At 33.1% G+C, this 51,853-nt stretch carries 49 protein-coding genes and 3 tRNA genes (1 of these 52 running past the window's edge); 13 read left to right on the top strand and 39 right to left on the bottom strand.

The features are described from left to right. Positions 1-51: 51 nt before the first annotated feature. Together OF897_RS19435 and OF897_RS19430 are read right to left on the bottom strand one after the other, a co-directional pair. The gene (locus tag OF897_RS19435; protein WP_267267323.1) at positions 52-849 is read right to left on the bottom strand and encodes an alpha/beta hydrolase; all 798 of its coding nucleotides are present in this window, start codon (positions 847-849) and stop codon (positions 52-54) included. Between the two features lie 128 nt (positions 850-977). Beyond that, positions 978-1,274, bottom strand: coding sequence for an MGMT family protein (locus tag OF897_RS19430; protein ID WP_267267322.1), 297 nt, complete (start codon positions 1,272-1,274; stop codon positions 978-980). 227 nt (positions 1,275-1,501) lie between these two features. Here OF897_RS19430 and OF897_RS19425 point away from each other — a divergent pair, with 227 nt between their 5' ends. Both OF897_RS19425 and OF897_RS19420 read left to right on the top strand, forming a co-directional pair. Then, positions 1,502-2,293: a glucose 1-dehydrogenase gene (locus OF897_RS19425; RefSeq protein ID WP_267267321.1), complete on the top strand. Its 792-nt coding sequence runs from the start codon at positions 1,502-1,504 to the stop codon at positions 2,291-2,293. 181 nt (positions 2,294-2,474) lie between these two features. Then, positions 2,475-2,621, top strand: coding sequence for a hypothetical protein (locus OF897_RS19420; protein WP_185113222.1), 147 nt, complete (start codon positions 2,475-2,477; stop codon positions 2,619-2,621). Between the two features lie 143 nt (positions 2,622-2,764). On the opposite strand, the gene OF897_RS19415 is transcribed toward OF897_RS19420, so the two are convergent. The 5 genes from OF897_RS19415 to OF897_RS19395 all read right to left on the bottom strand — a co-directional run bounded on the left by OF897_RS19415 (position 2,765) and on the right by OF897_RS19395 (position 7,064). Next, complete coding sequence (locus OF897_RS19415) at positions 2,765-3,853, bottom strand: acyltransferase family protein (protein ID WP_267267320.1); 1,089 nt, start codon at positions 3,851-3,853, stop codon at positions 2,765-2,767. Between the two features lie 67 nt (positions 3,854-3,920). Beyond that, on the bottom strand, positions 3,921-4,892 hold the full coding sequence (locus tag OF897_RS19410) for a deoxyhypusine synthase family protein (RefSeq protein WP_267267319.1): 972 nt from the start codon (positions 4,890-4,892) through the stop codon (positions 3,921-3,923). A 26-nt stretch (positions 4,893-4,918) separates the two neighbouring features. Then, entirely contained in the window at positions 4,919-5,563 is a 645-nt protein-coding gene (locus OF897_RS19405; protein WP_267267318.1) for a hypothetical protein, read from the bottom strand. A 59-nt stretch (positions 5,564-5,622) separates the two neighbouring features. Next, a complete protein-coding gene (gene arfB, locus OF897_RS19400; RefSeq protein WP_267267326.1) occupies positions 5,623-6,015 on the bottom strand; it encodes an alternative ribosome rescue aminoacyl-tRNA hydrolase ArfB in 393 nt (130 codons plus the stop codon). A 26-nt stretch (positions 6,016-6,041) separates the two neighbouring features. Further along, positions 6,042-7,064, bottom strand: coding sequence for an AMP-binding protein (locus tag OF897_RS19395; RefSeq protein WP_267267317.1), 1,023 nt, complete (start codon positions 7,062-7,064; stop codon positions 6,042-6,044). 96 nt (positions 7,065-7,160) lie between these two features. Here OF897_RS19395 and OF897_RS19390 point away from each other — a divergent pair. Continuing rightward, positions 7,161-7,231: transfer RNA gene (locus OF897_RS19390), tRNA-Gln, on the top strand. 105 nt (positions 7,232-7,336) lie between these two features. On the opposite strand, the gene OF897_RS19385 is transcribed toward OF897_RS19390, so the two are convergent. After that, positions 7,337-8,290 carry a beta-1,6-N-acetylglucosaminyltransferase gene (locus tag OF897_RS19385; protein ID WP_267267316.1) on the bottom strand — a complete coding sequence of 318 codons (954 nt, stop codon included), beginning with the start codon at positions 8,288-8,290 and terminating at the stop codon, positions 7,337-7,339. Between the two features lie 215 nt (positions 8,291-8,505). Between OF897_RS19385 and OF897_RS19380 the strand changes: the two genes are divergently transcribed. Then, positions 8,506-8,576, top strand: a tRNA-Gln gene (locus tag OF897_RS19380). Positions 8,577-8,795: 219 nt separating this feature from the next. Here OF897_RS19380 and OF897_RS19375 read toward each other — a convergent pair. Further along, positions 8,796-12,023, bottom strand: coding sequence for a hypothetical protein (locus tag OF897_RS19375; RefSeq protein WP_407648357.1), 3,228 nt, complete (start codon positions 12,021-12,023; stop codon positions 8,796-8,798). A gap of 185 nt (positions 12,024-12,208) precedes the next feature. On the opposite strand from OF897_RS19375, the gene OF897_RS19370 reads away from it, so the two are divergent. Both OF897_RS19370 and OF897_RS19365 read left to right on the top strand, forming a co-directional pair. Next, positions 12,209-13,213 (top strand): T9SS type A sorting domain-containing protein, encoded by a 1,005-nt coding sequence (locus tag OF897_RS19370; RefSeq protein WP_267267314.1) that lies wholly within the window; start codon positions 12,209-12,211, stop codon positions 13,211-13,213. A gap of 170 nt (positions 13,214-13,383) precedes the next feature. Beyond that, positions 13,384-14,241 carry a lamin tail domain-containing protein gene (locus OF897_RS19365; protein WP_267267313.1) on the top strand — a complete coding sequence of 286 codons (858 nt, stop codon included), beginning with the start codon at positions 13,384-13,386 and terminating at the stop codon, positions 14,239-14,241. Between the two features lie 54 nt (positions 14,242-14,295). Here OF897_RS19365 and OF897_RS19360 read toward each other — a convergent pair whose 3' ends face one another. The 16 genes from OF897_RS19360 to OF897_RS19285 all read right to left on the bottom strand — a co-directional run bounded on the left by OF897_RS19360 (position 14,296) and on the right by OF897_RS19285 (position 29,184). Further along, positions 14,296-17,115 (bottom strand): gluzincin family metallopeptidase, encoded by a 2,820-nt coding sequence (locus OF897_RS19360; protein WP_267267312.1) that lies wholly within the window; start codon positions 17,113-17,115, stop codon positions 14,296-14,298. 150 nt (positions 17,116-17,265) lie between these two features. Further along, positions 17,266-18,624, bottom strand: coding sequence for an orotidine-5'-phosphate decarboxylase (gene pyrF / locus OF897_RS19355; RefSeq protein ID WP_267267311.1), 1,359 nt, complete (start codon positions 18,622-18,624; stop codon positions 17,266-17,268). A 299-nt stretch (positions 18,625-18,923) separates the two neighbouring features. Then, positions 18,924-19,265, bottom strand: coding sequence for a DUF1232 domain-containing protein (locus tag OF897_RS19350; protein WP_267267310.1), 342 nt, complete (start codon positions 19,263-19,265; stop codon positions 18,924-18,926). 83 nt (positions 19,266-19,348) lie between these two features. Next, positions 19,349-19,888, bottom strand: coding sequence for a TlpA family protein disulfide reductase (locus OF897_RS19345; protein ID WP_267267309.1), 540 nt, complete (start codon positions 19,886-19,888; stop codon positions 19,349-19,351). 10 nt (positions 19,889-19,898) lie between these two features. Continuing rightward, positions 19,899-20,462, bottom strand: a complete 564-nt coding sequence (locus OF897_RS19340; protein ID WP_267267308.1) for a thioredoxin family protein — start codon at positions 20,460-20,462, stop codon at positions 19,899-19,901. Positions 20,463-20,472: 10 nt separating this feature from the next. After that, positions 20,473-21,543 (bottom strand): chorismate synthase, encoded by a 1,071-nt coding sequence (gene aroC / locus OF897_RS19335; RefSeq protein WP_267267307.1) that lies wholly within the window; start codon positions 21,541-21,543, stop codon positions 20,473-20,475. Positions 21,544-21,594: 51 nt separating this feature from the next. Beyond that, positions 21,595-23,229, bottom strand: a complete 1,635-nt coding sequence (locus tag OF897_RS19330) for an LIC_10190 family membrane protein (protein WP_267267306.1) — start codon at positions 23,227-23,229, stop codon at positions 21,595-21,597. A 53-nt stretch (positions 23,230-23,282) separates the two neighbouring features. After that, positions 23,283-23,816 carry a glycine zipper domain-containing protein gene (locus OF897_RS19325; protein ID WP_267267305.1) on the bottom strand — a complete coding sequence of 178 codons (534 nt, stop codon included), beginning with the start codon at positions 23,814-23,816 and terminating at the stop codon, positions 23,283-23,285. 192 nt (positions 23,817-24,008) lie between these two features. After that, a tRNA-Cys gene (locus OF897_RS19320) sits at positions 24,009-24,079 on the bottom strand. A 48-nt stretch (positions 24,080-24,127) separates the two neighbouring features. Next, positions 24,128-24,535: an RDD family protein gene (locus OF897_RS19315; protein ID WP_267267325.1), complete on the bottom strand. Its 408-nt coding sequence runs from the start codon at positions 24,533-24,535 to the stop codon at positions 24,128-24,130. After that, positions 24,511-24,636 carry a hypothetical protein gene (locus tag OF897_RS19310; RefSeq protein ID WP_267267304.1) on the bottom strand — a complete coding sequence of 42 codons (126 nt, stop codon included), beginning with the start codon at positions 24,634-24,636 and terminating at the stop codon, positions 24,511-24,513. The genes OF897_RS19315 and OF897_RS19310 overlap by 25 nt, the downstream gene beginning before the upstream one ends. Before the next feature lie 22 nt (positions 24,637-24,658). Continuing rightward, positions 24,659-26,017 (bottom strand): DUF4403 family protein, encoded by a 1,359-nt coding sequence (locus tag OF897_RS19305; protein WP_267267303.1) that lies wholly within the window; start codon positions 26,015-26,017, stop codon positions 24,659-24,661. 25 nt (positions 26,018-26,042) lie between these two features. Next, the gene (gene folB / locus OF897_RS19300; protein ID WP_267267302.1) at positions 26,043-26,426 is read right to left on the bottom strand and encodes a dihydroneopterin aldolase; all 384 of its coding nucleotides are present in this window, start codon (positions 26,424-26,426) and stop codon (positions 26,043-26,045) included. Between the two features lie 137 nt (positions 26,427-26,563). Further along, on the bottom strand, positions 26,564-27,583 hold the full coding sequence (gene nadA, locus OF897_RS19295) for a quinolinate synthase NadA (RefSeq protein ID WP_267267301.1): 1,020 nt from the start codon (positions 27,581-27,583) through the stop codon (positions 26,564-26,566). Positions 27,584-27,676: 93 nt separating this feature from the next. Next, complete coding sequence (gene gmk / locus OF897_RS19290) at positions 27,677-28,249, bottom strand: guanylate kinase (protein ID WP_267267300.1); 573 nt, start codon at positions 28,247-28,249, stop codon at positions 27,677-27,679. 77 nt (positions 28,250-28,326) lie between these two features. Further along, entirely contained in the window at positions 28,327-29,184 is an 858-nt protein-coding gene (locus OF897_RS19285) for a YicC family protein (RefSeq protein WP_267267299.1), read from the bottom strand. A gap of 140 nt (positions 29,185-29,324) precedes the next feature. On the opposite strand from OF897_RS19285, the gene miaA reads away from it, so the two are divergent. Next, positions 29,325-30,251, top strand: a complete 927-nt coding sequence (gene miaA, locus OF897_RS19280; protein ID WP_267267298.1) for a tRNA (adenosine(37)-N6)-dimethylallyltransferase MiaA — start codon at positions 29,325-29,327, stop codon at positions 30,249-30,251. A gap of 311 nt (positions 30,252-30,562) precedes the next feature. On the opposite strand, the gene OF897_RS19275 is transcribed toward miaA, so the two are convergent. The 4 genes from OF897_RS19275 to OF897_RS19260 form a co-directional block, all read right to left on the bottom strand. Further along, positions 30,563-31,975 carry an efflux transporter outer membrane subunit gene (locus OF897_RS19275; RefSeq protein ID WP_267267297.1) on the bottom strand — a complete coding sequence of 471 codons (1,413 nt, stop codon included), beginning with the start codon at positions 31,973-31,975 and terminating at the stop codon, positions 30,563-30,565. 305 nt (positions 31,976-32,280) lie between these two features. Then, positions 32,281-35,463, bottom strand: coding sequence for an efflux RND transporter permease subunit (locus OF897_RS19270; protein WP_267267296.1), 3,183 nt, complete (start codon positions 35,461-35,463; stop codon positions 32,281-32,283). A 42-nt stretch (positions 35,464-35,505) separates the two neighbouring features. Next, positions 35,506-36,666 (bottom strand): efflux RND transporter periplasmic adaptor subunit, encoded by a 1,161-nt coding sequence (locus OF897_RS19265; protein ID WP_267267295.1) that lies wholly within the window; start codon positions 36,664-36,666, stop codon positions 35,506-35,508. Between the two features lie 476 nt (positions 36,667-37,142). Then, positions 37,143-37,739, bottom strand: coding sequence for a TetR/AcrR family transcriptional regulator (locus OF897_RS19260; RefSeq protein WP_267267294.1), 597 nt, complete (start codon positions 37,737-37,739; stop codon positions 37,143-37,145). A 310-nt stretch (positions 37,740-38,049) separates the two neighbouring features. Between OF897_RS19260 and OF897_RS19255 the strand changes: the two genes are divergently transcribed. Then, entirely contained in the window at positions 38,050-38,604 is a 555-nt protein-coding gene (locus OF897_RS19255; RefSeq protein WP_267267293.1) for a thioredoxin family protein, read from the top strand. Positions 38,605-38,797: 193 nt separating this feature from the next. On the opposite strand, the gene OF897_RS19250 is transcribed toward OF897_RS19255, so the two are convergent. Continuing rightward, a complete protein-coding gene (locus OF897_RS19250; protein ID WP_267267292.1) occupies positions 38,798-39,433 on the bottom strand; it encodes an MBL fold metallo-hydrolase in 636 nt (211 codons plus the stop codon). A 71-nt stretch (positions 39,434-39,504) separates the two neighbouring features. Here OF897_RS19250 and OF897_RS19245 point away from each other — a divergent pair, with 71 nt between their 5' ends. Beyond that, positions 39,505-40,716: a type IX secretion system plug protein gene (locus OF897_RS19245; RefSeq protein ID WP_267267291.1), complete on the top strand. Its 1,212-nt coding sequence runs from the start codon at positions 39,505-39,507 to the stop codon at positions 40,714-40,716. A 130-nt stretch (positions 40,717-40,846) separates the two neighbouring features. Here OF897_RS19245 and OF897_RS19240 read toward each other — a convergent pair whose 3' ends face one another. The 4 genes from OF897_RS19240 to OF897_RS19225 all read right to left on the bottom strand — a co-directional run bounded on the left by OF897_RS19240 (position 40,847) and on the right by OF897_RS19225 (position 43,568). Then, a complete protein-coding gene (locus OF897_RS19240) occupies positions 40,847-41,113 on the bottom strand; it encodes a hypothetical protein (RefSeq protein ID WP_267267290.1) in 267 nt (88 codons plus the stop codon). Then, positions 41,113-41,340: a hypothetical protein gene (locus tag OF897_RS19235; RefSeq protein ID WP_267267289.1), complete on the bottom strand. Its 228-nt coding sequence runs from the start codon at positions 41,338-41,340 to the stop codon at positions 41,113-41,115. Before OF897_RS19235 ends, OF897_RS19240 begins: the two co-directional genes overlap by 1 nt. A gap of 229 nt (positions 41,341-41,569) precedes the next feature. Then, positions 41,570-42,628 (bottom strand): ferrochelatase, encoded by a 1,059-nt coding sequence (gene hemH / locus OF897_RS19230; RefSeq protein WP_267267288.1) that lies wholly within the window; start codon positions 42,626-42,628, stop codon positions 41,570-41,572. Between the two features lie 61 nt (positions 42,629-42,689). Continuing rightward, positions 42,690-43,568, bottom strand: a complete 879-nt coding sequence (locus OF897_RS19225; RefSeq protein ID WP_267267287.1) for a NifU family protein — start codon at positions 43,566-43,568, stop codon at positions 42,690-42,692. Between the two features lie 155 nt (positions 43,569-43,723). Here OF897_RS19225 and OF897_RS19220 point away from each other — a divergent pair, with 155 nt between their 5' ends. Next, positions 43,724-44,239 (top strand): gamma carbonic anhydrase family protein, encoded by a 516-nt coding sequence (locus tag OF897_RS19220; protein WP_267267286.1) that lies wholly within the window; start codon positions 43,724-43,726, stop codon positions 44,237-44,239. 136 nt (positions 44,240-44,375) lie between these two features. Here the strand turns inward: OF897_RS19220 and OF897_RS19215 are convergent, their stop codons facing one another. Next, on the bottom strand, positions 44,376-44,819 hold the full coding sequence (locus OF897_RS19215; protein ID WP_267267285.1) for a hypothetical protein: 444 nt from the start codon (positions 44,817-44,819) through the stop codon (positions 44,376-44,378). A gap of 66 nt (positions 44,820-44,885) precedes the next feature. Between OF897_RS19215 and OF897_RS19210 the strand changes: the two genes are divergently transcribed. Then, positions 44,886-47,015, top strand: a complete 2,130-nt coding sequence (locus OF897_RS19210) for a helix-turn-helix domain-containing protein (protein WP_267267284.1) — start codon at positions 44,886-44,888, stop codon at positions 47,013-47,015. A gap of 37 nt (positions 47,016-47,052) precedes the next feature. On the opposite strand, the gene OF897_RS19205 is transcribed toward OF897_RS19210, so the two are convergent. Together OF897_RS19205 and OF897_RS19200 are read right to left on the bottom strand one after the other, a co-directional pair. Continuing rightward, a complete protein-coding gene (locus tag OF897_RS19205; protein WP_267267283.1) occupies positions 47,053-47,499 on the bottom strand; it encodes a hypothetical protein in 447 nt (148 codons plus the stop codon). A 3-nt stretch (positions 47,500-47,502) separates the two neighbouring features. Then, positions 47,503-48,063: a hypothetical protein gene (locus OF897_RS19200; RefSeq protein ID WP_267267282.1), complete on the bottom strand. Its 561-nt coding sequence runs from the start codon at positions 48,061-48,063 to the stop codon at positions 47,503-47,505. Between the two features lie 231 nt (positions 48,064-48,294). Here OF897_RS19200 and OF897_RS19195 point away from each other — a divergent pair, with 231 nt between their 5' ends. Together OF897_RS19195 and ribB are read left to right on the top strand one after the other, a co-directional pair. After that, on the top strand, positions 48,295-49,293 hold the full coding sequence (locus OF897_RS19195; RefSeq protein WP_267267281.1) for an LLM class flavin-dependent oxidoreductase: 999 nt from the start codon (positions 48,295-48,297) through the stop codon (positions 49,291-49,293). Positions 49,294-49,527: 234 nt separating this feature from the next. Further along, complete coding sequence (gene ribB / locus OF897_RS19190) at positions 49,528-50,649, top strand: 3,4-dihydroxy-2-butanone-4-phosphate synthase (RefSeq protein ID WP_267267280.1); 1,122 nt, start codon at positions 49,528-49,530, stop codon at positions 50,647-50,649. A gap of 117 nt (positions 50,650-50,766) precedes the next feature. On the opposite strand, the gene fmt is transcribed toward ribB, so the two are convergent. Both fmt and OF897_RS19180 read right to left on the bottom strand, forming a co-directional pair. After that, positions 50,767-51,714 (bottom strand): methionyl-tRNA formyltransferase, encoded by a 948-nt coding sequence (gene fmt, locus OF897_RS19185; RefSeq protein WP_267267279.1) that lies wholly within the window; start codon positions 51,712-51,714, stop codon positions 50,767-50,769. 82 nt (positions 51,715-51,796) lie between these two features. Beyond that, a protein-coding gene (locus OF897_RS19180; RefSeq protein ID WP_267267278.1) for a RecQ family ATP-dependent DNA helicase crosses the window boundary here: on the bottom strand, positions 51,797-51,853 show its final stretch. 1,845 nt of this gene lie beyond the right edge of the window; 57 of the gene's 1,902 nt are visible here — the last part of the coding sequence; its start codon lies off the right edge, out of view; its stop codon occupies positions 51,797-51,799.

Genomic DNA, 51,853 nt, shown 5'->3' with positions numbered 1-51,853 from the left:
TTTGGCGGCGGCAAAGCCGCCGCCAAAACGCTGATGAAATTTTCTGAAATTTTATTTAATCAAAGCTTCAACTGCTTTTACAACTTCTGCAGGTTTTTCAGTTACGGCACTTAAATGATCTGCTGTAAATTCAAAAAACTGTTTTGGTTCAGGAGCATTTTTGAAAATTTCTTCACCTTGAGAAAACGGAACGGTTTTATCATTTTTGCTATATATAAAAAGCTTCGGAAGTCCTTCTATAGATTTAATATCTTCTTTCGCTGAGTAAACCGAAGCTAACATTTTTGCAAGAGCGTCTTTAAATTGTGGTGCAAAAACAGCAGCAATATCTGCAAACGAAGACATTCCGCCGTCAATCACCAATCCTGATATTTTATCTTTATTGTTTTTTGCCAAATGAACTGAAATCTGAGAACCTAAAGAAGCTCCATAAATTATTAACTTCGTATTTTTCACGTCTTTTCTTTGACTCATCAAATCAAAAAACTTTTGTCCGTCTACTGCAACATTAATGTGAGTGGGCGTTCCTGTAGATTTTCCGTATCCTCTGAAATCGACCATTGCAACCTGAAATCCGTTTTCAATGAATGGTTTTACCATAAAGAAATAAGAAGAAACATTTCCACCGGCACCGTGAAAAAATAAAATCGTTGCTTTTGGTTTTGCTATATTTGGTTTTAAGAAAATTGCTGTGATGGTGTCTTTATCTACAGGAATTGAAATGTTTTCAAATTTTAAATCAATTGGTTTTAAATCTTTACTCGGCTGGTAAAATTTGTCATCAATTTGAGCTTGAAATAATTGAATAAAAATTACAAATAGAAATGTAATAATAGCTTTAGCTTTCATAATATTGTTTTTAATTGTGAAACAAAGATAGTAGTTACAGAGGTTTTCTGAAATATTAAATCACTCAGTTGTTACTTTTTTATTCTGAACCGTAAAAATATTATAAATGAAATTGAATACAATGAGATTTACAATTCTTCTAAAGGATTCCAAAAAAGATTCTTAAAATTTTTGACTCTCAAATTCTCAACTTCAATTCCTTCTGCTTCCAATCTTGACTGAAATTCAGGAACAGATAAAGTTCCCGAACTCGAAATTACACGATGTGCTGGAACATCTTTCGGACAGCCACCCATCGCTTTGCCAACATGACGCGAATGATTTGGAAAACCAACTGCTTTTGCAATGGCTCCATAGCTCGTCACTCTTCCTTTGGGAACCAATTTTGTGATTTCCCAGACTTGTTGTTTGAAGATTTCATTCATTCTGTTGATTTTAAATAACAATCAAATGTAATAAATTAATTAAGTAATTCTAATCAAGCATCTTTCTTTAAACCAACTTTTTCGAGGTTAATATTCACAATTCTAATAACCTTGACAAAATTTAATGCAAAAAAATGTCTGAAAAATTAACAAAACATTATCATGCACAAATTCGCAAAAAGGTCTCATTGTTGCATTATGAAACATAGAAATAAACAAAAAATAATATGTTAAATTTTAAAGGAAAAGCAGTAATCATAACTGGTGCTGCGATGGGATTAGGATTGGCTGCAGCAGAGGCTTTAGCTTCAAAAGGTGCAGATTTAACATTGGTCGATTTTAATGTAGAAGCATTAGAAAAAGCAAAAGTTGAATTGCAGGAGAAATATCCTCAAAGTAAATTTCTGACCGTAACTGCAGATGTTTCTGTAGAAGAAAATGTGAAAAATTATGTTGATCAAACCGTGAAAGAATTTGGAAAAGTTGACGGTTTATACAACAACGCAGGAATTGAAGGGAAACAGGCGCCTTTGATTGATTATGATATTGAAGTTTTCAAAAAAGTAATCGACATCAATCTTTTGGGCGTTTACTACGGTATGAAATACGTAATTCCTGAACTGCAGAAAAACGGTGGCGGAAGAATCGTAAATGTAGCTTCGGTTGGAGGAATCAGAGGAGTTTTAAATCAGACCGCTTATGTTGCGACAAAACATGCTGTAGCCGGAATGACGAAAAATGCAGCTTTGGAATATGGTAAAGATAATATTCTGACAAATGCCATTGCTCCGGGTGCGATTTTAACACCGATGGTCGCTGAAGCTTTCAATCAGGTAAATCCTGCAGATCCGAAAGCCGCAGAAAAAGAATATGCTTCAAGAAATCCTACCAGAAAACTTGGAGATCCGAAAGATGTTGGAAATTTAGTTGCTTATTTGTTGAGTGACGAAAATGGTTATGTTTCAGGACAGGTAATTGCCATCGATGGTGGAGAATCGAATATGTATGGAAACTCATAATTATGGGTAATGAATAATAGGTAAAAAGTAATTTATTATTCTGAACAATTAAAAACTTGTCTTCATCCTTTTGAAGGCAAGTTTTTTTTAAAAAACACTCAAGACTCCCACCTTCCATTTTCCATCTTCATACAGAACTGCACAATTTTTGAACTTTAAATTAAATCAAAAAATAGAAAGTATGAAAAAGTCTGTTTTTAAATTTTTAAATAAAATCAATAAGAAAATTTTACCTAAACTAAGTGATAAAGATCCGTTGAAGTTGACAAAGTTTCAGAAAGGAATTTTGGCGTACAGGTATTTTGTGTTAATCAATTCTATGGATTGATTATCTCCCACAGATTTCACAGATTGACACAGATTTTCTAATTAATTCTTAATGTTCTAAATACAAATCAATTTATTGATTCTTAAAACCCTGTAGCATCTTGCTTAAATTTTTAAAAACTTAATGTTTCAAAAAAAACAGCATTAGATTTTCGAAATCCATCTTCTGCAAAGTTCGTACAATGGTTTTTCAATCAAGAGATAAATAATTATTGAGCAGATCCAAAGCAGTACAAAATTCTTGTCAGGAAGATAAACATAAGATTTCAGTTTCATGTTGAAATAGCTTAGATGAATCAAGTAAAAAACAAATGACGCATTCCCTAAAAGAATAAAGAATTTTGTGGAAAGAACTTTCGAAACCCACGTTTTTTCAGACATCAATCCCCAAAAGAAAACGATAATTCCTATGGGTAAAAATAATTCGTGAATAAGTCTTCCTTCCCAACGTTCAACGCCGTGTAAGAAATTATTTCGGGCAAAAAATCTGATACAAAAGATTAAAATAAGGATAGCAATTCCGCCCCAAAGTGTTGGTTTTTTAATCTTGTTTAAAAACTCAATTCCTTTTTCCTGCTTCATTAAATAAGCGAGCAACATTCCGAAGAAAAATTCAAGGCTTCGTCCAAAAAATGTGCTTCCAATCATAAATTGTAAAGGATATAAAAATCCTTTTGGATTACCGTTAAATTCTTTTAAACCAACTCCAACAGCCCATCCTAAAAGGAAAAATCCGATTAAAAACAGAATGCAGTATTTCCAGCTTTTTCTTAATAATAAAAATAAAAGAGGTGCTAATAAATAAAAGAAAAACTCAACAGTAAGAGACCAAGCCTGAACAATTCCTGAAACTGAATACTTGTCGAACAAAGAATAGAACAGTGAATACTGCAAAAAGTAAGTATCAACATCTTTGGAATAAGTTCTATCGATAAAATAACAACTTAGCAAAATCCAGTACAGCGGAAAAATCCTCGCAATCCGCAGAAGAATATATTTTAGATATGATTTTTTAGATTCTAAAGGCTTTTCTTCATATCGGTAAGCCAATAAAAATCCGCTCAAAACAAAAAATACTGTTACCCCGATATGCCATTCACTGATGAATCTCATCACCTCAAAAGGTAAATCATTGCGCCAATATTTTCGGTTGTGATAAACAAAAACCATGATGGCGGCAATGGCGCGCATTCCGGTTAAAGCATCGAACTTATTTTTCTGAAGAGTTTCCAAAGGTTTTAAAACAATAAAAGGCTTATTGCTAAGCCTTTTAAATATAATTAATTTTTACAGTTAAAAATTAGTTTTCCAAAATGTAAGAGAACATCAAAGGTGCACAAATCGTAGCATCACTTTCAACGATAAATTTCGGAGTTGTGATATCCAATTTCCCCCATGTAATTTTCTCATTAGGAACTGCTCCAGAATACGAACCGTAAGAAGTCGTAGAATCTGAAATCTGACAGAAATATGACCAGAACGGTATATCATGCATTTCCATATCCTGATACAACATCGGTACTACACAAATCGGGAAATCTCCTGCGATGCCTCCACCAATCTGGAAGAAACCAACTCCTTTTCCTGCTGAGTTTTTTGTGTACCAATCTGCCAAATACGTCATGTATTCGATACCGGATTTCATTGTTGTAGCCGTTAATTCACATTTAATACAGTATGAAGCGAAAATATTACCCATTGTAGAATCTTCCCATCCCGGAACTACGATTGGCAAATTAGCTTCAGCAGCAGCAATCATCCAAGAATTTTCTTTCGGAATCTCGTAATACTGCTCCAAAACTCCAGAAAGAATCATTTTGTACATGAATTCATGCGGGAAATATCTTTCTCCTTTAGCTTCAGCATCTTTCCAGATCTCAACGATGTGTTTCTGTAATCTTCTGAAAGCCTCTTCTTCAGGAATACAAGTATCGGTAACTCTATTCAAACCTCTTTCCAACAAATCCCACTCATCCTGAGCTGTTAAATCTCTGTAATGAGGAACTCTTTCGTAGTGAGAATGCGCTACAAGGTTCATTAAATCTTCTTCAAGATTCGCTCCTGTACAAGAGATAAAATCTACTTTTTTCTGACGGATCATCTCTGCTAAGATTTTTCCTAATTCTGCTGTTGACATTGCTCCTGCAAGCGTAATCATCATTTTTCCACCATCTTTAAGGTGTGCAACATATCCTTTTGATGCGTCTACCAAAGCGGCTGCGTTGAAATGCAGATAATATTTTTCTATGAACTCGGTAATCGGTTTGCTCATTTTTTTAATTTTTGCAAAGATAAAACTTAAAAACGGAATGTAGCGGATGCTGCTAAAGAAACTCTGCTTAAACCTTCTCTGTTTTCTTCACCCAAATCCAGAACCTGTCCGTTGTATGAAATTTTTCTAAGTGATCCTCCCGAAAGCCCAACTTTAGGACCAATTAAAATATGTTTGTTGATTTCATATTGGTAAGCAAAATCAACTTCTGCACCAAGCGTGTTTCCTCTTCCTTTTATGTTTCCAGTCTTTGTAGTGTAGCTCATTGCTCCTAATGCTGCATCTAAAAGGAATTTATGCTTTGTTGGTTGATCATAATTTGTAACTGTAAAAGATGGTCCATAAAAATTGATTGCATCTTTTGTGCTTACTACTGCACTTGTTACTGTTCCCATATTGTCGACTACGCTCAATCTTCCTGTATGAGAAGCGCTGTAATTGGAATATTTAAAGCCAATCTGAATTCCATTTTTAATTTCATAGCGAAGTGCAATATCGAAATTGGTTCCGTTTTTAAGACCTTTAATGTAGTTGCGTTCTTGTGGAGATAAAGCCGAGGAGATTTTGTTGACTCTCCATGCATAACCAAATGATGGTGTAAGTGATATTTTCTGAGAAAATGCAGCTGCTGAAACTGAAAGCAAGCTGATTGCGAATAGTTTTTTAATCATTATTTTTACTTATAGCAGCAAAAATAATATTTTTCTATCAATAGAGAATTAACAGGTGGTTAAAATTTAAACCGTCTGTTTTCTTTTTTGTCTGAAATTTTCTTTTTTGAATCTAATCTTTTTTGAACTTTCGCCTTCGAAGGTTTTGTTTTATATCTAATTTTAGGAATAATTATAGAATCATTTACAATTTCCAAAATTTTCTCGGTAGCGATTTTTTTATTCTGCAATTGCGTCCTCGATTCTGAAACCGTAAGCTGCAGAATTCCGTCTAAGTTGATTCTGTTTTTAAGTTTAGTGAAAATCAAATTTTTCTGAAAACCATTAAAGAATTCAGAATCTTCTACCTTCCACATTACCGTTACAGAAGTTTCTACTTTATTTACGTTTTGTCCGCCTGCACCGCTGCTTCTGGAAGTTTTGTAAGTTAATTCTTTGGTAAAATCTCTCATCATATTGTTTTAATCATTACTTTCTCTCAAAAAATACTTTTTAACTCCAACCTGTTTATCTTCCCGTTTGGCGTTCTCGGAATTTTTTCCACAAAAATAATCTCTTTAGGTTTATGAAATTTTTGTTGATAATTGATACTGGATAGTTTTTGGTTAATTGCTTCAGATTCTTCGCCTTCAACAACCAAAATCAACTTTTGTCCAAGACTTTCATCTTTCATCCCTAAAAATACAACTTCATTCGGAATTTCTTTTTTAACTAAAGCTTCAAGCTGTTCGGGAAAAATTTTCGCACCTCCAGAATTAATCACATTATCAATTCTTCCTAAATATTTAAATTGATTTCCATTAGTAATCTCAACTAAATCATTTGTTTTTAGAACTTCTGAATTAAGTTTTGGAGCATAAATTTTTAGGCAACCTCTTTTATCCACACAAATATCGATATTTTCAAAAACAGTAAAATAATCATCCGAACTAGGATAAACTTCTTTTAAGGCAATATGTGAAAGCGTTTCAGACATTCCGTAAGTCTCGTAAATTTTAGTTGGAGAGTGGGAGAGTAGAAGCGTTTGAGTGATTTTCTTTTTTAAAGATTCTGAAACCGAAGCGCCGCCAACAATCAGTTTTTTTATAAAATGAATTTTATCTAATGAATTTTCAACCTGCAAAGGCGTCATTGCACAAAAATCAATTTCCTGATTGAGATTTTCTAAAGGTTTCAAAGATGGCTCTGATATAAACAACTTTAATTTTCTCTCAAAAGAACGTACAACCATCATTTTTCCGGAGATGTATTCTATCGGAAGACATAATAATGCAGTGTTATTATTTTTCAATTCTAAAAAATTACACGTCATTTCTGCTGAGTTCAGCATCTTTTCTTTTTCAATTTCAAAAACCTTGGGAATACCAGTCGATCCCGAAGTCTGTACTTTTACCTTTTTTGAATCTGATAACCATCCTTCAACGAGAAAAAATACTTTTTTTTCAAATTCGGTTTTAGGATCTAAATTATTAATTTCGAGATTATTGAAGTTGATCAGCATATTTCCTTCGGTTAAATTGCACTGTAAATTTAAAGAAAAATTAAAAAATGATTTGCAAATAAAGAAAAAAGCTTTAAATTTGCATCACAATAAAACAGACCCATGGTGTAACGGTAGCACTCTGGTTTTTGGTACCATCAGTTGGGGTTCGAATCCCTGTGGGTCTACAAAAAAGCAATCTTCTGAACATCAGTTGATTGCTTTTTTTATTTTAAATATATTAATAAAAGAATATAGATATTTACACGATATATTCTAAATTTCTATCAATATCAATTCAGATGTTTCACATTTAAGATATTGTTTTTCACGTTTTTTATTTCAATAAATTCTTTAAAAGGCTCATCATAATAAGTTTTTATGCTTTCAATTATTGTATCATCAACATTGTTATCAAACTTCCTTGCAAAAAGATGATTTCCTTCCAATAGAAAACCTAAATCAGTTTGAGTAAAAGTTTTAGGACGCAATTTGATGTCTCCATCAGGAATCCAGATAATTGCTCTTTTATCATCATTTATCAATGTTCCGGCGAAAGATGTATTCATTAAAACAGTTTGAAAAAATGATTCATCAGCAATTAATGTATTGAAATAATAATCTTCAAACTTTTTTACCTCTATATTGTTGGTAATAAATTCACAGCAATTTCTGGTCAATATCATCCACTGTCCACCAATGTAAGGAATTACCCCTTTCATAAAATCTCTCTTATGGGTTTTATCTGAAATTTTATCTTCTAATTCCTCAAAATAATTCTCAATCCTATTCATCGTTTCGGGTCTGCTTTTTTCCTGATCAGCAATTTTTATATAGTTTTTACCATTATTCTTTGATAAAAAGTTTTTTATGATTTCCTGTGATTTGAGTGGGAAATCCTGACCGCTTAAATTGATGAAATAATCCCATTTTTTATTCATTTTCAGTAGATATTTCATTCCATCCAACTCTGCCTGAACCATACTATAACCACCCCAAATCACATTTTCGTTATCAAAAATATGTACGTTGAGATAATCCTTTAGAAAGTTTCTCACCTCTTCTCCAATTTGCTGACTTGCTTTTTTGTCAATATGGATAAGATAGAAATTAGAAGAATCATAAATAGCCTTGAAAAGTTTTTTGAATTGATTTGGTAGACGGTGTACCAAAATAAGGTATGCGATACTTACAGATTGTATTGGCATATCATCAATGCCGCTTTCGCTTATGCAAACATTTTTCATTTTATATAATTTTAAAATTATGAATGCTTACAACTTATTTTATAAAGTATTAATAGACATTTTTATAAAAATACGATAATTAAACCACATTCTTAATATTAAATATTCAAAAGACAGATCGCTATATTTTATTTGTATCTGAAATTTTAAAAAAAGTCTATATTTTTTTTTGCAGTTTTAGAAAAATTTAATAGATTTGCACCACTAAATAAAACAGACCCATGGTGTAACGGTAGCACTCTGGTTTTTGGTACCATCAGTTGGGGTTCGAATCCCTGTGGGTCTACAAACCACTCTTTTTAAAGAGTGGTTTTTGTTTTTTACAATAATGGGATTTTGATTTGAAAAAGCAATCATCTTAACTTTGTAAAACTAGCCCAGATCGAAACGGCATCCTTTTTTGCTGGAAAGGAAAATGGAGTTGGGGACAAAAAAGATATAGTGGAGAGCTGGAAAAAGCTTCAAAATAAAAAATAACATCTTTTCGACGTAGTTAAAATAGCTCTTAAAAACTTGCTTTTACCTGCATACTTCCAATGTGAATTGTTCTTTCACCGGAATTTCTTCCTTCATAATTTAAATTCAACTGTAAGAAAGAGTTGATTGCCTGTTGAATAAACACGCTCCAAACCTGGTTTTTTCCTGGTTTTAGCCCATCGAGCATTTGATTTCCGACAATACTGAAGCTGTTTCCGGTAAAGTCATTATTGATGAATGAGAAATTTCCTCTTATGGATGTTTTCTTACGTTCCCACTGAATTGTTCCTGTTATGTCAAAAGCTTTCAAAAGTTCTTCGCCGTCTTTTCTCTGTTTTTCACGATAAGCTGATGAGAATTCTGCCTGAATAGCGTCTGTGAATTTATAAGTTGCTTTTGGTTTTGTCTCGAAATTATTAAGTCTGTAATCTCTTGTCGCAAATAATTGGGATGAATTTTTCAAATCGTGAACTGAATTTTCCCAATCAACCCTGAATTCTTTATTAAACCAATATCCGAGATTGACGAAGTGAGAAGTCTGATTTCGTTCTTCGTTACTGAAATTGGCATTGATGAGGTTGTCATTTTGTATGAAGCGGTAATTTCCGTTCCAGCCAGATTTTTCGGTAGGATTGAATTGCATCGACATCAAAATATTCTGATTTTTGAGAATCTGATTTTCACCTTTTTCAAAAGGATTTAAAACCAAAACTTTATCTTTTTTATAGAATGAATTTTGAGAATTCAATGAAATATTGAAATTCCAACGCTTTAAAAACTTATTTTCCGAACTGAAAATCACCGCAGGATTTACGAATAAAGCCAACTGCAATTTATTTTTATTAGACGGAATATAACGTACTGAATTGGTGTAGATCCTAATGTATTGTGCTAAATCTGAATATTCTGCAATTTCAAATTCATCTAGCTGTTGCACGCCGTCACCATTGTAGTCGGTCCATTTATAAATTCCTTGTCCGTCTGTAACTTTTATATACTGAAATTCTCTTTGTGCTTCCTGTCCGTTTCCTAATTCATAAAATGCCTGAAGTCGCATCCCATTTTTGAAAAGTTGTTGATTGTACAAAATGTTTCCTACCACAAAATCTTTATTCTGATTAACGTCCACGTCATCATTTTTATAAAAGAATTTTCTGTAGTGGAGTAGTGCGTTTAAAGTTGTTTTTTCAGTTTTAATAATCTGACTTTCTGCCATAAAACCTAAAATCCTGTTCATGTTTTGAAGTCGATTGTCACGCACCGAGTCATTATCTCTTACATAAACTTTAGATAAAAGTTTCGTTCTTGCGCTGTCTCCGATTTTCTTTTGTACAAATAATTCTTTCCAGCTGAAACTCGTAACATCCATCAAACCTGTGTTGTTGTACTTTTTCTCGTTATGCTCCATGCTTCCACCAACTGCCCAACTGCCTTTTTTACCAGTGTATTCAGTTCCAGCTCCTCCACGAATAAACTTGGTGTCCTGAAGAATGGCATTTGTATTGAGGTAAGATAAATTTCCTTTTGTGTTGAATTTTCCTTTAATCCAGCCAAAATCAAGATCATTTTTTGTTCCTTTATAAGAATCCTGTTCGTCAAGATAATTGATTCTGTAGTTTAAAGTCGATTTATTATTCCATTTGTTTAAAAAGCTGAAAATAAAACGGTTTTGAGTTAAACCATTAAATTCTTTAGCTAAGTTGAAGTCACGTGAGAATTCTACATCATTGATTCGGTCTAAAATATGGAACTGTTTATCAATATATTGATATTCAAAACTCGGAGTTCCTTTCCAACTATTCTTTGTAAATGTTTTATTTCCGAAAATTCTTGCAGCGTACCCTAAATTTTGGTCTGAATCTTTTGAAGAAAATAAATTAATGTCATAATTACTCATAGAAACATCCGTACCTATTTTTCCGTCCTTTAACAGATATTCAGAATTAAAAGTATAAACCTGAGCTTTTTGTGGGGAAGGAAGTTTTCTTACCGCTCGATAGTCTCCCTGATTCGGACCAACGTATTCGAAAACTCGTCCGTTATTGGTAGTTTGAGTTAATTTATAATCTCCCAAGTTTGCTCCAAAATAAGTAAATGAAACCTGATATAAAGTTTGCGTGGCGTCTGTTGAAAACTGATAATAGTTTCCATTAACTCCAGGAACAAGACTGTATAAGATTTTATTCACATCGAATTCGGCAATGACTCCGGAAGGTGCATACATTAAGTTGGAATCATTTCCTGCATCTGCTAAAATCTGTTCGTCTTCTTTTGATAAATTTAAAGCTAAAGGAGCGTTTTTATTATCGTTCTCCATAAACCAGTTCAGTCCGATTCTCAGTTTTTCTCTTTGATGCTGAAGTTTTCCGGTAAATAAATATCTGGAATAATTTCTATTGGCATAATTAAATGAAATCGTAATGAAATTCTGTTGAAAAATCGGTCGGAAACTGGTAAAAGTAACCTCTCCTGTATTATAATTAATAATGTAATCCTGATTTTCTCCACGCTTCATCAAAATACCGTCGATAAAAACCTGCTCAGAACCTGAAATCAAAGTAATAAACTGTTCGCCATTTTTTCCGGTTAAACGATAAGGTCCCTGATTTCCTTCAATCCCCTGAAAACGAATTCTGTGAAACTCACTTCGGGCAACACCAGCTGAAATATCTACAAAAGTCTTATTGTCGGTTCCAAACTGGGTCTGAAACTGAATTCCCATACTTCGACGCTGATATTTGGCGAAATAATTTTTATCGTCGACAAGATCTAAATGTCCGGCTCTAAGAATAGATTTATCCTTAATATTAAGCTGCATATAAATTTTGTCGAATTCTTCTAGAGTCTGAGTGTATCCATCCGCTTGAATTGGTAAATTATGGTCAGAAATACTCGCTAAAACCGTAACATCTTTTGATAATTTTCCGGAAATCTGAAGATCCATTGAACTTTGAACTGATTGTCCCTGATTATTACCAAAAGTAATTCCTCGAATGATGGAACCTTTAGAATTTAGCTCTCCTAAAAATCTTTTGGAATCGTTTTTAGCTAAAACGGCTTCGTCAACGATAATTCGGTTGCTGGTTTTCACAAAGTCCATCGTGTCTTTTGCGAAAATATCCTGTCCGAATTTTAAAGCTAAGACGCTGTCTTTCTTTTTAGTAAGTATGCTGTCATTTTTAGCTGAGGCAGAATCTTTTGGAATATTGGGGTTTTTCCACGAGAAAATTTGGGCGTTATTCAATGATAAGCCCATGAGAAATACGAAGAATATCAGTATAGAATTCCGCAATTCTTTAAAAATAATTTGTAAAAATAGCTAAAAAATGTGAGCGACACGGCTATTAGCATTATTAACAGAAAATTAACCTTATTATTGTCTCAAATGAAAAAATAGCCTTATTTTTGCTATGTAAATTATTAATAATTAAAAATTAAGTTATGAAAAAGATCTTTACAGTTTTAGGAATTGTTGCAGTTGCTGTTTCGGTAAATGCACAGTTAGTATATGAACCATTTAATTATACAGGAAGCGTTTCTGGACAAAATGGATGGGCAACACACAGTGGAGCAACTCCTGGTCAGGTTACTGCAGCTACAGGAAATCTAACTTATACAGGTTTGGCTTCTTCTACAGGTAATAGTATCAGCATTTCATCTGCTAATACTGAAGATATTAATAAGAGTTTTACGGCTCAAAGTACGGGAGTGGTTTATTATTCAGCATTAGTTTCTGCACAGAATACTACAGGTACTACAGCAAATACGGCAACAGGAGATTATTTTTTACATTTTGGAACATACTCAACTGGTACAACTCCTGCACTTTCATTATTTCAAGCTAGAATTTATGTGAAAAAAGGAGTTGGTACTGATACTGTAAATTATGGTATCTTAAATAATAGCGGAGGAACAGCTGCTCCTACATTTGCTTCAACAGATTTCCCGATTAACCAGACTGTTTTCTTAGTTGTTAAATATGATTTTGCTACAAATACAGCGTCATTATTTGTTAATGCAGCTCCTGGTTCAACAGAGCCAACAACAGCTTCTGCTGTAAATAATACAGGTACAACTGCAGCTCCTACCGCAATTGATTATTTCTGTGTTAGACAAGGTAGTTCAACAGGTAATATTCAAATTGATGAGGTTAGAGTAGGAACTACTTATGCTCAAGTAGCACCAACGGGAGCATCATTAGCTGTTTTAGATTTAAATAAAACTAAATCAAACTTCGTAAGAAATACTTTTGTTAAAAATGAAGAGATCACTTTTGGAGCTGATGTAAAAGATGTAAAAGTTTATACTTTAACAGGTCAGTTGGTGAAAACTGGTTCTGTAAAAGAAGGTTCTTCTCTAAATGTTGCTGAATTGCAAAAAGGTAACTATATTGTTACTGGTACTGTAAACAACCAAGCAGTTTCTCAGAAAATTTTGAAAGATTAATCTGATTATTTTTTTATAATCGTTTAAATATAAAGCCGCCTATTCAAGGCGGTTTTTTTTGTATGTATTGCATATTTTTATTTATTGATAATTTAATACATGTGGTATATTGTTGTTTATTTGGTATTAATTTTGTATAAATTATATCAAACCAACCAAAATATCACGTTATGAAAAAAGTATTTACTTTTATCGGGCTAGTCTCGATAGCTGCATTCTCTAATGCCCAGATTGTAATTAATGAAATCTATTCTGGTGGCGGAATCTTAGGAGCCGCTATTACAAATGATTTCATAGAACTGAAAAACATCGGTACTTCCTCGGCTTCTCTTAACGGAGCAACTCTTCAGTATGCATCTTCAACAGGAGCTTTCACACAGTACAATACTTTACCCAATGTCAGTCTTGCTCCCGGACAAACATTCTTAATTCAGCAAGGATCTGATGGATTTGGAGGACTCATTAATTTACTAAATCCCAATCTTATCGTTAGCGTTTTGCTAAATTTAGACGGCTCTCCTGCTGTTGGAGTAGGAGTAGGTCTTGCACTTACATCTGGAAAGGTTGCTCTAGCTAGTAATTCTACGCAAGTTACAGGGCCAACTGCGACTAATGTTCTCGACTTTGTAGGATATGGATTAGCAAATCAGTATGAAGGAACTGGAACGGCTCCATCACCGACTATTTTAAATTCAATAACTAGAACAAGTGGAGATACAAACAATAACTCCGTTGATTTTACAGTGACTTTACCCACTCCGCAGTCATCAGGAACTTTAGCAGTGAGTGATGTAAGTAATGCTAAACGATCTGAATTTATTAAAAACTCTTTGGTAAAAAGTGATGAAATTACTTTCGGAGCTGATGTGAAAGATGTAAAAGTTTATACTTTATCTGGTCAGTTAGTAAAAACTGCATCTGTAAAAGCTAACGGAACGGTAAACGTTGCAGAACTTGCTGAAGGTAATTACATTGTTACAGGAATTGTTAATGACCAAATGGTTTCTCAGAAAATTTTGAAAGATTAGTTTTACTTTATAATTATAAATAAGAAGAGTTGCAATTCGCAACTCTTTTTTGTTTTAATACCATCCTCTCCTCGCTGCATTAATAATCGTACTCAGATTCAAAACCAAAGTATATCGTATCCTTTTTCCATAATCTTTAAAAGCGGGTTCAAAACCTAAAGAAGACTGCACCGGAAGAAATATTTCTAAGAAATCCGGAATAACCCTTACTTTCAAACCACTGTCCCAGATAAATTGTGTCGGGTTATTTTTGTTTTTATACAAACCTGCATCAGCGTAAACATGAAAGATTTTCCAAACGCTGGAATCTACATTAAATGATGTGATAAATTGATTAGCCGTTCCCGGAATAAAAGATTTAAAACCACCATCAGCCAAAATATATTGTTGAGACAAAACACCGCTTGTTGCACTTTGTCCGAGAAGATTGTATGAGAAAGAATAGTCGGAAACTCTTGAAATTCCATAATCGAAAGTATTGTTTCGTGTTTCGTTTCTGGCAAAATATCCGGCAAAAAGTCTCAAGCTCAGTTTCTGTCTTGGTGCAAATTCCCATCTGTAAAAACCTTCTGCAGTAATTTTATTGTAATCTTCCATTCCCTGTGTACTCAAACTGAAACTTTTCTCATGAATCATTTGATTATCAGTATAACCATAACCAACTGTCCAAAGATTATACTTGCTGTAATCATCTTTTGCAATCATTCTTGCATTAAGATCCCGTTCAAAATAAGTATAAGAAACTCCCAAACCACGACTTACCGTACTTCTCGGATTTTTTCTGAAACTAATATTGGTAGAAATTGAATTTTTCTGATAAGCTAAATCATAATCATAATGAAAATATGAGCTTGAAACTCCGAAAGTCAATCTTTGTATAATACTTTCAGCTGGTAAAAAAGAGTAAGCAACAGATCCTGAACCTGTCATTTTCTGCGTTCCTGTACTGTAATAAGGGGTGAAAGAATATAAAAACTTCTGGTCAAAAAGCGATTGGTTTTTAAAATTCATCCCAATCAAAAATTTATCATAAGTATTTGAAAAACGGATTCTCGGGTTCAGATAAATTTCGTTAAACTCAGGATTCGGAATGTCTTTAATCAATTTAAGCTTAATCTTTTTTGCATTCGAAAACAAACCCTTTGTATAGAGAAAATTATCACGGTAATTCGATTCCGGGAAAATATAATCGTTGTTTAATGTAATCTTGTAAACATCTTCTGAGGGAAGATTGACGGTTTTCAGTCTTTCGTTTTCCTCAGTTTCGATCCAGTAAGAAGTTCGTGTTCCGTCTTTGGTTTGCGTTTCAAGCTTTACAGGAATTGCTTCATCAGTATTTTTTACAATTTTAATATTTAAAGAATCATCTTTCGCTCTGAAATTTTTAAGTCTGAAATTGACTCTGTTTTTCTGTTTTAAAAATCCTTTTAAATAAGATGTTGAAGATTCTTCCTGAGCAAGTTTGTCGAGAAAATCTTCAGGATTTACTTGTCTGTCCGTGTTTTCGGCAATATAGTTTTTTAGTAAACTGTTGAATTTTTCTGCACCCATTTTGTCTGCAGAATAGCTGAAAAGAGTTCCTGTTTCAAAACTACTGATTGCCATATCGTTGAAATTACTCAAAACCGCAAAAGGCTCATCAATTTTCTGATCGAGATTCTGCGACATGATGTATTGATACGCCAAACCATATCGATCCAATAACTTTACTCTTGAAGCATGGAACCATTTTAAAGGTTTAATTCCTAAAACGTCTGTTTCAGGAAGATTTCCCAAAAGTTTTTTGTCTCCGTAGAATTTCTTTAAATATTGAATTTCAAGATATGATTTTAAACCATTTTTAAACCAATGGTTCTCCTGTTTCTCGGTAATAACGCTTTCATCAAGAATCTTTTTAGAGATAATTCCAAAATAATCTAAGTCTGTATTTTCTGCATCTGAGAATAATTTAAACCTGAATTTCCAAAATTTAATGTCATTGTTTCCAAAAAAATCTTCTTTGGCTCTGAATTTTTCAGAAATAAACATCTGCTCCGGAATAGAACCAATTTTATCTTTAATAAACCTCAACTGCAAAGGAAGGTAAAACTCAAGATTCTGAATTTCCTGTTGACTGATATTGTAACCAAATTTTATTTCAGTTTTAATATCATCCGAATCGATTTTTATTGTCGGAAAATTATTATTAGTAATGATAAACTCAGGATCAAAATTCAAATATCCTTTAAATGAATTGGGCTGAATCTGCTGAAGATTACTTTGCACAAAAGAACTTGCAGGAGTTTTAAAATCAACTTTCCAATAAGTATTGAAATTCACAGATTCTTCAATATCATGATAATCTCTTTTGGTACTGTTGGCAGAATCAAAATGATCAGGAACGATGAAGAAATATTTTAGGGCAATATCTTGTGCAGAAGTTCCGTAACCGGTGAATTTTTTGTCAGGAAGCTGCATTTTATATTGAAGCTGAAGCTTGATGCTTTTTCCGGGCTGTAAAGATTCATTTAAAAGTAAAAATAAATTTTCCTCAGAAATAGTATTCAATGAAAGAGGCTGATTTTCAGAATTTTTAATATTTAATTCTAAAACTTTTCCCAGTTCTTCCTGTTTTGCAAAATGAAGACTGTTGTTTCGGTCTTCCAGTTTTCTGTAAACCAAAGAAGTTCCTCTTTTGTTGTAGGCGGCAATCCAATTGAGAAGTTTGATACTGTTTAAATCTTTATCAGAATGATTGTGATACACAATTTCCTGATTGACTTCAAGAGTTTTTCTGTCGTTAGATAATTTCGCCTGAATATAAATACTGTCTTTTTGTGCAGAAACCTGTACAATTCCCCAAATCAAAAAAAGACCTATGCTAAACTTTTTCAAAATATTGATAAAGCATCAAATATAACTTATTTTGGATGGAATTCTTATGATTTTTAGTTAAGATTTTTCAAATTAAGAAATTTTTTATCTCTTTCTCAGAAATAAAAAATGCTCTCAAATAAATGAGAGCATTTTGGTAACTTATTTATTTTACAATGAAGCTAAGTATGCTTTCCAACCTTCATTTTTATAGTTAATTGCGGCTTCTGCAGGATTTTCAGATTTGTAAATTCCTCTTCCTACAATAATGAAATCAGTGTGAAGTGTTTTGAAAACGTGTTCAGGAGTATTGTATTGCTGACCTTTTCCGTCTCCTGAATCTGCCAAATTCACTCCTGGAGTAAACAATAAAATTTCATCTGGAAGTGCATTTTGAGAAACTCCGCCAATTACATTTGGGTGAGAAAGAGCTACTTTTAAAGCTTCTTCTCTGTAATTATTGGTTGTTAAAGTTCCTTTTGAAGACATTCCGATAATTGCAACTACTCCAACATTAGTAAAGCAATCTAAAGATTCAAAACCACCGATTACCTGAGAAGTTACAAAATCTGCCCAATCTGTAATTTTGAAAACTCCGCTTGTAAACTGTAATTCCTGAGTGTTTCCGATGTCGGCAAATTTTCTGTCTTCCATTAATAAAAACTGATGTTTTGCTGCCAATTCCTTCAACGGAACAATCGTATTCTGATAATCGAAATCTGAAATAATATCGATATGCGTTTTTAAAGCAATAATATGTGGTCCAACATTTTCAGCCAATTCAAGTAATTCCTGAGTTGTCGTTACATCTGCCGAAGCAATTAGGTTTGATTCTTTTGCTAAAGCGGTTTCTAATAATTTTTTTGAAACGGAATGTTGTGCAGCTTCAAATTTCTGCTGATAAGAAAGTCTTGTTTTTTCTTCAAACTGAATATGGTTTCCCTGCAAAAAATCCTGAATTCTTTTAACTTCTTCATCACTCAATTCACCGTTTTCCTGAAGAATTGTACAAACTTCAGAAATATTAAATAAAGTATGAACTCTGTAACCTTTACTTTCCAAAAGCTGTTTTCCACCTTGTTCTCTATCTAAAACAACCACGATGTCTGCAACTTTTAGATCTTCCTGCTCAACTTCGGCAATGGTTTCTACCAAAGATTTTCCGGAAGTAATCACATCTTCTACCAAAAGACAGTTTTGCCCTTTTTGATAAATTCCTTCAATTAATTTTTTAGTTCCGTAGCTTTTTGCTTCTTTTCTTTTAATAATTAATGGAATATAGCTTTCCAAAGACATTGCTGTTGCCATCGGAAGTGCGGCATAAGGAACTCCACAAATCAGATCGAAATTATCCAAAGGAAGCATTTCCAATAAATAATTGGCAAGGTTTTTTAAAATTTTAGGATCAGACGCCAATGGTCTTAAATCTACATAAAACGGACTTTCAATCCCACTTTTTAACGTAAATCTTCCAAATTTGATGATGCCCAATTTGTAACATTCCAAAAAGAATTCTTTCTTACTTTCCATTAATTTTTTATTAGATGATGCAAATTTAAGGATTTGATGTTTAAAGTCAATTGTGAATTACGAATTTTGCTTGAAAAGAGATTTTAAAACTTACCATTAAGAGCATAAGATTTTAAGAATAATTAAAAATCAATAAATTGATTTAAGAATACTGCTTAATGAGTTTAGTAAAACTTGAAAAATCTGAATTGATTTTATTCTTAAAAATTTAATTTCCTTAATATTTAAAAAAAATCATCTTGATTAATAACTACTTATTTATAAAAAAAAACACCCCCGAAAGGATGTTTTGTAAATTATTAAACGATATCTGCGTCTATTATTTTCGTACCGTCTACTGTGTATTTTTGTTCGGCTTCCCAAAGTAAAAACTTATCTACTTCCCGTATGAGTTTCGGAATTGCCAATGACAGAACTGCCAAATCATCTAAAACTCCCGCTACAATAATAAAATCAGGGATAATATCAATTGGAGAAATTACGTATAAAAGACCTACTAAAGGTAAAATCAAATCTATCGATTTTACAGGATAAGATCCTTTTCTCCACATATTCACCATTCTGAAGATGTCCGGAATTTTTTTTACGAAGCCTTTGTGGGCTATTGCTTCTTTAGCAAGATTGAGTTTTGAATATTTCATTTTTGTGTTTGTTTTTAAAATAATTTTCAACTCTGTAAATTTCGCAAAATTTGTACCAAATCAATATAAATTTTAGTTAAAGTTTACTTAACAATATTATCTATAAATTGATGAATAGATTCTGCGTCCCAATCAGTTGCGGCATCTTCTTTAATTAAAATTCTACCGTTTTGGTCTAAAAGAAACGTTGTAGGAAAAGCTTTTGGAAGTATTTTCTCTGAGATCGGGCTTTGTGCAATATACACGGGAACGGTATAATTATTTTCTTTCAAAAATGCTCTTACTTTTTCTTCGTCATCCTTCATTGCTATCAAAACAAAATCTACATGACCTTTTCTTCTATCATATAATCTCTGAATTGACGGCCATTCTTTTCGACATGGAGGGCACCAAGTTCCCCAAAAATTTAAGAAAACAGGTTTGTTTTTAAAATTTTTCAGATTCGTACTTGGTACGTTGATTCCCTGCAAATCTACATCATAATCGTCCTGACTAATGTGAACCGCATTTTCTATTGTTGCAACAGGGAAAAATTGATCTTTAAGAAAATTTCTGATTCCCGGAACTAAAAAAACAGCTCCCAAAATGATAAGAATAATAACGTATGTAACCAGTTTTTTCATATTCATTATTTTACAATAATTCTAAAATTTCCTGAATGGCATCTTTTCCTCGGTTTCTTGAATAATAAACCTGTAAGTCATTATAAAAACTTTCTCTAGGATATGCTTCAGGATCAGCTTTAAATTTTAATAATAATTCATGCCCGAATTTTGGACGAGGTCCCCAAGAATTTTTTAATTCAAAGTTTTCATCTAAAATAATAACTTTCGGAATAGATTCTGTTCCGTTGGTTAAAAACTGATTGATTAAACTTTTATCGCTGTCTCTTAAAAATATTTTTACTTCATTATGACCTTCAAAAAACTTCGCTAAAGCGGGAACAGTTGCACTTGCATCGCCGCACCAACCTTCAGAAATAATTAGAATTTTTCCGTCGAAATTTTTAGATTGCAATTCATTAAGCTGTTCTTCATCTATTACAAATTTTTTCAGAGTTCTGTCCATTCTCTGGATTCCCAATTCGTAATACATTTTATATTCAGAATCTTGCGGAGTAGCAGGATTTTCTAGTCTTTCTTGTGCAATCTGAAAGTATTCTTCAAATGAAATTGCTTTATCCCAGTAATTTTTCATTACTAAATATTTAAAATTGATTAATGTTTCTTGTTTTATTGATCAAAAATAAGTCAGCTAAAACAAATGCTGCCAAACTTTCCACAACCGGAACTGCTCTCGGAACTACACAAGGATCGTGTCTTCCTTTTCCTTCCACGATTACAGCGTTTCCATCTTTGTCTACACTTTCCTGAGGTCTTAAAATAGTTGCAACAGGTTTGAAAGCAACACGGAAATAAATATCCATTCCATTAGAAATTCCACCCTGAATTCCACCAGAAAGATTTGATTTTGTGGAAAAATCGGTGTTAAATTCATCATTATGTTCACTTCCGGTCATTTTTGCGCCACAAAATCCGCTTCCATATTCAAAACCTTTACAAGCGTTGATGTTGAGCATTGCTTTCGCCAGTTCAGCCTGAAGTTTAGAAAAAATCGGTTCACCAATTCCTACAGGAACATTTTTGATAACACAGGTAATTGTTCCGCCAATTGTATTGCCTTCTTTTTTAATTTCTTTAATTTTTGAAATCATTTTTTCGGCAGTTTCGGCGTCGGGACAACGTACTTCATTGCTTTCTGTTTTAGAAAAATCTAAATCCTGATAAGGTTTTACGCAGAAAATTTCGCCAACGGAAGAAACGTAAGCGTTGATTTCAATATCTTTTAAAAGTTGTTTTGCCAAAGCTCCTGCAACCACCCAATTGATGGTTTCTCTTGCAGAAGATTTTCCACCGCCACGATAATCTCTGATGCCAAATTTTTGGTCATACGTAAAATCTGCATGACTTGGACGATAAGAATTCGCAATATGATCGTAGTCTTTTGATTTTTGATTTTCGTTCTCGATCATAAAACCAATTGGAGTTCCTGTCGTTTTTCCTTCAAAAATTCCTGAAAGAAATTGTATGGTATCGCTTTCCTTTCTTTGTGTAACGATTGCTGACTGACCCGGTTTTCTGCGATCTAATTCGTATTGAATTTTTTCAAAATCAACTTCCAAACCTGCAGGAAAATTATTGATGATTCCGCCGTAAGCTGCGCCGTGACTCTCGCCAAAAGTAGTAAGGCTGAGAAGATTACCTAAAGTATTGAACATAGTACAAAATTACCGTTTTTTATTCAGATAATAAAGTCTTTGATGATCGGTTTATTGATAACTCTTTTTGATGATTTCGATGGTTTTGTCGAGTTCTTTTTTCTCTTCAGCGTTGAGTTTTTTCCAGATAAAACCTTTTTTTACATTGTTTTTGTCGATAGGTTGTGGAAATATACCTAATTTCAGATAATCCATCACATAGCTTTCTGAAATTGCGGGAGTGGGCGTATTAAAATTGAAAGGATATTGTTTGGAAATATTAAATTTTAAATCTCCTACTCTGTAAGAATTGTATTTATTATAATCGTAATTGGAAGGTTTTAAAATCTGCTTCTTTTCAAACTGACTCATAAATATTCCTATTCGAAAGCTTGGTATAAATTTCTGGAGAAGATTCGGAAAGGAAAAAATAGTAACTGCAATAAAAATCAAAAATGATGAAATTAAAACTGCATTTTTTTTATTTAAATATTTAAAAAATACCACAAAAAACATCACGAAAAAAACATCAATAAAAAATCTGTATTGTGCGGAAAAAAGTAAAATTAAAATACTTTTAATTAAAATTGAAATACAAATTAAACTGATGATTTTCTTTCTTTTAATTATCGAAAATATAATGAAACCAATTAAACTCACAATAAATAAAATATTGATAATCGATTTTATTCCTTTTAAAAATAACCAGTTTTTAATGTGATCAAACCAGGAGAATTTTAAAATTTCTGCATAAGTATATTGTTCATCGTAGGTTTTTACCAAGGCGAATTCTGAAGATGCTTTTAAAAGTTCAGGATTCGCTTTCCAGGGAATCCCAAAATCAAAAACTGCGATTGGAAAAACAGGATATCCGAATGTCCAAAGATTTTTTATAATGAATAATATAAAAATGAGCGATCCGAAAATTAATTTTTTATAATCGAATTTAGAAATGAAAATGGAGTAGAACAGAATGAAAATCGGCAACCAAATGACTGTCGGTTTTATCGCAAAAGTGAAAACCGAAAGTGCAAACAGGAAAGAAAGATTTTTGTTCCCCGATAAAATTTCATTTAAAATAATTAAAGAAAATACAATTACCGGTAAATCCGGACTTGGAGACTGTGTAAAAATCAATAAAACGGGTACGAAAATCAATTGAAGCCAACTTTTGTTTTCAATAATATAAAGCCCATAAATAATCAGTAAAACAGTATTAAATTTAAAAAAAGGATCAGAAAAATTACTGAATCCGGCTTGAAAAATATGCCAAACCGACATTTGTCCTAAAATCAAATCAAGATTAGAAATTCCTTTTATCAAACCGTATTCTGTAAGCCATTTTATGGTAGGAATATAATATCCGAAATGGTCTAAAATAAATGGATAAAAAGAGCCGCAGAATAGAATTACAACTGTAAGAACTCCAAAAATGGTTAAATTTTTCTTCGAAAATTGATAGAAATTTAAATAAAGATTTTCTTTAAAAAAATAAAAAAGTCCAATCAATATTGTAGGAATCTCGACATATAAATTAAGAGGAATAAAAAAAGCTAAAACAGTGAAAATTAATCCGATTGAAAGAATTCCGGTCAAGGTTTTCCCTGAAACTCCATTCAGGTTGTGTCCAAAGAAATTTTCCATCAATTTTCCCCAACCTATTAAAGTTGAAATCAGAAGAATTGAGGAAAATAAAATTAAAAGCATAAAAAAAGATTGCCTAAAAATAAGCAATCTTTTATGTTTTTGAAAATATTTAATTATTTTGGTTGTACTCGACCACTTTTTCTATCCTGTGCTCTACCCAAAGTATATCCTGTTGCACCGCCGATGATACCACCTACAACACCACCACCAACACGGTTTTTCTTGTTAACAATTGCTCCTAAAGCAGCACCACTTACTACACCGATTGCGGTACCTTTTGCTGCTTCACTAATTCCTTTTTTCTTTGCAGTTGTTCCTTGTGAAGAACTTCCACTAGAAGAAGAACCTCCGCTATTGGAAGCTGGAGCATCTCTATAAATAGTTTTTGTCTCTCTGATTACCTGTGGTTTTGAAGCTGCTGCAACTTTTGCTTTTTCAACTTCTGCTACACTATCAGCTTTCTTTTTGGTTTCGTAAGAAAATCTCTCTCTTTCGATTGCCAGTTTTTGTTGTTCAATTTCAAGTTGTCTTACCTGAAATTCCAATTTTTGTTGTTCTAAAGTCTTTTCGGCAACTTTATTGTCATCCTTCTTACAGGCACTCAATGTTAAAACTGAAATTAAACCTGCTAAAACTATCTTTTTCATAACTCAAATTTTTTCTATTTATAATTAAGCTTTGACACTTATGGTAAAGATAATCTCAATTATGAAGCCAAGTTTTAGTTAAGAAAATGTTAAAATCCGCAAACTGTTTATAGATAAGGAAATTAGAGCAATTCTTTTTATGAAAAAAATTAAATAAAAAAACTCCAATCGAAGGATTGAAGTTTTTTTGCGAGGTGCCTAGCGGATTCGAACCGCTGTAGATGGTGTTGCAGACCACTGCCTAGCCGCTCGGCCAAAGCACCGTTTTGAGTGGTGCAAATATACTAAAATTTACTTTTTGTCCAAATTTTTTATGCGATTTCTTTTACTCCGATGTTGTCAATATCGCTTTTGCTCTGTCTTTCAGCTTTATAATTTTTCACATTAACCACTCTTGTGTCGCTCCATGTATCATGCCATCCGTTTTCTCCGAAAAAAGAAAGAGCATCGAAAGGAACAACTCTGGAAACTGTTCTGATTAAATATTCCTGAAAAGTAGGATTTGAGCCATCCAAGCTCATCACTTTGGTTCCTGTAATATATTTTCCAACTGTTCTTCCTTTTGTAAAATATTCCATTAAAAAGATGTACAAAAGATAAACAGCTGTTGTTATTAGAATATCTTCAAATCTGCTTGCTGAAGCCATCTTGTCTGTAATATTTAGAAAAAAATCAATGTTGAAAATTTCAGATACTAATAGTGAAAATGCTCCGAAAATAAAAAATATGACATAAATAACAATTCTGTCAATAATAAATTGGCAAATCTGATTCCTTTTGAAGCTTTGTTATCTTCTATAATTTTTAAATGTTTTTTCATAGTTATGTTGTTTTAGTTTTTATTAAAATCCTTTTAGGGTAAATCTCAAATTAGCATTGGTATCAATGACTGCGGTAATTCCGAAATCATTTAAAAGAATTTGTGAAGGTTTTAAATTAAATACTTTTCCGGAAATTTTTAAACCTTTATAATATTTTTTATTAAAAGCCTCCTCAATACTTTTCTTAGATGAGTTTTCAATTTCATCGGTCGGAATTCCATATTCATCTTCAATCATTTTTACAATTTTACCTTTGAAAAGTGAAGTTGCTAATTTTTGAAGAATGTTGGATGTTTTAAGCTTGAATTTTGTATCAGAAAGCACTATTTTTTTCTTTAATTCATCATAAACAGGAATGCCCGAAATAAATGCCGTACCTTTTACATAGCCTTCTGTATCGGCTTCAATCATAATACGATTTGCTTCTCCATAAACTTTAATGTCGGTAATTTTTACTTTGGAGTCTCTGATATCAAATTCTTTATTCAAAAATGACTTTTTTGCAATGTTAGTCGCTTCAGAAAATGGAATATTTGCTGTTGTCTGCAAAACAAATTTATCTGCCAAAAGTGGGATGAAATTAAAATTCATTACGGCTTTTGCAGGTTGGGATGATTCAGGTTTTGTTCCGGTAAAAGTTTCGGAGAAAATATCGATTCCAATACTGGTGTCAATTTGATTTCCGTAGAATTTTAGTGGAGTAATATTAACGTTAATGGGCGTGATTTTCAACCAGGTATTATATTCTTCAGAAATATTGAAAGGCTGAGAAAATGCATTCCAGGCTAAAACTGCATATTGTTGGAAATTAAGCTGCGAAGCCATTTGTTCGTCAATTGTTTTGCAGAACTTATACTGTTGTTCTTTCAAACTTGATTCGACGAGCGAAGTAATCGGAATTTTTATTTTTCCAAAATCTAAAACAGGTTTTTTTACCCATTTAAAACCCATCGGTTGGGTAAAAGTACTCACCGTCCAGTTATTTTTAAAATTTAGAGCAGTTTTAAAATACATGACTGTTTCAAAAGTTGTCTCTTGATAGGTGTAAACTCCCAAAGTACCGATTCCTTTTTCTGCCCAAATTTTTAACGGAACTTCAATCGCAATATTTTGATTAGCATCTCCTACTAATCGTATCGGTCGGGTTTTCCAGACTTTTACCTTGAACTGATCATTATCGTTATCAGTGTAAGAATCATCCTGAAAAATCAGATCTTTTAACGATGCATTAATCATATTGCTGATTTCGGATAAAGGAATTGTTACCGGCATTGTAACGCTCGATTTTATCTTTGGAAAACTGTAAACTATTTGATTATTTTCGGTCTGAGCAAAAATATTGATCGAAAGAAGTACGAAAAGAAAACTTAAAATTCTCACCTTAAATGTTTTTTGAAAAGTGAAATTAATTATTTTCCGTTGAATTACCTAACAAAAAACTTTTTTCAAGTTCGATACTTGCGCCTTTTACTTCACCTTTCATAGGCGGACTGGTTTTGGTAATTTTCAATTTTATATAAGAAATCTGATTAAATTTCACATTAATTTTAGTGATAATTCTTCCTGCGACGTGTTCTAAAAGTTTAGAATTGATTTTCATCTCATCATGAATAATCTCATTGATGTCTGCATAGCTGATGGTGTCGTTCAAATCATCAGAAGCTGCGGCATCCCACAAATCTGTATGGATTTCTGCATTTAAAATATAGTATGTTCCGATAATGTTTTCTTCGGGAAGAACGCCGTGATAAGCGTAGATTTTTACGTCTTCTAAAAATATTTTGCTCATGAATAATTATTAAAATGATGATACTGCACATTTCGTTTGCCACGAATGCACGAATTTTTAAAAACAAGATACAAACTTATTCGTGTATTCGTGGCATTTATGATTAAAAAAAGCGAGTAAAAAACCCGCTTTAAAATTTATTTGATGCTTTTCGATAGATCCAGCATTGCCTCAATTGGCTTTAATGCTCTCAGTCGAAGCTCTTCTTCAATGATAATTTCCGGAAGTTCATATTTCATACACAGATACAATTTTTCCATTGTATTTCTCTTCATGTAAAAACATTCTGAGCAATTACAGCTTTCGTCAAAAACCAAAGCAGGAATTAATTCTTTATGCGGTGCACGTTTTCTCATTTCGTGCAAAATACCTTCTTCAGTTGCGATAATGAATTTCTGACAATCTTCTTTTTCAACATAATTCAAAAGTGCAGAAGTCGAACCGATAAAATGAGCCAGTTTTAATACTGATTCTTCACTTTCTGGGTGTGCAATCAATTTTGCATCAGGATTATCTGCCAATTGTTGTGCAATTCTTTCCATGGAGAAAGCTTCGTGAACGATGCAACTTCCGTCCCACAGAATCATATCGCGACCTGTTTTTTGAGATAAATATCTTCCTAAATTTTTATCCGGAGCGAAAATAATTGGTCTGTCTTTCGGTAAAGCTTCAATCACTGTTTCGGCATTCGAGCTGGTTACGATAATATCACTTTCTGCTTTCGTTTCAGCATTACAGTTGATGTAGGTTGCGATCAAAGCATTTGGATGTTGCTCACGCATTTTTCTCAAACCTTCACCTGAACATCCGTCTGCCAAAGAGCATCCCGCCATTGTATCGGGAAGAACTACTTTTTTAGTAGGGTTTAAAATTTTTGCAGCTTCCGCCATAAAATGTACTCCACAGAACACAATCATATCGGCATCTGTATCTTTTGCCTGTCTTGCCAATTGAAGAGAATCTCCCAAGAAATCAGCAATATCCTGAATTTCTCCCGGTTGATAATAATGCGCTAAAATAACGGCATTTTTTTCTTCTTTAAGTTTGAGAATAGCTTTCACCAATTCTTCTCCCTGCGGAATATCAATATCTTTTAAATCTAAAAATCCTTTTACAGGAAGTGTGGATTTAGCTTTCTCTAATGTTTCAGTGCTCATTTCAGCCTCAATGTTTTTTGTCTTATAGAAGTTAGAGGTTAGAAATTAGATGTTAGTTAAAATTCGCATATTTCAAAAACTAACTTCTAGCTTCTAATTTCTAGTTTCTTCAATAAAATTTTTTATTAAACTTTCTATTTCTAATTTTGCTTCGTTCAAATCGGAATTAATCACGATTTTATCAAATTCTATCGCGTAGGTAAGCTCTTCTTCTGCTTTTTCTACACGTGTTTTTATGGTTTCGACATCATCCGTTCCTCTTGAATTCAATCTTCGTTCCAATTCGGCAATCGAAGGTGGTTCAATGAAAATTGATAATGCTTTTTCACCAAAATATTTTTTTAATGAAATTCCGCCTTTTACGTCTACATCAAAAATAACAACTTTTCCCTGATTCCAGATCTTTTCTACCTCAGATTTTAAGGTTCCGTAATATTTATCGGTGTAAACTTCCTCAAATTCTACAAAAGCTTCTTCAGAAATTTTCTGTCTGAATTCTTCCGGACTTAAAAAATGATAATCTACAGCACGAACTTCACTTCCTCTCGGCTGTCTTGTTGTGCATGATATAGAAAATTGTAACTCAGGAATAATTTCCAAAGAATGTTTTACCAATGTTGTTTTCCCGCTTCCGGATGGCGCTGAAAATATAATAACCTTATTCATATGGTTGTTGGTTGATTGTTTTTAGTTGATGGTCAAAGAAAATCCTAACAACCATCAACCAAAAACCATCAACTAAATTATAATACGTTTAACGTTTGTTCTTTAATCTTCTCCAAATCATCTTTCATCATCACGACTAATTTCTGAATTTCAGCGTGATTGGCTTTTGAGCCTAAAGTATTGATTTCTCTTCCGATTTCCTGTGAAATAAAACCTAGTTTTTTTCCATTAAAATCTTCGTTTTCCATTACTTCAGAATAATATTTCAAGTGTTGAGAAAGTCTTACTTTTTCTTCCTGAATGTCTAATTTTTCGGTAAAATAAGCCATTTCCTGATAAAATCTTGTTTCGTCAACGTTTTCAAATTCTTTCAGGGTCTTTAAATAACGTTCTTTAACCGCATCAATTCTCACTTGCTCATAAGGAACAACTTCTGCCAATGATTTATCGATATTTCTGATATTTCTTTCTAATTCTTCGTGAAGAATCTTACCTTCAGTTTTTCTGAATTCAAGGAATTTATCAACCGCCTTATTAACGATTTTAGCTAAAGCTTCCCACTCACCTTCATTCAATTCGTCTGGTCTGGAAGTAATGGCATCCGGAAGTCTTACTGCCATTTTCAGGTACTCGAAATCGGGTCCGTCAGAGGCAATGTTTTTAAGCTCATTCATGTAAGAATCGATTAAACCTTTGTTGATTTTTACATCATTAGATTCTTCAAGATTCTCAAGATTAATGTAACAATCTACTTTTCCGCGGATGATTCTATCGTTTAGAATTTTTCTTACTTCAAATTCTTTTTCTTTATAACGCAAAGGGATTTTAATATTTAAATCAAAACTCTTAGAGTTCAGTGATTTAATATCTATCGAAATTTTTTTTCCTTCAAAAACGTCTTCGGCTCTACCAAAGCCGGTCATTGATAAAATCATAGTTTTTTATTGTCGTACAAAGATAAACATTTAATTTAGCACATTTAATATTGATTTGAAATTTGAGGTTTGACATTTGAGATTGAAATTTCAATCATTCATCTCACTTCAAATATCTGTCATTCAACACCCAAAACTCCATGAAAACCCTGATTTCAGTTGTAGGCACCACCGGAATTGGCAAAACAAAACTTGCTATCGAACTTGCAAATCATTTTGATACCGAAATTATTTCCTGTGACTCCCGACAGTTTTTTAGCGAAATGAAAATTGGGACAGCCGCACCTTCGGAAGATGAACTTTCGCAGGCGAAACATCATTTTATTGGTCAGCTTTCCGTGAAAAATTTTTATTCTATCGGTCAGTTTGAGCATGATTCTTTAGAATTATTAGACCGACTTTTCGAAAAATACGACATCGTCATTATGGTTGGCGGAAGTATGATGTATGAAAAAGCAGTTATTGAAGGACTGAATGATTTACCTGAAGCCAATGAAGAAAATCAGGAAAAATTAGAAAACATCTGGAAAACTGAAGGAATTGAAAAACTCCAGGAAATGTTGAAAGATTTAGATCCTGAATATTATGAAAATGTAGATATTCACAATCAAAGAAGGTTGCTTCGGGCTATTGATGTAATTTGGCAAACCCAAAAAACATATTCTGAAAATATTTCACATGATAAAAATCCAAGAAAATTCAAAACAATAAGAATCGGAATTGAGGCGCCACGAGAAGAAATTTATGAAAGAATCAATCTACGTGTTGATAAAATGATAGAAAATGGTTTGTTGGAAGAAGCTAAAAATCTTGATGAACTAAGAAAATCGCAAGAAGGCAAAAATTTGGCATCACTCAATACAGTTGGGTATTCTGAGCTTTTTAAATATTTTGACGGAGAATGGGAGTTGGAATTTGCTGTTTCTGAGATTAAGAAAAATTCGAGAAGATTTGCAAAACGACAATTAACTTGGTATAGAAAGGAAGACAATATTCATTATTTGCAGTTGGGATATTCTCAGAAGGATTTTGATGGTTTGATTGAATATATAAGTGAGCAAACTTAAAAGTAATTTCTTTTTTTATGCAAAGATTTAATTTTTAATCTCAATATTTTAAGGAGAAAAAGGATGGAATCGATAAAATTGATTCTAATGAGGCTGAAACATTGCGTTTAAATTTTAACCATTAAGATTTTTATTAAGAAGTTAAGATTTATTAAGCAAATCAAATAGATTTTGAAAAGCATTAAGCCTAAAAGCGAAGCTAAACTTAATATTTCTTAACCTCTTAAATAATCTTTAATGGTTAAAAATTTATTCAAACAAAAAATGCGATCCCGAAAGACCGCATTCCATTAACAATATAATTTAATTTACTACTTCCAACCGCCACCTAAAGCTCGGTATAAATCTACAATACTGCTTAATCTCTGTCTTTTTACGGATGCAAGATTCAGTTCAGCCTGTAAAGAATTTCCCTGAGCTGTTATTACTTCTAAATAGTTTGCCATTCCGCCTTTGTAAAGCATTTCGGCACTTTTTATCCCGTTTTTCAGCGTTGCAACCTGTTCTGTTGCTTTTTGTTCCTGAACTTTTAAGCTTTCATTTGAAACCAAAGCATCAGAAACTTCACCCACAGCATTCAAAACAGATTGACGGAAAGCCAAAACGTTTTTCTCTCTTTGGATTTTAGCAACATTTAGATCTGTTTTCAATTGTCTTTTCTGGAAAATAGGCTGAGTCAATCCACCTAAAATAGAACCGAATAATGAAGCCGGAATCTGAAACCAATTATCAATTTTAAATGAATTTACTCCGCCATTCGCTGTAATCTTCAATGATGGATACATATTTGCCTGAGCAATTCCCACTATTGAATTAGATTCCAACAAAACCAATTCCTGCTGACGAACATCCGGACGACGGCTCACCATTGCCGCAGGAAGTCCAGCAGAAATATCTTGTGGTAAAGAAGTGTCGGACATTTCAATCGTTCTATCAACTTTATTTGGATTTTCACCAACTAAAATACTCAATGCATTTTCCTGAATTGCGATATTTTGTTCCAATTGGGTAATCAAAAGTTCAGTCGATTGCTTTTGAGCGGTTGCCTGCTGAACTCCCAAAGAAGTTGTATCGCCGCTTTGCCACAATTTTTCTGTAAGAGATAGAGTATTGGTGCTTAGTTCCAAGTTTGATTTTGCAATCTGTAATTGTTTATCAAGCATCAATAAATTATAATATCCTTGAGCAATCGCTGCAACAACCTGTGTCTGAATAGCTTTCGTTGCTTCATAAGTCTGCAGATACTGCATTTTTGAAACTTCCTGCTGATTCTTTATTTTACCCCAAATATCGGCTTCCCAAGAAAGATTGAAGGCTGCATTGTAATCTTCGACATAGCTTTTCCCTAAAAATAGATTTAAGCTTTGCCCGTTCATGCTGTTTTTTGAAGGCTTTGAAATCTGCGCAGTAACTCCGAAACCAACATCAGGATATTGAAGGTATTTTGCCTGTTTTAGTTTTTCCTGTGAAGAAGCAACCTGTTTTAAAGCAATCTGTAAATCGTAATTGTTTTTAATTCCTTTTTCGATCAAATTTTGCAGCATCGGATCGCTGAAAAACTTTCTCCATTCCAAATTCGCTACACTTGCAGTATCTGCAGTTGCGGTATATTTGAACGTTTCCGGAAGCTCAAGCTCAGGCTCTTTATATGCCAATTTTGACACGCAAGAGACCGAACCTAAAGCGAGTCCAAAAGCGAATATGATATTTATTATTCTTTTCATAATTTTTAAATATGACTTTTATTGACTACAAAACTTTGAGAAGTTGTTGATGCAAAGACGTCTTTAGTAGGATAAAATACTTTGCTTTTTATGATATAGTTTGAATAGTTGCTTCTCTATTTTTGGTAATTTGAACCATTAAGAACATTTAAGGAGTTAAGTATAATTAAGAAAAAATCAAATAGATTTTTAATAAGTATTGCATTAAAAGCGAAGCTTATCTTACTATTCTTAACTTCTTAATTAAAATCTTAATGGTTTAAATTAAATTTAAATATTCTCAAAGTTTTGTAAATCATTTTTTATTAATGAGCAGTAGCTAAAAGTTCTGCCTCCAATTTTTGTTTTTGAAGTCTTTTATTTTTTCTGCTCGGCATTTTTTCATGTAAATACTGGAAGATCACAAACATTACAGGAATAATGAAAATCCCGAATACAACTCCTGTAAACATTCCTCCAACGGTACTGATACCAATAGAATGGTTACCTTTTGCTGCTGCACCTTGAGACCAAACTAATGGAAGCATCCCAACGATAAAGGCAAATGAAGTCATCAAAATTGGTCTTAGACGTAATCTTGAAGCCTGAAGTGCAGATTCAAGTAACGTTCTTCCTGCTTTTCTTCTTTGTACGGCAAATTCTATAATCAAAATCGCATTCTTCGCTAACAATCCGACGAGCATGATTAAACCAACCTGAACATAAATATTATTATCAATTCCGGCCAATCCTGTGAATGCAAATACTCCGAAAATCCCTGTAGGAATTGTTAAAATAACTGCAAACGGAAGAATATAACTTTCATATTGAGCTGCCAATAAAAAGTAAACAAACAAAATACTTAATGCGAAAATGAAAGTCGTTTGTCCACCAGTTTTGATTTCCTCACGGGTAATTCCTGTCCATTCATATCCGAAACCTCTTGGAAGTGATTTCTGAGCAGTTTCTTCAACTGCTTTGATCGCATCTCCGGTACTGTAACCAGGTTTTGGAGTTCCGTTAATCGTAACGGCATTGAATAGGTTGTTTCTTGTTACCGTTTCAGGTCCGAAAGTTCTTTTTAAAGTAACTAATGTTTTTACAGGAACCATTTCGCCTGATTTATTTTTAACATAAATTCCTTCCAAAGAATTCGCATCTGTACGATAAGGAATATCTGCCTGAGCCATTACTCTGTAATATTTCCCGAATCTGTTAAAATCTGAAACGAAGCTACTTCCGTAATAGATCTGCATCGTCTGCATCAATTCTGTAATCGAAACTCCCAATTGATTTGCTTTGTCTGAATCTACATCAATCGTAAATTGTGGATTTCCAGCTGCATACGTTGTAAAGGCAAACGCAATTTCCGGACGCTTCATCAACTCTCCAATAAATGCCTGAGTTGTTGTTCCTAATTGTTCAAAAGAGCCGTTAGTTTTATCCTGAAGCATAAATTCGAAACCGGAAACGTTACCAAATCCCTGAATTGTAGGGAAGTTGAAGAAGAATGCATTCGCATCTTTTACTTGTGAAACTTTTCCTGTCAATCCCGCTGCAATCTGATCCGGATCGGTGATTTCACCACGTTGGTCATGATCTTTCAATTTAATGAAACCTGCAGAATATGGAGAAGCGTTTGCGTTACTGATAAAGTTCAGACCGTCTGCAACCCAAAGGTGATTTTTAGCTTTTTCACCGTTAATGATTTGATCAATCTGTTCCGTTGCTTTATGAGTTCTGTCTAATGAACTTCCCGGAGGAGTGTTCACAGCATATAAAATGAACCCTTGATCTTCTGTCGGAATAAATCCTGAAGGTGCTTTTTTAATCAAGAAAACACTTGAAGCAATAAGAAGGGCTAAACCACCGACTGCGACCCATTTATTTTTAATTAAAAATTTAAGGCTATAGATGTATTTTCTGGTCATGTTATCAAAACTTGCATTGAAAGCATTGAAAAATCTTGCTCCAAAACCTGTTTTCTTCCCATGTTCACCGTGTTCTCCTTGAGGATCATTCAGGAACATTGCACATAATGCCGGACTTAATGTTAAGGCGTTAACCGCAGAAATAAGAATTGCAATTACCAATGTAAAGGCAAACTGTCTGTAAAAAACTCCCGCAGGACCTTGCATGAAACCAACCGGAATAAATACGGCACACATTACCAATGTAATAGAGATAATCGCTCCGGAAATTTCACTCATTGAGCTCATTGTAGCATGCTCCACAGGCATTCCTGTACGTTCCATTTTGGAATGGACGGCTTCCACAACGACAATCGCGTCATCCACCACAATACCAATCGCGAGGACTAATGCGAATAGTGTCAACATATTGATACTGAATCCAAACAACTGAAGGAAGAAGAATGTACCGATAATCGCAACCGGAACAGCAATCGCAGGAATTAATGTAGATCTGAAATCCTGAAGGAAAATAAATACTACAATAAATACCAAAACGAAAGCAATTACTAAAGTCTCAACAACCTGATGAATTGATGCATCCAAGAAATCTTTTGAATTATACATTATGATCGGTTCAACTCCTTTTGGAAGGGTGGTTTTCATTTGATCAACCTGTTTTTCAATTTCAGTTAAGATTTCATTTGCATTTGAACCTGCAGTTTGAAGGATGGCAAATCCGGCAACGGGCTTACCATCCACTCTGTTAGCTGCTGTGTATGTGTAAGAACCGAATTCTACTCTTGCCACATCTTTCAGTCTTAGGAAAGAACCGTCGCTGTTCGCTTTGATGGCAATGTTTTCGTAGTCTTCGTTTTTATTTAATTTACCTTTATACTTTAAAATGTATTCGTAAGTTTCCTTACTTCCTTGTCCAAGACGACCGGGAGCAGCTTCTAAGTTGTGATCTTTTACTGCTGCCAAAACTTCCTGTGGAGAAAGATTGTTAGCCGCTAATCTATCCGGTTTCAGCCAAAGTCTCATTGAATAATCTCTTGTTCCGAAAACCTGCGCCTGAGCAACCCCAGGAATACGCTGAATTTGTGGAATAACATTGATTTTCAAATAATTCTGAAGGAAAAGTTCGTCATATTGTTTAGGGTCATCACTTGATAATCCCATAAACATAATCATACTGTTCTGTACTTTCTGCGTGGAAATTCCCGCCTGTACAACCTCCTGTGGAAGCTGACTCATCGCTTTGGATACACGGTTTTGAACGTTTATGGCTGCATTATCTGCATCTGATCCTTGTTTGAAAAATACACTCAAGGTCATTGTTCCGTCGTTACTGGAATTTGAGGTCATGTACGTCATGTTCTCAACTCCATTTACTGCTTCTTCAATCGGTGTGGCTACCGAACGAGCTACAACTTCCGCGTTCGCTCCCGGATAAAATGCCGTCACCTGAACACTTGGCGGAGCAATATCCGGAAAGAGGGCGATGGGTAAATTAAAGAGGGACAATGCCCCCAATAATAAAAGTATTATGGAGATGACCGTTGAAAGTACCGGTCTTTCTATAAATTGTTTTAACATAAGAAGTTTATTTTTTTAGTCTTCTGTATTCTGAAAAGAAGATTACAATGGTTTTGTTTTCAGTAAGCTATCAGAAGAAATCGGTTTCGCTTTGATAGAAGCACCATCTTTTAAGCTACCCAATCCTACATAAACGATCTTTTCTCCCGGCTGTAAACCTTCAGAAATAAAGTAATAGTTTTCAGTTTTTCCAGAAATTTTGATAGGCTTGCTGGTTACCTTCTGGTCTTTTCCGACTACGTAAACGTAAGTTTTATCCTGAATTTCGAAAGTAGATTCTTGTGGAATTATCACCGCATTTGACATTAACTGAGGCATACGAACACGTCCTGTGTTCCCTGTTCTCAATGTTCCGCTTGGATTTGGGAACACTGCACGAACGCTGATTGCGCCTGTTGTTTTATCAAATTGCCCGTCAACAATGGTCATTTTACCTTTTTGAGGATAGACGCTGTTGTCAGCGATCACCAATTCTACCATTGGCATATCTTTTAATTTCTCTTCTAAGGTTGCTCCCTGATATTTATTTTGAAAAGCAATAAAATCAAGTTCGCTTAAAGAAAAGTAGGCGTAAATCTCGCTGATGTCTGACAATAAAGTCAATGGACTAGGATCTGTTCTTGAAATCAGACTTCCTTTTTTGTAAGGAATTCTTCCGATATATCCGCTTACTGGGGCTGTGATTGTTGTGAATCCAACGTTGATTCTTGCGCCACCAACAGAAGCTTTCGCCTGTGAAGCGGCTGCAACTGCGGCTGCATAATTTGCTTTTGCAGTTCTTAATTGTACATCAGAAACTACTTTTGCAGCTACAAGAGGTTCCAGTCTGTCAACTTCTACTTTTGCTTTTTGGATGTTGGCATTTGCCACTTGTAAATTAGCATTTGCCATATTCATTTGCTCTCCGTAAGCTCTTGAATCTATTTTGAATAAAGGTTGTCCGGCTCTTACATAAGCGCCTTCTTCCACATAAATTCTATCTAAATATCCGTCTACCTGCGATCTGATTTCCACATTGTTTTTTCCTTCCAATGCGGTTGGGAATTCCTGATATGTTGTAGCTGGAGAAGAAATTATTGTATAAACGGGCAGTTCAGGAGTGGGAGGAGCCATATTTCCTCCTTCAGCCGCCTTTGTGCAGTTTTGTAAAAGGATAATACTTGATATAAGTACGATAAACCTTATTTTTCCAGGTATTTTCATTTTTGATTTAAGTTTTTTAATGAAGTGTTAAATTAATTAATGTTGTTTCTAAATTAAATTCCGTTAATTTTACTAACAGTGTTAACTATTAGTTCAAAAAAAATTAAAGAATTTTTAATGTTACTCAATTTTTGATTTTCATGATTTTAAATTTAGTTTTAGAAGATGATGAGATGATAGTTTTAAATTGGATGTAATTATTACTAACGGTGTTAATTAATTTTGAAAAAAATATATATTATATTTTTAAACTGACGATTCTTATTATTTTGTTTAATACTGATGAACAAAAGCTTAAAAACCATCGTTATTAATTCTAACGGCGTTAATGATAAGGGAAGAAAATTGCCATAAGCATTGTTATAAAATCGTATTTCATTTTTTTAAATTTATTTTAAGTTATTTGAATTTTTGAATAATTTTAATTATTACATGTTACTTTTTCTAACGGTGTTAAGTTTTAATTCAAAAAAAAATTACAAAGACTTAATGAAAGCAGTAACTGTTTCATCCAAAGTCGTCTTATTCATCGTAGAAGGAATGTCGTCATTACGCATCATCATAATCGAAATTAATCCATGCACCGCTGAAAACAATGCGTGAGAAGAGTGACAAGCATTATCAGGATTTGAACCTTTTTTCTTGATAATCTCATAAGTGCACTCATAAAGCATATCCTGAAAAGATGAAAATTCTTCCTTCATCATTCCTTTTCCGCTGCACTGCATTCCCAAACCAAACATCAATTGATAATATTCTTTATTTTTAAAAGCAAATTTCCAATACGCATCCACAATAGCAACAATTTGTTCTTCTGGAGTATCGTGTTTTTTTTGGGCTTTTAATAATTCGATGTGAAGACAGTGAAAACCATTTAAAGAAATTTCAAATAAAATAGCTTCCTTGTTTTCAAAATAATCATAGACTACCGGAGCACTGTATTCAATAGCATCGGCAATTTTTCTTATCGAAAGAGATGCCCAACCTTCTGTTTTAGCCAAAGTAAAAGCCGCGTCCAAAATATTTGCACGAGTATTTTCTTTCTCTCTTTGACGACGTTCATGTACTCCCATGATTTCTTTTTTCTAACAGCGTTAGCAAAACTACTGACTTTTTACTATACTTTCCAAACAATTTTTTACTTTTAACTTTTAATAAAGGATTGTAAAATAGTATCATAAGTAAGTTAAACGCTGTGAGAACGGTAGCTAGAAGTTATTTTAAATGTGTGATTTTGAAGTTATTGTAAAAATTAATATTGTAGATAGGTTAATTCAATTGGAAATGATGCTTTTCTGAAATATATAACATCTTTCTTTTGAGATTAAGCTTCCTTACTATATACTAAAAGAAATTTTTATCTTTGTGCATAAATAAAAAAATATGGATACTCCCTCAAATATGATGGAATTGGGTACAAAAGCACCGTTTTTTGAACTTCCAAACCCGTCAAAAACTAACGAAATTCAGTCGCTGGACGACTTGAAAGGAGAAAAAGGAACTTTGGTAATCTTTATGTGTAACCATTGTCCGTTTGTTCTTCACGCGATTGATAAGTTACATGAATTGTATGAAGATTATAATGAAAGAGGGATTGAATTTATCGCTATTAATTCGAATAATGTAGAAAAATATCCTGCAGATTCTCCGGAAAAAATGATTGAATTCCAAATCGAAAGAAATTTTGATTTTCCTTATTTATATGACGAAAGCCAGGCGATTGCAAAAGCTTATGATGCAGCTTGTACACCGGATTTCTTTTTCTTTGATGAGAAATTAGATCTTGTTTACAGAGGTCAAATGGACGATTCAAGACCAGGAAATCATAAAGATGTAACTGGCGAAGATTTAATTATAGCTTTTGAAAATCTTTTGTTGGGTGAACCGCAAGAAGGAATTCAGAGACCAAGTATGGGCTGTAACATTAAGTGGAAGTAATTTGGTGGATGGTTTTTAGTGTCGGTTGATGGTATTGCAATTCGATGACTTTTGAAAATTAACTATAACTTATAAAATAGAAACTCCGGAAAATTAATTTTCCGGAGTTTCTTTATCAATAGGAATGAACTTTAGTTTTGTTATTTAAATATAAAATTCAAATTAGATTTTGTTGAAATTTCAAATCTCAAATTTAAAAAAACGGATTATGCTGTTTTTCAAAACCAATATTTGTAGGATTTCCATGTCCTGAAAAAACCTGTGTTTCATCATCCAAAACAAAAAGTTTAGTTTTAATTCCTTCAATTAAATGTTCGTAATTTCCTTTATATAAATCAGTTCTTCCGATGCTTCCTTCAAATAAAACATCTCCTGAAATGATAAATTTCTGAGTTTCGTTATGGTAAACCACACTTCCCGGAGAGTGTCCCGGAACATGATAAATCTTGAATTTTTCACCGTCAAAATCAAGTTCGTCACCTTCAATTACATATTCTAAATCCACATTAATATGGTCAAGCTCAAAACCAAATCTCATTCCGCTTACTTGGAACATATCTAAAACTTCCTTGTCATCCTGATGCATCGTTACTGGGACTTTATAAGTATCAAATGCCCATTGTAAGCCCAATACATGATCAATATGAGCATGAGTCAGAATGATTTTTGTTATTTTTAAATCGTTTTCAGTGATGAAATTTGAAATTACCTTAGTTTCCTGTTCATTCATATTTCCCGGATCGATTAACCAAGCGTTTTTATTTTCATTAAAAAGAAGGTAGGTGTTTTCACTCGCAAAATTGAATACAAAAGGCTGTATCTGAAACATATTTAGATTAATTTTTCATCAAAAATACGATAATAATAGTGAAATGCCCATTTTTCATTATCTTCGTAAGAATGAAAACGTTGCAGATATTTTTACTAAGTTTAGGTTCTTTCGCTTTTGGGCAGAATATTCAGAGTGTACAGTTGTTTAATCCTCAAACCAATGATGAAACTCCTGTAATCACGATGAGCCAACAATTGATTTTGAGTTTCGATGATTTAACCAATTCAAGTGAAATTTACCGTTACACGATTAAGCATTTTGACAGAAACTGGGAAGATGATAATCTTTTTTTTAGCGAAATTGCAAATGGCTCGATGAATGCAATGTTGGATCAGTTTCAGTATTCATTTAATACACTTCAGGCTTATACACATTATAAATTAACATTTCCAAACGATAAAATTCAGCCTAAAATTTCAGGTAATTTTGAATTGATTGTTTATAAAAGTTCTGCAGATCAACCACTTTTTAAAAGAAGATTTTCTATTGTGGAAGATAATGTGAATCTGGCTTTAAATATTTCAAGAATTGCAGATGCAAAAAATCCAAACATTAATCAAAGGGTAGAAGTACAGGCAGTTGCAAAAGCCGGAGATTTAACTTCAAATGTAAATTCTATGACACTTACCGTGATGCAGAATAACAATCCGAATATGAAAATTATCAACCAGAAACCGAGTGCGACGATGGGAAATAAATTACTTTTCCAACAGTTGAATTTGGCTTTTCCGGGAAATAATGAGTTTTATTATTTCGATAATAAAAATATGAGAATGGCTGCAGATATGGTTCGTGAAACGGGAGTTTTAGATGGGGTTAATCAAACATATCTTCATCCGGTTTGGGCATATCCTTTAAATTATCAATATCAACCGGATGTAAATGGAGCTTGGTATTACAGACGAAACGATTTGGGACTGGAAAGAGATGCGAATCGTGAAGCAGATTATGCCTGGGTTCATTTTTCTTTAGATTCCGATCTGATGGATAAGGAATTGTATGTTGTTGGTGGTTTCAATGATTTCAAAGCAAGCAAAGAATTTCAAATGCAATATGATGAAGCGGCTAAGAAGTACATTGCTAAAATTTATATGAAACAAGGTTTTTATAACTATATTTTAGCGACAAAAGAACCCAATGGATCTTTAAATTTAGGTGAAATCAATGGTAATTTCTGGCAAACCGAAAATCTTTATCAGGCATTTTTATATTACAAACCTTTCGGTAGAAATTATGATGGTTTGGCTGGTTATGGAGAATTCAGAACACCGGTGAGGTAAAATACAAAACCTTACAGCTTGCACATCTGTAAGGTTCTGTCAAAAAGTGTTTGTTGTCTTAAAGTAAGACTACAACAGAAAAATTAAACTATATAATAATGTCAAAAAAGTTCTAAACTAAAAGACGTTTTTAATTGTTTTCCTTAAAAATCGCCGTTATAAAAAGACTTTCATTATCTTCAAATAAATAATGAATCTGAACAGGGAAGTTTTCTGTTTTGCAAACCTGTAGTTCCTTATTTTTAATATCTATGTTTTCAGAATCGTGTAGTATTTTGTAAATAGATTCTTTCAAATCATCTAAAAAATATTTGTCTTTGTATTGTTCTTCTGCATTAAAAACTCTCATCAGCATTTTGATGTCATTTTTTGCGATTGATGACAGTAAAACTTTCATCACGCACAAATTTTTTCAAGCTCAGTCAGGTTTTCAAAAAAATCAAGCTTCGTTTTTGGATTTTCGGTATGAAATTCCAATCGGTACAAAACCTCATCAAGATGAAACTGGGGAATCACAGATTGCGGAACAGTTTCAAGATTCTCTACAATCTTTGTAAATGCTTCAATAAGGTCCGGAGTGAAACTTTCGATCTTTCTTTTTAAAATTTCTATGCTTGTTTCCATCTTTTCTAATGTTTTTAAATCTAACCCCTGTTTTTTAATAGGGTAAAGGTAATGAAAAATATTAAATTACAAAACAAACCCCTAATAAATTTATATAAATTTTAAATAAAATATGTTATTAAAATAATTAACCCCTATTTTTTAAGGGGTGTTTTCTAATATTTAATAAAAAAAAGACACTTAAAGTATAATTAAGTGTCTTTTGTAATATATTAAGATTAAATTTATTTTAAACCAAATAAAATTCATTCAGTTTTTCTTCACAAAGGGTCTTTACAACTTCTATCCATCGGTCTTCATCATTCAAACAAGGAATATAATGGAAGTTTTCTCCGCCACCATGCTCAAACTGATGTTTTCCTTCTACTGAAATTTCCTCTAAAGTTTCCAAACAATCAGAAACGAAAGCCGGACAAACGATTGCAAGGTTTTTAATTCCTTTTTTACCGATAGTTTCCAGAGTTTCATCGGTATAAGGTTCCATCCACTTGTCTTTTCCCAATCTCGATTGAAAAGTAACCATTACTTTTTCTTTTGGTAAACCTATTTTTTTAATCACAGAATTGGTTACATCAAAACATTGATGACGATAGCAAAACTGATGACTAGGATTGTTTTCACGAGTACAGCAATCGTTTAGATTACAGGTATTCGTAGGGTCTGTCTTATAAATATGTCTCTCCGGAACTCCGTGATATGAAAACTGTAAAGCATCGAAATTTTCGGGAAGTTTTTCCTTAATGCTTTCTGCTAAACAGTCTGTGTAAATTTCTCGGTTGTAAAAAGGCTGCACGTAATTAATCTTAATTCCTGGAAATTTCTTTTTTCTTACTTCTTCAGCTTTTTCAATCACCGTTTCTGTCGTACTCATTGCATATTGCGGATAGAGTGGGAATAAAACAATTTCTGAAACTCCTTGATCCACTAATTTCTGAATTCCTGCTTCAATGCTTGGTTGAGCATATCGCATCCCAATTTCTACCGGAACATCAACTAATTTCTGAAGTTTTTTCTGAATTTTCTGAGTGATGACAATTAACGGCGATCCTTCGTCTGTCCAAACTGTTTTGTAAGCTTCGGCAGATTTTGCAGGTCTTGTATTCAAAATAATTCCCTGAACCAAAAGTGCACGGAAAAACCATCGGTAATCAATCACTTTTTCGTCCATCAAAAATTCATCAAGATATTCTCGTACGTCGGGTACGGAAGTAGATCTTGGTGAACCGAGATTGACTAATAATATTCCCTTTCGGTTATTGGTTGTTGGTTGTTGGTTATTGGTTTTCAAATCTTCATTTTTTTAATCCTTCCAGTTGTGATATACCATCAACTGAAAACTATTAACTAAACTATCCGTTTACGGCTTCCACTCTTTCTACTAATTCCGGAACGAATTGTTTTAAAATGTTTTCAATTCCTCCTTTTAATGTAGCAGTTGAACTTGGACAGCCTGAACAAGCACCTTGTAGCAACATCTTTGCCGTTTTGTTGGCAGCATCATATTCCATCAAAGAAATTTTTCCACCGTCGTTCTCTACGGCAGGAGCAACATATTCATTTAAAATATCCGAAATTTTCTGTTCGTCATCTGTATAATCTCTGTTGATGATTTTTTCTACAGGATTTTCATGTTTCTGAGCTTCAATAGTTGCAATTTCGCCACCACTTTGAAGATATTCTGCAATATATCCACGAACTGCCATCATTACCTGATGCCATTCTACAGAATTATCTCTTGTAACGGCTACGAAATTATCAGAAATAAAAACTTCGTTTGCGAAATCAAATTCAGTAAAAATAGCCTGAGCTAAAGGAACGCCTTCTGCTCCGTTTCTTGATTTTACTTCCACAAATCCGTCCATCAGCATTTTACTTGAAACAAATTTCATCACATTCGGATTCGGAGTCATCTCCGCATAAATCTCAATCATCTCCTTTTTCTTCTGTAAATAAATTCTTGGATTGGCTAAAAGTTCGTCCTCAATTACATTTTTCAGGCTTTCTGCAACATGTTCCCATTCTACAGTATCTTGTTTTGCAACCGCAACAAAATTAGCGGTAATGAAAATTCTTTCCACAAAAGGATAGTTGAAAAGTTCCTGTGCTAAGGGAATTTCTGATATATCTGAATCTCTGTCCAATTCCAGTGAACCCGGAATCAAATTGTAATCAGCTACAAATTTCATCACTTTCGGGTTTTCTGTTGGTTCTATAAGTATCGTACGCATTTTTTCGTTAAATTTGAGAGTACAAAAATACGGATAAGAACTTAGAAGCTGGGTGTTGGAAGTTAGATTTTTGCTATCACTATAATTTGCAATTTGTGATTTCAGTAATCTGCATTTTCAAATTAGCTTATTATAAAATTTTCAAATTAATTTAAATGGCACTTATAAAAGAACTTTTAGGAAAGACACCGCAAATTGGTGAAAATACATTTTTGGCAGAAACGGCAACGATTATCGGAAATGTAACGATGGGAAAAGACTGCAGTATTTGGTATAATGCTGTAATCAGAGGCGATGTACATTACATTAAAATGGGAAATAAAGTAAATGTACAGGATAATGCAATGCTTCATTGCACCTACGAGAAATTCCCTTTGGAAATCGGGAATAACGTTTCTATCGGGCACAATGCGATTGTTCACGGTTGCAGAATTCATGATAATGTTTTAATAGGAATGGGTTCTATCGTAATGGATGACTGTACGATTGAAGAAAATTCTATTGTTGGAGCAGGTTCTGTGGTGACTCAGGGAACGCATATAAAATCTGGTGAAGTTTGGGGCGGAGTTCCGGCAAGAAAAATTAAAGATATTTCTGCAGCACTTTTAGAAGGAGAAGTCAACAGAATTGCAGATAATTATGTGAAATATTCTTCTTGGTATAAAGATTAATAGGTAGCAGAATTTAGATAATAGGTAGTAGTTTTAAAATTAACTGTTTATTATTTGGAATCAATTTTATATTAAATAAAAAGTTCTGATTAATTTCAATCAGAACTTTTTATTAAGCCTTGTGTCTTGAATCTTTTTAAAACACTAAAACTCCTTTTCCGTTTTCACATTTCACAGAGGTCGGCTCTGGAGCCATCATACAATCTGAAGTGATGCTATACTTTTTATTAAATTCTGACATTCTTTGAGTGTAACTTTCTATTTTAGGAAGAATTTCAGTTTCTATTTTTTTAGGATAAGCGATGTAACCTGTTGGTCCACCGCAAGCTTTAGAACCGATTGGTGCGAAAGTCCAATCTGCATTTCTAGTACATTTTTCTTTTGCAATTTCAGATTCTATGGCAATTTTTATTTTATCTAAAGCTGCTAATTCATACTTTTGATTGTTTTCATCTGCAGGTCTTTCCGAAATATCTTTAGGTAAAGTTGAAGGATCTCCAGAACTTGAAGAAGCGCACGAACTTATTGTAAATGCGGTGATTATAGCGATTATTGATGATTTAATGACTAAGTTTTTCATAATTTATTTTTTCTAAAACGCATCAAAGTTTATGCCCTACTAACATTTTCCGTAAATTTGCAAACGATGAACAATCATTTTTTTGACTTAATTGAATATACCAGCCGAAGTGTTTTTCTTACAGGAAAAGCAGGAACGGGTAAGACTACATTTCTAAACGAATTTGTAAAGAAAACGAAAAAAAAGCACATTGTTGTAGCGCCCACGGGAATTGCAGCCATCAATGCAGGCGGAGTTACCATTCACTCTATGTTTGGTTTGCCTTTGCGTACTTTTTTGCCGACAACAGATCGTATCGACAGTAGTTTGGCCAATAATATTATCGATCTTCAACAACATTTCAAATACCGAAAAGATAAGCTAAAACTTTTAAGAGAAGTTGAGGTTTTGATTATTGATGAGGTTTCTATGCTTCGAGCCGATGTTTTGGATATGATGGATTTTTCTTTACGATTTATCCGTAGAAATAATCAGCGTTTTGGTGGAGTTCAGATGTTGTTCATCGGAGATTTATATCAGCTTCCTCCTGTTGTGAGAGATGAGCATGTCTTGAAAATGTTTTACAATTCGCCTTTCTTTTTCGATAGTTTGGCGATTAAAGATATTCCTTTATTAACCATTGAATTAACGAAAGTCTACCGTCAAACCGATCAGGAATTTTTAGAAATATTAAATGCGATTCGTGACGGAGATGTTGCCAATATCGATTTTAATCATCTGAACGAAAGATACGATCCCAGTTTTGAAGCCGGAGAAGAACCTTACGTTTATCTCTGTTCGCACAACAAAATGGCAGACGATATCAATCAGGAAAAACTGAAAGATATAAAAGTCAGTCCCAAGTCTTACGAAGCCAAACTTTTTGGTGAGTTTAAAGAAAATCAGTTTCCGAATGACCAGTTTTTAGAATTGAAAATCGGAGCTCAGGTCATGTTTATCAGAAATGATATTACGGGAGAAAAGAAATACTTCAATGGTAAATTGGGTGAAATTTCTTCTTTAGACGAAAACGAAATTAAAGTGGTTCTTGAAGGAAGTGAGCGTGAAATTACCGTAAAAAGAGAAGTCTGGGAACAGAAAAAATATTCTCTCGATACCGATAAAAATATTAAAGAAGAAGTTTTAGGGAGCTTTGAGCAGTTTCCTATAAAATTAGCTTGGGCGGTGACGATTCACAAAAGTCAAGGTTTAACGTTTGATAAAGTGATTATCGATGCCGGAAAAAGTTTTACAGCGGGTCAGGTTTATGTGGCTTTGTCGCGTTGCCGAACTTTGGAAGGAATTATTTTAAAATCTAAAATTACTCCAGAAGTTATTTTTAAAGACAATCGTATTCTAAAATTTCAGGGTGAAACTCAGGCAAATGATAATGTTGAAAGTATTTTAAATCAGGAAAAATACGATTACAGCATCAGAAAAGTGCTTCGTACAGTAGATTGTCAATGGTTTTTAAAAGAAGTAGAGCAGTGGAATAATCTTTCAATTGTTACCAAAAGTATCGACCGTACAAAATCGAATCAGTTGTATCTTCAGTTGAAGCGTGATGTTTTAAATCTAGGTAAAATCTTTGAAAAACTGGAACGTATTATTTTCCAGAAAGTCAATTTATTTATTGAAAAGAAAGAAGATTGGGCAGAAATTGAAGGTAAATCAAAAGGAGCCGTTAACTTCTTTTTTACAGAAATAAGAGATAAGGTTTTTAATCCTTTGAAAGATTTTTATGCTGAAATAAAAGGAGCAAAAGGTTTAAAACAATACAATGAAGAGCTTAAAAACTGGCTCGAAGATATTGAAGAATATCTAAACAGTCTAAAGGAAATTCATTTATTGGAAGCCAAACTTCTGGATGAAAAAAATGACAAGGAAGTCAGTATGAAAATTGCGAAAGTTCCGTCTCAGGTTCTTACTTTTCAGTTGTTTGAAGAAGGGAAAACGATTTCCGAAATTGCAATGGAAAGAGGTTTGGTAAAAGAAACTGTGATTGGGCATTTGGCAAAATTTGCAGAACAAGGTTTGCTGGATATTGCGAGAGTCATTACTTCCGATAAAATTAAAACGTTTCAGGAAATGTTTCGTAGAGATCCAAAAGAAACTTTAAACGAATGGAAAGCTGCACTTCCAAATGATTTTGAATTTAATGAAATCAGGATTTTGATTAATCATTTTACGTATCAGAAAGAAAAAAATAATAATTAAAATAAAAGGATTTGGTGAAAACCGAATCCTTCTTTATTTAAATACTGCTTAACTTTCTTTTGTTATTATCCCAATATGTTGCACTTCGGCTTTCGTTCATAAATTTTACTTCTGTATTTTCGAGTTCATTAAATCTACTTTTATCAGTTTTAGAAAATTCAATTATTGTAAAATTTTTCTCATCAAGAATATCAAAATCAACTAATTTTAAGTATTCATCAATAGAATTTTTATCAATCATTATTTTTCCTCCGCCACACCAATGTCTGTTCTGTCCGTTTTTCTTGACTCCTGAAATCCAATATTCTTCACCGGTTTCAATATCAAAATGATTTCCCCAAGTTCCGGGATTTTTCAATTTTTTCAATTCTTTTCCATCAAAATAAACTGTTTGACCAGATTTTGAAAATTCTACAAAACCAATCCAAGCCAATCCGTGATGATCTTTAGATTTGTTTTCGATGTACATTATTTTTGATTGCATAAATTACAAGGGTTTTATAGAAAGAGCATAATAATTTTTGTCTGATTTATTTTTGTAAAGATAAATTGCATTTTTATTAATCACTCCATATTTGTATTGAAATGATTTTCTGGATTTTTTGAAATGAATGGTATCATTAATAATTTTATATTCTCCTTTAATTCGGTCTATCCCAAAACAAATATCCTCATATATAAATTTTTCGTTGGTTTTTAATTTAAGAGTGGCTGTGCAATTTGCAACTCCTTCAGCTTGTGCTACAATTCTGTTTTCGCCTTCCAGATTTTCAAAATTAATAATGCCTATAGGTTTTACAACAATTAATACTAAGCATGAGATCATAAATATTAACAGAATATTTCTAGATTTTTCACTGAAATTATTTTTCGCTGAAATATATAATTGTCTGACTAATTCTATGGATAAAATGAAAAAGATTATAAAAACTAATATTATAACGAACATGAATAGTATTCCAAGTTCACTTTCCCAAAAATATGAAGTATTGATTATTAAAAATATCAGTGTCGTTAAAATAATTTGTAGTGGAAATTTTTTAAACATATTTTGGTTTAGCTTAAATCAAATATACAAACTAAGTTCACAACTTATAATTAATATCATTTTAAATGAAACTTTTTTCCAATAGTTTTTCCCACAACATACCAATCAATTCCATCAATTACAAAAAGTAACTAATGCAATTTATTAGTTTTAAATTTGTTCTTTCAAATTTGTGATATGAAATCGGGGAAGAAGACTATCTATCATTTTTGAAAAAATAAACAAATCAATATGAAACATTTTGAAATATCCGTGCTTGATTTAGCTCCCGTAAAACAGGGGAAAACCATTCACGATACTTTTCAGGACAGTTTGTCTTTAGCAAACCATACTGAAAATTTAGATTATAAAAGATTCTGGCTTGCCGAACATCACAATATGGAAAGTATTGCAAGTTCCGCAACATCGGTTCTGATTGGTTTCATCGCCAATGGAACAAAAAAAATAAGAGTCGGTTCAGGAGGAATTATGCTTCCAAATCACAGTTCACTCGTTATTGCCGAACAATTCGGAACTTTGGAATCACTTTTTCCGGGAAGAATTGATCTCGGTTTGGGAAGAGCTCCCGGAACAGATGGTTTGACGGCTCAAGCTTTGGGAAGAAATCCGGCAATCATCAATGAACAATTTCCGAGACAGATTTTAGAGTTGCAAAAATATTTTTCGAAAGAAAATTCAAACGCCTTGGTTCGTGCAATTCCCGGTGAAGGTTTAAATATTCCGATGTATATTCTCGGTTCTAGCACAGACAGTGCTTGGTTGGCTGCAGAATTGGGACTTCCGTATGCTTTTGCGGGACATTTTGCTCCCGAACAAATGGATATGGCTTTTAAAATTTACAGAGAGCATTTTGAGCCTTCAAAATATTTAGATAAACCTTTTGTTTTGGCTTGTGTCAACGGAATTGCTGGAGAAATTTCTGAAGAAGCCCATTTTCTTTCAACGACATTGTTTCAAGCATTCATTAATATTATCAGAAACGACAGAAAACCTTTTCCTGCGCCAATTGAAGACATGGATACAGTTTGGTCAGCCATGGAAAAATCTATGGTTTTACAGAAATTGAAATTCAGTTTCATCGGAAATCAGGATGAAATTGCTGAACAGATCAAAAACTTTCAGGAAAAATATCAGGTGGATGAACTGATGATTAATTCTCATATTTATGACCATCAAAAAAGACTGGAATCATATAAGATTATTAAGAAAGCTACAGATTCTTTATTCTAATTTTAGTTCCCACGGATTTCACGGATTTACACAGATTGTTTGAGAATAAAAGGAAATCAAAGATTTTCAAATCTTATGTGTTCTAAAGTTTTTTCAAAATTTTAAGCTAAAAACTAATGCGACTCATGTGTTAAAATGCTTTTGTGTCTAAAATTTATGGCTTAAAACAAACCACTCATATTAATTGTTGATGCTTATTTTATTGAGTATCTTTGCGAAAATTTAAAGTAAAAAATGTCAGATATTAAACTAAATACTATTCCAGAGGCAATTGAAGACCTTAAAAATGGTAAAATAATTATAGTGGTAGACGATGAAGACAGAGAAAATGAAGGTGATTTTCTTTGTGCTGCCGAATTGACAACACCTGCATTAATTAATTTTATGGCAGTTCACGGAAGAGGCTTGATCTGTATGCCGCTTCCTGAAAAAAGATGTGACGAGCTTGGTCTTGACGTAATGGTAAGCCGAAGCAGTGATCCTAAAGAAACTGCTTTTACGGTTTCTGTTGACCTTTTGGGTGACGGAACTTCTACAGGAATTTCCGCAGGAGACAGAGCAAAAACCATTTTAGCTTTGATGGATGAAAAATCTAAACCAACAGATTTTATGCGTCCAGGTCACATTTTCCCGCTTCGTGCAAGAAAAGGTGGTGTTTTGAAAAGAGCAGGTCATACCGAAGCTGCAATTGATTTAACAAGCTTGGCTGGTTTAAAAGAAGGTGGTGTGATTTGTGAAATTATGAATGAAGATGGTTCTATGTCTCGTTTGCCGGATCTACATGTTTTTGCTCAAAAACACGATATGAAAATCGTTTCTATTGAAGATTTGATTCATTATCAGCTTAAAAAAGGAAACTTAATCGAAAGAATTGAGGAAAGAAAAGTACAAACTGCTTATGGTGAATATGATTTCTGTGCTTTCAGAGAGACTTCTAACGATCAGATTCATTTTGCTTTAACAAAAGGATCTTGGACGGTTGACGAACCTGTTTTGGTAAGAGTACAATCTTCGGATTCTTATTTCGATGTTTTAACCAGATTGAACAACGGTGAAAAGCCATTATTGGAAAAAGTAACATCGATGGTTAATGAAGCAGGAAAAGGAGCAATTATTTTCATCAATAACGTTTCAAATTCTGAAAATACACTAAGAAAATTACAGCAGTTTTTAAATTATCAGGATGGACAACAAAAACATCCTACAGTTGCATTCAATTACAGAGATTACGGAATCGGAACTCAGATTCTGAAAAATTTAGGAATCAATAAATTTAAAGTAATTACTCAAAATCCTAATGTAAAACCTCAGGTTGGAGGTTATGATGTTGAAGTGACGGAGATGGTTCAACTTTAAAATGTGAATGGTGAATGGTCAATTTTGCTTCGCAAGTGAATTTTTTATTTTCTTAAATTGACAGCGTAGCTAATTCACTATTGACAATTGACTTAATAATAAAATGGCTTGAGTAAATCAGGCCATTTTTATTTCGTCAAAATTTCTAAATCCGTTTAGAAAATCTTTGATATTCATTCTTTTTTTGCCTTCCAATTGTAGTTCTAAAGGAAAATACATTCCGTCTTTGGTATAGATTTTAAAATCATTTTTAGAAATTTCTAAGCTTCCAACAAGTTTTCCGTGCTCTGAAACTTCGAATTTTCCATTGTATATTTTTAATCCTTTTTCCTCTTCTCCTATTTTTAAAGTGGTGAAAGCTGCAGGATAAGGCGACATTCCTAAAATAAACTGATGAACTTCTTTTGAAGTTTTTGTCCAGTCAATTCTAGTATCTTCTTTAAAGATTTTATAAGCGTTTTTCGGATGTTGAACTTCGGGTTGAGGTTTTTCAATAATTGAATTTTCTGCTAATCCATCCAAAGTTTTTACCACCAATTTTGAACCCATTTCCATCAATCTGTCGTGAAGATGACCTGCATTTTCATCTTCTAAAACTGGAATTTCTTCCTGTAATAAAATATTTCCTTCATCAATCTTTTCATTGATAAAAAATGTAGTTGCACCCGTTTTTTTCTCACCATTAATTACTGCATAGTTAATCGGAGCTGCGCCTCTGTAATCAGGAAGCAATGAAGCGTGAAGGTTGAAAGTTCCCATTTTTGGCATTTCAAACAAAACTTTGGGCATCATTCTGAAAGCAACAACAACAAAAACATCAGCATCCAATTTTTTCAATTCCTCTAAAAACTCAGGATTTCTTAATTTTTCAGGTTGAAAAACAGGAATATTATTTTCTGCAGCAAAAACTTTTACAGGAGATTGATTGATTTTTTGTCCGCGTCCGCTTGCTTTATCTGCAACGGTTACAACGGCTACAACCTCATGATGAGATTGGTGAATAGCCTCCAATGCAGTCTTTGCAAACTCCGGAGTACCTAAAAAAACGACTTTCAATGATTTCATGGTACAAAGATAAAACTCTTGAGTTATAAGTTAAAAATTATGAGTTATGAATTTCTATTACTTATTACCAATTATTGATTACTTATGTTATAGCGTAAGTACGGAAATTCAGCATTTTCACTTTTCCTGAATCTAATAA

This window comes from Chryseobacterium formosum, from assembly GCF_026460885.1.
Classification (GTDB): Bacteria; Bacteroidota; Bacteroidia; order Flavobacteriales; family Weeksellaceae; genus Chryseobacterium; species Chryseobacterium formosus.
The sequence above is the reverse complement of the archived record's forward strand: the minus strand, read 5'-3'. Positions and strand labels throughout refer to the sequence as shown.

What these genes read in the sequence shown, in the direction of transcription:
- OF897_RS19435 (WP_267267323.1), bottom strand. Translation starts at nt 849, where the DNA reads ATGAAAGCTAAAGCTATTATTACATTTCTATTTGTAATTTTTATTCAA.
- OF897_RS19430 (WP_267267322.1), bottom strand. Translation starts at nt 1,274, where the DNA reads ATGAATGAAATCTTCAAACAACAAGTCTGGGAAATCACAAAATTGGTT.
- OF897_RS19425 (WP_267267321.1), top strand. Translation starts at nt 1,502, where the DNA reads ATGTTAAATTTTAAAGGAAAAGCAGTAATCATAACTGGTGCTGCGATG.
- OF897_RS19420 (WP_185113222.1), top strand. Translation starts at nt 2,475, where the DNA reads ATGAAAAAGTCTGTTTTTAAATTTTTAAATAAAATCAATAAGAAAATT.
- OF897_RS19410 (WP_267267319.1), bottom strand. Translation starts at nt 4,892, where the DNA reads ATGAGCAAACCGATTACCGAGTTCATAGAAAAATATTATCTGCATTTC.
- OF897_RS19405 (WP_267267318.1), bottom strand. Translation starts at nt 5,563, where the DNA reads ATGATTAAAAAACTATTCGCAATCAGCTTGCTTTCAGTTTCAGCAGCT.
- arfB (WP_267267326.1), bottom strand. Translation starts at nt 6,015, where the DNA reads ATGAGAGATTTTACCAAAGAATTAACTTACAAAACTTCCAGAAGCAGC.
- OF897_RS19395 (WP_267267317.1), bottom strand. Translation starts at nt 7,064, where the DNA reads ATGCTGATCAACTTCAATAATCTCGAAATTAATAATTTAGATCCTAAA.
- OF897_RS19385 (WP_267267316.1), bottom strand. Translation starts at nt 8,290, where the DNA reads ATGAAAAATGTTTGCATAAGCGAAAGCGGCATTGATGATATGCCAATA.
- OF897_RS19375 (WP_407648357.1), bottom strand. Translation starts at nt 12,023, where the DNA reads ATGGGCTTATCATTGAATAACGCCCAAATTTTCTCGTGGAAAAACCCC.
- OF897_RS19370 (WP_267267314.1), top strand. Translation starts at nt 12,209, where the DNA reads ATGAAAAAGATCTTTACAGTTTTAGGAATTGTTGCAGTTGCTGTTTCG.
- OF897_RS19365 (WP_267267313.1), top strand. Translation starts at nt 13,384, where the DNA reads ATGAAAAAAGTATTTACTTTTATCGGGCTAGTCTCGATAGCTGCATTC.
- pyrF (WP_267267311.1), bottom strand. Translation starts at nt 18,624, where the DNA reads ATGGAAAGTAAGAAAGAATTCTTTTTGGAATGTTACAAATTGGGCATC.
- OF897_RS19350 (WP_267267310.1), bottom strand. Translation starts at nt 19,265, where the DNA reads ATGAAATATTCAAAACTCAATCTTGCTAAAGAAGCAATAGCCCACAAA.
- OF897_RS19345 (WP_267267309.1), bottom strand. Translation starts at nt 19,888, where the DNA reads ATGAAAAAACTGGTTACATACGTTATTATTCTTATCATTTTGGGAGCT.
- OF897_RS19340 (WP_267267308.1), bottom strand. Translation starts at nt 20,462, where the DNA reads ATGAAAAATTACTGGGATAAAGCAATTTCATTTGAAGAATACTTTCAG.
- aroC (WP_267267307.1), bottom strand. Translation starts at nt 21,543, where the DNA reads ATGTTCAATACTTTAGGTAATCTTCTCAGCCTTACTACTTTTGGCGAG.
- OF897_RS19330 (WP_267267306.1), bottom strand. Translation starts at nt 23,229, where the DNA reads ATGCTTTTAATTTTATTTTCCTCAATTCTTCTGATTTCAACTTTAATA.
- OF897_RS19325 (WP_267267305.1), bottom strand. Translation starts at nt 23,816, where the DNA reads ATGAAAAAGATAGTTTTAGCAGGTTTAATTTCAGTTTTAACATTGAGT.
- OF897_RS19310 (WP_267267304.1), bottom strand. Translation starts at nt 24,636, where the DNA reads ATGAAAAAACATTTAAAAATTATAGAAGATAACAAAGCTTCAAAAGGA.
- folB (WP_267267302.1), bottom strand. Translation starts at nt 26,426, where the DNA reads ATGAGCAAAATATTTTTAGAAGACGTAAAAATCTACGCTTATCACGGC.
- nadA (WP_267267301.1), bottom strand. Translation starts at nt 27,583, where the DNA reads ATGAGCACTGAAACATTAGAGAAAGCTAAATCCACACTTCCTGTAAAA.
- gmk (WP_267267300.1), bottom strand. Translation starts at nt 28,249, where the DNA reads ATGAATAAGGTTATTATATTTTCAGCGCCATCCGGAAGCGGGAAAACA.
- OF897_RS19285 (WP_267267299.1), bottom strand. Translation starts at nt 29,184, where the DNA reads ATGATTTTATCAATGACCGGCTTTGGTAGAGCCGAAGACGTTTTTGAA.
- miaA (WP_267267298.1), top strand. Translation starts at nt 29,325, where the DNA reads ATGAAAACCCTGATTTCAGTTGTAGGCACCACCGGAATTGGCAAAACA.
- OF897_RS19275 (WP_267267297.1), bottom strand. Translation starts at nt 31,975, where the DNA reads ATGAAAAGAATAATAAATATCATATTCGCTTTTGGACTCGCTTTAGGT.
- OF897_RS19270 (WP_267267296.1), bottom strand. Translation starts at nt 35,463, where the DNA reads ATGTTAAAACAATTTATAGAAAGACCGGTACTTTCAACGGTCATCTCC.
- OF897_RS19265 (WP_267267295.1), bottom strand. Translation starts at nt 36,666, where the DNA reads ATGAAAATACCTGGAAAAATAAGGTTTATCGTACTTATATCAAGTATT.
- OF897_RS19260 (WP_267267294.1), bottom strand. Translation starts at nt 37,739, where the DNA reads ATGGGAGTACATGAACGTCGTCAAAGAGAGAAAGAAAATACTCGTGCA.
- OF897_RS19255 (WP_267267293.1), top strand. Translation starts at nt 38,050, where the DNA reads ATGGATACTCCCTCAAATATGATGGAATTGGGTACAAAAGCACCGTTT.
- OF897_RS19250 (WP_267267292.1), bottom strand. Translation starts at nt 39,433, where the DNA reads ATGTTTCAGATACAGCCTTTTGTATTCAATTTTGCGAGTGAAAACACC.
- OF897_RS19245 (WP_267267291.1), top strand. Translation starts at nt 39,505, where the DNA reads ATGAAAACGTTGCAGATATTTTTACTAAGTTTAGGTTCTTTCGCTTTT.
- OF897_RS19240 (WP_267267290.1), bottom strand. Translation starts at nt 41,113, where the DNA reads ATGAAAGTTTTACTGTCATCAATCGCAAAAAATGACATCAAAATGCTG.
- OF897_RS19235 (WP_267267289.1), bottom strand. Translation starts at nt 41,340, where the DNA reads ATGGAAACAAGCATAGAAATTTTAAAAAGAAAGATCGAAAGTTTCACT.
- OF897_RS19225 (WP_267267287.1), bottom strand. Translation starts at nt 43,568, where the DNA reads ATGCGTACGATACTTATAGAACCAACAGAAAACCCGAAAGTGATGAAA.
- OF897_RS19220 (WP_267267286.1), top strand. Translation starts at nt 43,724, where the DNA reads ATGGCACTTATAAAAGAACTTTTAGGAAAGACACCGCAAATTGGTGAA.
- OF897_RS19215 (WP_267267285.1), bottom strand. Translation starts at nt 44,819, where the DNA reads ATGAAAAACTTAGTCATTAAATCATCAATAATCGCTATAATCACCGCA.
- OF897_RS19210 (WP_267267284.1), top strand. Translation starts at nt 44,886, where the DNA reads ATGAACAATCATTTTTTTGACTTAATTGAATATACCAGCCGAAGTGTT.
- OF897_RS19205 (WP_267267283.1), bottom strand. Translation starts at nt 47,499, where the DNA reads ATGCAATCAAAAATAATGTACATCGAAAACAAATCTAAAGATCATCAC.
- OF897_RS19200 (WP_267267282.1), bottom strand. Translation starts at nt 48,063, where the DNA reads ATGTTTAAAAAATTTCCACTACAAATTATTTTAACGACACTGATATTT.
- OF897_RS19195 (WP_267267281.1), top strand. Translation starts at nt 48,295, where the DNA reads ATGAAACATTTTGAAATATCCGTGCTTGATTTAGCTCCCGTAAAACAG.
- ribB (WP_267267280.1), top strand. Translation starts at nt 49,528, where the DNA reads ATGTCAGATATTAAACTAAATACTATTCCAGAGGCAATTGAAGACCTT.
- fmt (WP_267267279.1), bottom strand. Translation starts at nt 51,714, where the DNA reads ATGAAATCATTGAAAGTCGTTTTTTTAGGTACTCCGGAGTTTGCAAAG.